This window comes from Streptomyces sp. NPDC014907 (genome assembly GCF_055562975.1).
The window spans coordinates 259587-317257 of the sequence record NZ_JBVHEG010000007.1 but is presented as its reverse complement, the minus strand read 5'-3'; the positions used below and the strand labels follow the sequence as shown (position 1 = coordinate 317257).

35 protein-coding genes (1 of these 35 only partly in view) are annotated in these 57671 nt (G+C 75.4%); 19 read left to right on the top strand and 16 right to left on the bottom strand.

All coding sequences use genetic code 11. The features are described from left to right. Positions 1-262, bottom strand: the beginning of a protein-coding gene (ppk2, locus tag ACZ3IL_RS20805) for a polyphosphate kinase 2 (protein WP_467392000.1). Its footprint begins 734 nt before the window's first position; the window shows 262 of its 996 coding nt (coding positions 1-262); its start codon is at positions 260-262; the stop codon falls past the left edge of the window. Positions 263-408: 146 nt separating this feature from the next. Between ppk2 and ACZ3IL_RS20800 the strand changes: the two genes are divergently transcribed. The 3 genes from ACZ3IL_RS20800 (at position 409) to ACZ3IL_RS20790 (ending at position 3999) form a co-directional block, all read left to right on the top strand. Further along, on the top strand, positions 409-2139 hold the full coding sequence (locus tag ACZ3IL_RS20800) for a bifunctional phosphatase PAP2/diacylglycerol kinase family protein (RefSeq protein WP_467391998.1): 1731 nt from the start codon (positions 409-411) through the stop codon (positions 2137-2139). Continuing rightward, positions 2105-3082: a YihY/virulence factor BrkB family protein gene (locus ACZ3IL_RS20795; protein WP_467391996.1), complete on the top strand. Its 978-nt coding sequence runs from the start codon at positions 2105-2107 to the stop codon at positions 3080-3082. The genes ACZ3IL_RS20800 and ACZ3IL_RS20795 overlap by 35 nt, the downstream gene beginning before the upstream one ends. Before the next feature lie 104 nt (positions 3083-3186). Further along, the gene (locus ACZ3IL_RS20790) at positions 3187-3999 is read left to right on the top strand and encodes a phosphatase PAP2 family protein (RefSeq protein WP_467391994.1); all 813 of its coding nucleotides are present in this window, start codon (positions 3187-3189) and stop codon (positions 3997-3999) included. A gap of 69 nt (positions 4000-4068) precedes the next feature. On the opposite strand, the gene ACZ3IL_RS20785 is transcribed toward ACZ3IL_RS20790, so the two are convergent. The 6 genes from ACZ3IL_RS20785 to ACZ3IL_RS20760 all read right to left on the bottom strand — a co-directional run bounded on the left by ACZ3IL_RS20785 (position 4069) and on the right by ACZ3IL_RS20760 (position 10478). Next, positions 4069-4290: a hypothetical protein gene (locus tag ACZ3IL_RS20785; RefSeq protein ID WP_467391992.1), complete on the bottom strand. Its 222-nt coding sequence runs from the start codon at positions 4288-4290 to the stop codon at positions 4069-4071. 95 nt (positions 4291-4385) lie between these two features. Continuing rightward, on the bottom strand, positions 4386-6137 hold the full coding sequence (locus tag ACZ3IL_RS20780) for an alpha-amylase family protein (RefSeq protein WP_467391990.1): 1752 nt from the start codon (positions 6135-6137) through the stop codon (positions 4386-4388). Next, the gene (locus ACZ3IL_RS20775; RefSeq protein WP_467391988.1) at positions 6134-7132 is read right to left on the bottom strand and encodes a TIGR03885 family FMN-dependent LLM class oxidoreductase; all 999 of its coding nucleotides are present in this window, start codon (positions 7130-7132) and stop codon (positions 6134-6136) included. The genes ACZ3IL_RS20780 and ACZ3IL_RS20775 overlap by 4 nt, the downstream gene beginning before the upstream one ends. 52 nt (positions 7133-7184) lie before the next feature. Further along, positions 7185-8885 carry a glycoside hydrolase family 13 protein gene (locus ACZ3IL_RS20770; RefSeq protein ID WP_467391986.1) on the bottom strand — a complete coding sequence of 567 codons (1701 nt, stop codon included), beginning with the start codon at positions 8883-8885 and terminating at the stop codon, positions 7185-7187. A 238-nt stretch (positions 8886-9123) separates the two neighbouring features. Next, positions 9124-9729, bottom strand: coding sequence for a hypothetical protein (locus tag ACZ3IL_RS20765; RefSeq protein WP_467391984.1), 606 nt, complete (start codon positions 9727-9729; stop codon positions 9124-9126). Beyond that, a complete protein-coding gene (locus ACZ3IL_RS20760; RefSeq protein WP_467391982.1) occupies positions 9726-10478 on the bottom strand; it encodes an alpha/beta fold hydrolase in 753 nt (250 codons plus the stop codon). The genes ACZ3IL_RS20765 and ACZ3IL_RS20760 overlap by 4 nt, the downstream gene beginning before the upstream one ends. A gap of 358 nt (positions 10479-10836) precedes the next feature. On the opposite strand from ACZ3IL_RS20760, the gene ACZ3IL_RS20755 reads away from it, so the two are divergent. Together ACZ3IL_RS20755 and ACZ3IL_RS20750 are read left to right on the top strand one after the other, a co-directional pair. Then, on the top strand, positions 10837-11589 hold the full coding sequence (locus tag ACZ3IL_RS20755; RefSeq protein WP_467391980.1) for a D-Ala-D-Ala carboxypeptidase family metallohydrolase: 753 nt from the start codon (positions 10837-10839) through the stop codon (positions 11587-11589). A 103-nt stretch (positions 11590-11692) separates the two neighbouring features. Continuing rightward, positions 11693-11986 carry a YkvA family protein gene (locus tag ACZ3IL_RS20750; protein ID WP_467391978.1) on the top strand — a complete coding sequence of 98 codons (294 nt, stop codon included), beginning with the start codon at positions 11693-11695 and terminating at the stop codon, positions 11984-11986. Positions 11987-12082: 96 nt separating this feature from the next. Here ACZ3IL_RS20750 and ACZ3IL_RS20745 read toward each other — a convergent pair whose 3' ends face one another. Beyond that, positions 12083-12457, bottom strand: a complete 375-nt coding sequence (locus ACZ3IL_RS20745; RefSeq protein ID WP_467391976.1) for a PRC-barrel domain-containing protein — start codon at positions 12455-12457, stop codon at positions 12083-12085. Positions 12458-12890: 433 nt separating this feature from the next. Here ACZ3IL_RS20745 and ACZ3IL_RS20740 point away from each other — a divergent pair, with 433 nt between their 5' ends. Further along, positions 12891-14168, top strand: coding sequence for a PP2C family protein-serine/threonine phosphatase (locus tag ACZ3IL_RS20740; protein ID WP_467391974.1), 1278 nt, complete (start codon positions 12891-12893; stop codon positions 14166-14168). A 57-nt stretch (positions 14169-14225) separates the two neighbouring features. Continuing rightward, the gene (locus tag ACZ3IL_RS20735; RefSeq protein WP_467391972.1) at positions 14226-14975 is read left to right on the top strand and encodes a ZIP family metal transporter; all 750 of its coding nucleotides are present in this window, start codon (positions 14226-14228) and stop codon (positions 14973-14975) included. Between the two features lie 97 nt (positions 14976-15072). Here the strand turns inward: ACZ3IL_RS20735 and ACZ3IL_RS20730 are convergent, their stop codons facing one another. From ACZ3IL_RS20730 to ACZ3IL_RS20720, 3 genes are all read right to left on the bottom strand, one after another. Beyond that, entirely contained in the window at positions 15073-22749 is a 7677-nt protein-coding gene (locus ACZ3IL_RS20730) for an amino acid adenylation domain-containing protein (protein ID WP_467391970.1), read from the bottom strand. Next, the gene (locus tag ACZ3IL_RS20725) at positions 22746-37295 is read right to left on the bottom strand and encodes an amino acid adenylation domain-containing protein (RefSeq protein WP_467391968.1); all 14550 of its coding nucleotides are present in this window, start codon (positions 37293-37295) and stop codon (positions 22746-22748) included. The genes ACZ3IL_RS20730 and ACZ3IL_RS20725 overlap by 4 nt, the downstream gene beginning before the upstream one ends. Positions 37296-37686: 391 nt before the next feature. Further along, positions 37687-37905 (bottom strand): MbtH family protein, encoded by a 219-nt coding sequence (locus tag ACZ3IL_RS20720; protein WP_467391966.1) that lies wholly within the window; start codon positions 37903-37905, stop codon positions 37687-37689. A gap of 975 nt (positions 37906-38880) precedes the next feature. Here ACZ3IL_RS20720 and ACZ3IL_RS20715 point away from each other — a divergent pair. The 3 genes from ACZ3IL_RS20715 to ACZ3IL_RS20705 all read left to right on the top strand — a co-directional run bounded on the left by ACZ3IL_RS20715 (position 38881) and on the right by ACZ3IL_RS20705 (position 40565). Beyond that, positions 38881-39195: a hypothetical protein gene (locus ACZ3IL_RS20715; RefSeq protein WP_467391964.1), complete on the top strand. Its 315-nt coding sequence runs from the start codon at positions 38881-38883 to the stop codon at positions 39193-39195. Positions 39196-39300: 105 nt separating this feature from the next. Beyond that, entirely contained in the window at positions 39301-39639 is a 339-nt protein-coding gene (locus tag ACZ3IL_RS20710) for an STAS domain-containing protein (protein WP_467392061.1), read from the top strand. Next, on the top strand, positions 39636-40565 hold the full coding sequence (locus ACZ3IL_RS20705; RefSeq protein WP_467391962.1) for an anti-sigma factor RsbA family regulatory protein: 930 nt from the start codon (positions 39636-39638) through the stop codon (positions 40563-40565). Before ACZ3IL_RS20710 ends, ACZ3IL_RS20705 begins: the two co-directional genes overlap by 4 nt. Before the next feature lie 176 nt (positions 40566-40741). Here the strand turns inward: ACZ3IL_RS20705 and ACZ3IL_RS20700 are convergent, their stop codons facing one another. Next, positions 40742-41956, bottom strand: coding sequence for a phospholipase D-like domain-containing protein (locus tag ACZ3IL_RS20700; RefSeq protein WP_467391959.1), 1215 nt, complete (start codon positions 41954-41956; stop codon positions 40742-40744). 315 nt (positions 41957-42271) lie between these two features. On the opposite strand from ACZ3IL_RS20700, the gene ACZ3IL_RS20695 reads away from it, so the two are divergent. Then, a complete protein-coding gene (locus ACZ3IL_RS20695; protein WP_467391957.1) occupies positions 42272-42694 on the top strand; it encodes an SsgA family sporulation/cell division regulator in 423 nt (140 codons plus the stop codon). Positions 42695-42878: 184 nt separating this feature from the next. Here the strand turns inward: ACZ3IL_RS20695 and ACZ3IL_RS20690 are convergent, their stop codons facing one another. The 3 genes from ACZ3IL_RS20690 to ACZ3IL_RS20680 all read right to left on the bottom strand — a co-directional run bounded on the left by ACZ3IL_RS20690 (position 42879) and on the right by ACZ3IL_RS20680 (position 45005). Further along, positions 42879-43025 (bottom strand): hypothetical protein, encoded by a 147-nt coding sequence (locus ACZ3IL_RS20690; RefSeq protein ID WP_467391956.1) that lies wholly within the window; start codon positions 43023-43025, stop codon positions 42879-42881. A 36-nt stretch (positions 43026-43061) separates the two neighbouring features. Then, positions 43062-43412, bottom strand: coding sequence for a PRC-barrel domain containing protein (locus ACZ3IL_RS20685; RefSeq protein ID WP_467391954.1), 351 nt, complete (start codon positions 43410-43412; stop codon positions 43062-43064). Between the two features lie 108 nt (positions 43413-43520). After that, entirely contained in the window at positions 43521-45005 is a 1485-nt protein-coding gene (locus tag ACZ3IL_RS20680) for a serine/threonine-protein kinase (protein ID WP_467391952.1), read from the bottom strand. A gap of 333 nt (positions 45006-45338) precedes the next feature. Between ACZ3IL_RS20680 and ACZ3IL_RS20675 the strand changes: the two genes are divergently transcribed. Then, positions 45339-45746 carry a VOC family protein gene (locus tag ACZ3IL_RS20675; protein WP_467391950.1) on the top strand — a complete coding sequence of 136 codons (408 nt, stop codon included), beginning with the start codon at positions 45339-45341 and terminating at the stop codon, positions 45744-45746. Positions 45747-45799: 53 nt separating this feature from the next. Continuing rightward, on the top strand, positions 45800-46048 hold the full coding sequence (locus tag ACZ3IL_RS20670; RefSeq protein WP_467391948.1) for a hypothetical protein: 249 nt from the start codon (positions 45800-45802) through the stop codon (positions 46046-46048). Positions 46049-46223: 175 nt separating this feature from the next. Here ACZ3IL_RS20670 and ACZ3IL_RS20665 read toward each other — a convergent pair whose 3' ends face one another. Next, positions 46224-47609, bottom strand: coding sequence for a cytochrome P450 (locus ACZ3IL_RS20665; protein ID WP_467391946.1), 1386 nt, complete (start codon positions 47607-47609; stop codon positions 46224-46226). A 213-nt stretch (positions 47610-47822) separates the two neighbouring features. Here ACZ3IL_RS20665 and ACZ3IL_RS20660 point away from each other — a divergent pair, with 213 nt between their 5' ends. The 6 genes from ACZ3IL_RS20660 to ACZ3IL_RS20635 all read left to right on the top strand — a co-directional run bounded on the left by ACZ3IL_RS20660 (position 47823) and on the right by ACZ3IL_RS20635 (position 57443). After that, positions 47823-48719, top strand: a complete 897-nt coding sequence (locus tag ACZ3IL_RS20660) for an NAD-dependent protein deacetylase (RefSeq protein WP_467391944.1) — start codon at positions 47823-47825, stop codon at positions 48717-48719. 138 nt (positions 48720-48857) lie between these two features. Then, positions 48858-49385 carry an NUDIX hydrolase family protein gene (locus tag ACZ3IL_RS20655; RefSeq protein WP_467392059.1) on the top strand — a complete coding sequence of 176 codons (528 nt, stop codon included), beginning with the start codon at positions 48858-48860 and terminating at the stop codon, positions 49383-49385. A gap of 180 nt (positions 49386-49565) precedes the next feature. Further along, positions 49566-53807, top strand: coding sequence for an SNF2-related protein (locus ACZ3IL_RS20650; RefSeq protein WP_467391942.1), 4242 nt, complete (start codon positions 49566-49568; stop codon positions 53805-53807). Next, on the top strand, positions 53804-54598 hold the full coding sequence (locus tag ACZ3IL_RS20645) for a hypothetical protein (protein ID WP_467391940.1): 795 nt from the start codon (positions 53804-53806) through the stop codon (positions 54596-54598). Before ACZ3IL_RS20650 ends, ACZ3IL_RS20645 begins: the two co-directional genes overlap by 4 nt. A 108-nt stretch (positions 54599-54706) precedes the next feature. Then, complete coding sequence (locus ACZ3IL_RS20640; RefSeq protein ID WP_467391938.1) at positions 54707-54973, top strand: DUF4235 domain-containing protein; 267 nt, start codon at positions 54707-54709, stop codon at positions 54971-54973. 709 nt (positions 54974-55682) lie between these two features. After that, positions 55683-57443 carry an NlpC/P60 family protein gene (locus tag ACZ3IL_RS20635; protein WP_467391936.1) on the top strand — a complete coding sequence of 587 codons (1761 nt, stop codon included), beginning with the start codon at positions 55683-55685 and terminating at the stop codon, positions 57441-57443. Positions 57444-57671 lie beyond the last annotated feature (228 nt).

Sequence of the window (57671 nt, the reverse complement as noted above, 5' to 3'; positions counted from 1 at the left end):
CGCCGGTGTCCTTGGCCCAGCGCTGCAGCTTGAGGAGTTCGATCTGCAGGATCCGCTTCTGCCGTTCGTACTCGGTACGGCGCACCTTCCTGGTGTACGGGTAGTTCTCCCGCCAGGTGCGGATGGGCTCGCCGGTGGCGCTGAGCAGGACGGGCTGTTCGGGCCGGGTGGTGTCCACACTGAGGCCTTCGAGCAGGTCCGGTCCGGAGACGGCCGTGCCCCGTCCCCCGCTCGCGTCGCCGGTCCTGTCCTGGTCGGTCATGGCACCCCGTTCCGCTCGTCATCGTGTTCGACGCTGAGCCTGTACCCGCTGTCCCCGGTTTCACCGGGTCCCGCCGGCCCGGTGGGACCCGGACCGGCGGGCCCCGGCGCGCGCATGACTCGTCCCGGGCGGGTAACACGGCCGCAATGACGAACGCACACGACACGGGAGGCAGACCCGGCCTTCCGCTCCTGCTGCTGCCCGTGCAGGCGGCCCTGATGGCCGGGCTGGGGCTGCTGGTCACCGGTCCCCTGGCGGACCCGGGGCCGCTGGCGGAGGAGGACGGCGTCAACCGGCTCCTGGCCGCCCACCGCACCCCGGCCGCCACCACGTTCACCGACTGGCTGTCCCTGCTGGCCGACACCCAGAGCGTGATCGTCGTGACGTTCCTGTGCGCGGTCGCCCTGCTGTGGGTGCCCGGCGGGCCCCGGTGGCGCGAGGCCGCCTTCCTGGCCCTGTCCGTGGCGGTACAGTCCGCCGTCTTCCTGCTGGTCACCCTCGTCGTGAACCGGGACCGCCCCGGTGTGCCCCACCTGGACGCGGCGCCGCCGACGTCCAGCTTCCCCTCCGGGCACGTCGGGGCCGCCACGGCCCTCTTCGGGGGGCTGGCCGTGCTGGCGGCCCGAAACCTGCGCGGCACCCGGCGGCACGTCGTGGTGGCGCTGCTCCTGCTGGTTCCGCCGGCCGTGGCGTTCTCCCGGGTGTACCGGGGCATGCACCATCCCTCCGACGTGGTGGCCGGGCTGCTGAACGGTGCCTGCGTGCTGGCGCTCCTGGCGTTCGCGCTGCTGCCGCCGCGCTCCCGGGACGAGACCGCCCTTCCGGTCCCGGCCGCCCGCGCGGCGGGGCGGGCCGTCGTGGTGCGCCATCCGCACGGGTGCGGCGACGAGACGGCGGCCCGGGTGCGGGACGTCCTGCTGCGGCACGGGTACGCGGAGCAGCGGTGGACGGACACGACGCCCGGAGCTCCGGCCGGGGACCTGCGCCGGTACCTGACCGGGGGCGGGGCCGGCGGGGCGGAGACCGGTCCCGCCGATCTGGTCGTCGCCTGCGGCGGGGACGGCACCGTGCGCGCCTGTGCCGACGTGCTGGCCGGGACCGGGGTCCCCCTGGCGATCGTCCCCTGCGGCACCGGGAACCTCCTCGCCCGCAACCTGCGGCTGCCGGCCGACCCGGCGGCCGCCCTGCGCGAGGGCCTGTCCGGACGGACCGCCGGGCTCGACGTGGGGCGGATCGAGGGCGACGGGCTGGAACCGACCCGGTTCGCGGTCATGGCGGGCGCCGGGTTCGACGCCGCCATGGTCCAGGACGCCTCGGTGCGGCTCAAGAAGAACCTGGGCTGGCCCGCGTACGCCCTGTCGGCCGTGCGGCACCTGCGGGACCCCCGGATGCGGCTGTCGATCCGGCTCGACGGGGGCGCTCCGCTGGAACGGCGGGCCCGCATGGTCGTCATCGGCAACGTCGGCACCCTCCAGGGCGGGCTGCCGCTGCTGCCCGGGGCGCGGCCCGACAGCGGCCGGCTGGAGGTGGTCCTGCTCGATCCGCGCGGGGTGACCGGCTGGCTCGCCGCCGCCGGGTACCTCGCCGCCCGCGTGCCGGGCGGGCGGGCGGCGCGCCCGTCCGGCGTCCGGGAGCGGCCCGTCGCGCACGGCGCGCTGGAGTACTTCGGGGCGAGCCGTGTCGAGCTGCGTTTCGCCCGTCCCCAGCCGCGCGAGGTCGACGGCGACGTCTTCCCGGCGGGTACCCGGCTGACCGCGGAGGTCGAGCCGGGGGCGCTGCGGGTGTGCCTGCCCTCCCCGGCTCCGGCCCGCGGGGCGGCCCGAGCCGGGGAGGAGGAGCCGCATGGGCACCGCGACGCGCGTACCGCAGCGCAGTGAGGTCAAGGCCCTGGAGGCCGAGCTGCGCCTCCGGGGCGAGACCCTGTCCGGCGAGGAGGCATGGGCCGCGCTGCGCCGCCACGGGGGCTGGTCCCTCGTGCGGGACTCCTTCGTGCGGTTCCGCTACGCCGACGGGTTCAGCCACTCCCGTGCCCTCGCCCTGCAGACCGTCCTGGCGATCCTTCCCTTCGGCATCGCGGTCATAGGGCTGTCGGGCGTGCTGCACACCGAGGACATCGGCCGGATCGCCGAGCTGACGATACGGCGGATCAGCGGGCCCAGCCAGGACGTCGTGGACGACGCCCTGCGGGAGAGCCGCCGGCACGCCGGGGACGGCGGTGCGGCGGCCCTCTGGCTCGGCCTGCTGTTCTCGGTGTCCAACGTGACCACCGGCATGTGCCAGGTGGAACGCGGTGCCAACCGCATCTACGGCGTCGAGCGGGACCGTCCGTTCCTGCACAAGTACGTCCGGGGGCTCGTGATGGCGGTCCTGGCGGGGCTGCCCCTCGGGCTGAGCTTCTGCCTGACCGTGCTGGGGTCCGACCTGAGCCGCGCCCTGACCGAGGTCTACCACCTCGGTCCGGGCACCTACCGTGCCTGGGACCTGCTGCGCTGGCCCGTCGGCATCCTGCTGGCCGTCATCGCCACCAGCGTCATCTTCCGCCGCTCGCCCCGGCGCGCCCAGCCGGGGCACACCTGGCTCGCGTTCGGCGCCGCCGTCCATCTGGTGCTGTGGCTGGGCGCGACGTGGGCGCTGAGCCTGTACGTGGGTTCCGGCGGCTCCTTCACCACCGTGTACGGGCCGCTGAGCGCGTTCATGGCGCTGCTGCTGTGGTCGTACCTCACCTCGCTCGCGCTCTTCCTGGGGCTGTCCTTCGCCGCCCAGCTGGAGGCCGTGCGGGCGGGGGTGGCCGCCCCGGTCACCGAGGACCCGGGGGTGTGAGCCGTGGAGCCCGCGCGCCGCCGGGCCGGGGCCCGTCCCGGCCCCCTCCCCCGCTCTCCTCTCCGGCCTCTCCGTCCCCCGCACCGAAAGGAACCGTACCGACCATGACAGAGCGTTCCGCCCGGCCCCGGTGGCGTCGTCTCGTGCGGCTCACGGCCGGACACGGCGGGCCCGACGCGCGGTTCGGCGCGCGGCTGCTGGCGGGCACCGTCCTCACCGGTCTGGCCGCCGTCCCGTTCTCCCTCGCGCTGGTGCTGGTGGAGTCGCGCTGGGCGCCGCTGCACCGGCTCGACCGGGGCGTGGCCGAGCGGCTGCACCGTTCCGCGCTCGACCATCCCGCCTGGGTGCGGGTGCTGGACTTCCTCACGCACGTCGCGTGGGGGCCGCTGACCATGCGGCTCCTGGTGGCCGCGGTGGTGGTGTGGCTCCTGTGGCGGCGGGCCGTGCGGCTGGCCGCCTGGGCGGCCGTCACCGCGACGGCCGGCGGGCTGGTGGGGCTGCTGGTGAAGAACGCGGTCGAACGGGCCCGGCCGCACCTGCCCGATCCCGTCTCCCACGCGCCCGGCTTCTCCTTCCCCTCCGGGCATGCCATGACGGCCTTGACCTCCTGCGCCGTGCTGCTGCTCGTCCTGCTCCCGCTGGTCCCGCGCGCGTGGCGGCCGCTGCCCTGGGTCCTGGCGGCGGTGGCGGTGCTCGGCGTGGGCTACACGCGGGTCGCGCTCGGCGTGCACTGGGTGAGCGACGTGGTCGGCGGCTGGCTGCTCGGGGCGGCGGTGGTCACCGCGACCACGGTCGCCTTCGAGGCGTGGCGCGCGGACGTCGGGCGCCCCCGCACCACACCGGCCCAGGGCCTGGAGCCCGAGATCACGACCGGTACCCCGGAGCCGGAACCGGCCGAACGGCCCGGACCCCGGTGACGCGGGGGCGTCACCGGGGTCCGGTGCGGTCCGGGGCCGGTGTCCGGCCCGGGCGGCGGGGGCAGGCCGTCAGGCCGTCTCGTCCGCGCCGCCCGTCCGGTGCCCGTCCGCACGGCGCCGGGCGTCCTCCTGGGCGCTCCGGCTGGGCGTGAGGGCGTCGGCGGCCTCCCCGTCGCGGGGGCCCGCGTCGTCCCGTACGTCCGTCTCGGCGTCCTCGAACTCCGCCAGGACCTCTTCGGCGGCGGTCCGGGGGTGGTCCGTGTTCTTCCCGGTCGTGTGGTGGTGCGTCATGCCTCTCCTCTTTTCCCTGCCTCGTGCGTCCCTTGCGTACGCATGCCGCTACCCGGCGCCGTGCGCTTCACGCCCCGCCGGGCGGGGGAGCCGGGTCAGCCGCGGTCCGGGGCGACGGCGCCCCCGGGGCGGCGGGCCTCCTCGGGGCCCGGCCGGACGGCGGTGGTGCGTTCCGGATCGTCCAGCGGGGTGTTCACCCGCAGCCAGCGGTAGCCGTACGGTTCCAGGTCGACGCTCACGCGGCCGCCGGCCGCCGCCCTGACGGTGTCGCCGGTGAACAGGTCGGTGAGGAGGCGGCCGCCCCTGAGGCCGGGCACGGCCGTGGTCGCGCCGGTCTGCCGGGCGGAGAAGTTGTGCAGCGCGAGGACCGCCCCCTCCGGGAGCGAGCCGATGTGGGCCAGTACCCCGGGGTCGTCCACGTCGAGCACCTCGGTGCGGCCCCAGGCCAGTTCGGGTGCCTCGCGGTACCGCTCGATCAGGGTCCGTACGCGGGTGAGCAGCGAGTCCGGGTCGTGTGCCTGGTCCCGGACGTTCACCCGCTTCGGCCCGTACGCGCCCCGGGTGACCGGGTTGGGGAAGGCGTCCTCCCCGGCGGTGGAGAAGCCGGCGCCCCTGTCCGCCGTCCACTGCATGGGGGTGCGGACGGCCTGCCGGCCCTCCGCGGCGAGGTTCTCGCCCATCCCGATCTCCTCGCCGTAGAAGAGGACGGGCGTGCCGGGCAGGGTGAAGAGGAGGCTGTGGGCCAGCTCCACGCGCCGGCGGTCGCCGCCGACCATGGGCGGCAGCCTGCGGCGCAGTCCCCGGCCGTAGAGCCGCATGTCCTCGTCGGGGCCGAAGGCGGCGAACACCTCGGCGCGTTCGCCGTCGTCGAGCTTGTCGAGCGTCAGTTCGTCGTGGTTGCGGACGAAGGTCGCCCAGTGTCCGTCGCGGGGGGCCTCCGGGCGTTCCCGCAGGGCCTCCGCCAGCGGCCCGGCCTCTCCGCGCGCGAAGGAGAGGTACATCTTCTGCATGCCGATGAAGTCGAAGCACATGGTCAGTTCGTCGCCCCGGCCGGACTCCGGGTCGCCGAAGAACTCCATGGTGTCGGGGTAGGGCAGGTTCACCTCGCCCAGGAGGACCGCCTCCCCGTTGCGGCGTCCCAGGAAGGCCCGCAGGTCGGCCAGGTACGCGTGCGGGTCGGGCAGGTCGTCCGCGTCCTTCTGGCCGTCGGTCTCCAGGAGGAAGGGGACCGCGTCGACGCGGAAGCCGGACAGGCCCAGCTGCGTCCAGAAGCCGATAATGCGCGCTATCTCGTCGCGCACCGCGGGGTTGGCCACGTTGAGGTCGGGCTGCTGCCGGTAGAAGCGGTGCAGGTAGTACTGGCCGGTCTTCTCGTCGTACTCCCACAGGCTCTTCTCGGCGTCGGGGAAGACGACGCCGCGGGGTCCGTCCTCGGGCGGCTCGTCGCACCAGACGTACCAGTCGCGGCGGGGGGACGCACGGTCGGAGCGGGCCTCGCGGAACCAGGGGTGCTGGTCGGAGGTGTGGTTGACGACCAGGTCGGCGATGACCCGGATGCCCCGGTCGCGGGCGGTCCGCACGAACTCGGTGAAGTCCCCGAGGGTGCCCAGGCGCGGGTCGACGGCGTAGAAGTCGGTGATGTCGTAGCCGTCGTCGCGTTCCCGGGTCGGGTAGAACGGCATCAGCCACACGCAGGTGACGCCGAGGCGGACGAGGTGGTCGATCCGCTGGGTCAGGCCCGCGAAGTCCCCGATGCCGTCGCCGTCGCCGTCCTGGTAGGTCTCCACGTCCAGGCAGTAGACGACCGCGTTCTTCCACCACAGGTCGGAGGTCCGGGTCAGTCTCATCGGGCGTCCCCCGCCCGCGCGGGAGCGGCCGGGGCCGTGTCGAGCCGGGGCAGCACCTTGTCGCCGAACGCGTCGATGAAGGCGCTCTGTTCACGGCCGACGTGGTGGAGCATGATCGTGTCGAAGCCGAGGTCGGCGTACTCCTGGAGCCAGGCGGCGTGCTGTCCGAGGTCGGCCGAGACGTTGACGCTCCCGGTGACCCGTTCCGGGGTGACGTGCTCGCTGACGGAGTCGAAGAGTTCGGCCGTGTCGAGGTCCCAGCTCGCCGGCGGTCCGTGCACGTTGGTGCGCCACTGGTCGTGGGCGACGGCGAGGGCGGTGTCCGGGTCGGGGTCCCAGCTGAGGTGGACCTGGAGGTACAGGGGGCCGGTGCCGCCGGCGGAGCGGTAGGCGTCGGCGATGCGGCGCAGGCGTTCGCGCGGGGCGTTGACGGTGATCAGTCCGTCGGCCCACGGGGCGCACCAGCTCGCGGTGGCCTCGCTGCACGCGGCGCCGATCAGCGGCGGCACGGTCTCGGGGCGGGTCCACAGCCTGGCCCGGTCCACGGTCACCAGCCCGTCGTGGCTGACCTCCTCGCCGCGCAGCAGGGCCCTGATGACGTCGACGCACTCGCGCAGCCGCGCGTTGCGGACGTCCTTGCGCGGCCACCGGTCGCCGGTGATGTGCTCGTTGGACGCCTCGCCGCTGCCCAGGGCCGCCCAGAAGCGGCCCGGGTACATGGCGGCGAGGGTGCCGACGGCCTGGGCGACGATCGCGGGGTGGTAGCGCTGCCCGGGCGCGTTGACGACGCCGAAGGGAACGCGGTCGGTGGCCTGGAGGGCGGCGCCGAGCCAGGACCACGCGAATCCCGACTCGCCCTGGCGGGCGCTCCAGGGCGAGAAGTGGTCCGAGCACATGGCGGCGCCGAAGCCGGCCTCCTCCGCGCGGACCACGGCGGCCAGGAGGTCGCCGGGCGGGACCTGTTCGTGCGAGGCGTGGAATCCGTAGACGGTCATGGGACGCGCCTACCCCGGGGGGCGGGGATCATCGGGGGCGCGTCCCCGCGCCTCACCCGGTGCGCCGGTGCACCCTCGCCTCCCAGGGGGCGAGGACCGCGCGCCCGTGTTCCGGCGGGGCGGACGGCCCGTTGGCCAGGAGGAGTTCGGTGCCCTCCCAGCCGCCGGGAAGGTCCACGGTGACGGTGTCGCCCGTGAAGTTGCCGAGGACCAGCAGCGTGGTCGCCGCGTGGCGGCGGGTGAAGGCGTACACGCGCTCGTCGTCGGGCAGCAGCATGGTGAAGTCGCCGTGCACGACGGCCGGTTCCTCGTGGCGCAGGGCGATCAGGCGCCGGTAGTGGTGGTAGACGGAGCCGGGGTCCGCGCGGGCGGCGGCGGCGTTGATCACGGTGTGGTCCGGGTTGACCGGGAGCCAGGGGGTGCCGGTGGTGAAGCCGGCCTGCGGTGAGGCGTCCCACTGCATGGGGGTGCGGGCGTTGTCCCGCCCCATGGCCCGCAGCCCGGGCAGGACGTCCTCGGGTTCCGCCCCCGCGCGCAGCGCCTCCGCGTAGTGGTTCAGGGATTCGATGTCCCGGAAGTCCTCGATGGTGCGCAGGGGCGCGTTGGCCATGCCCAGTTCCTCCCCCTGGTAGACGTAGGGGGTGCCCCGGTGCAGGTGCAGGACGGTGGCCAGCATGGTCGCGGACCGGGTCCGGTGGAGGGGGCCGTCGTCGCCGAACCGGGAGACGGCACGGGGCTGGTCGTGGTTGTTCCAGTAGAGGCTGTTCCAGCCGACGTCCGCGAGGCCGGTCTGCCAGCGGCCCAGGGACGCCTTCAGGTCGGTCAGCCGGAGGGGACGCGGGTCGAACTTGTGGGCGCCGTGGTCGAGTCCGACGTGTTCGAACTGGAACACCATGTCGAGTTCGGCGCGGCGCGGGTCGGTGAACAGCCGGGCCTGCTCGACGGTCACGCCGGGCATCTCCCCCACCGTGAGCAGGCGGCCGGGGTGGCGGGCCATGACCTCCCGGTGCATCTCCCGGAGGTACTCGTGGATGCGGGGGCCGCAGACGTAGGAGGGTGATCCGTCGCCGTACGGGCCGTCGCCGCGCAGCGCGCCGTCGGGCAGGGCGGGGTCCTTGGAGACGAGGTTGACGACGTCCATCCGGAAGCCGTCCACGCCCCGCTCCAGCCACCACCGCATCATCGCGTACACGGCCTCGCGCACCCGCGGGTTCTCCCAGTTGAGGTCGGGCTGCTTCGGGGAGAACAGGTGGAGGTAGTACGCGTCGCTCGCGGGGTCGCGCGTCCAGGCGGGGCCGGAGAAGAACGAGCCCCAGTTGTTGGGTTCGCGGCCGTCGCGCGGCGGGCGCCACCAGTACCAGTCGCGCTTGGGGCTGCCGGGGTCGCGCGACTCCCGGAACCAGGGGTGTTCGTCGGAGGTGTGGTTGACGACCAGGTCCATGATCAGCTTCATGCCGCGTCCGTGCACCGCCGCGAGGAGGCGGTCGAAGGCCGCCAGGTCGCCGAAGACGGGGTCGACGTCCTGGTAGTCGCTGATGTCGTAGCCGTTGTTGTCCTGCGGCGACGGGTAGACGGGCGAGAGCCACAGGACGTCCACCCCGAGGTCCGCGAGGTGGTCCAGGCGGGCGGTGATGCCGTCCAGGTCCCCGATGCCGTCGCCGTCGGAGTCGGCGAAGCTGCGGGGGTAGATCTGGTAGACGACGGCGGACTTCCACCACGCGTCGTCGTCCTTCGTCACGCTGCCGGGCGTCATCGGCGTCCTCCTCCGGGCGTCGGGTCACGGGCCATGGGTTCCCTTTCCCGTGCGCGGCGGCCGAACCGGGGCGGTTCGGCACCGGGCCCGTGTTCGTGCCTGTGTTCGTGCCCGTGCCCGTGTTCGTGTCCGTGCCCGGGTCCGGGCCCGTCTCCGTCCGCTTGTCCGCGCTCGCGCCTGTTCCCTCCCCCGCCCCCGCTTCCGGGAGCCCGCGACCGCCGGGGCGCGGCCGGGTCGTTCAGCCGCCGTCCCGGTTCCGGGCCGGGCCGCGCCGTCCGCGTGTCACCGCGAGCACGCCCCCCACGACGGCGATCAGCGCGATGGCCAGGGCGATGCTGACCCAGCCCTCGGTGTTCCAGTACACGTCCTCCAGGCTGATCAGCAGCGCCGCCTCGTCGACGATCAGGGCCATGCCGACGCCGTAGGCGAGCCCCATCCAGGCCCGCGCGCGTGCGGAGCGCTTCACCAGGCCCGCCGCTCCCACCACCGCGAGCAGCAGGATGCCCCACACGTAGTGGTGGATGTGCACGCCGCCGGCCTGCACGTCCCCCACTCCGGCCACGTCGATGTGGATCAGCCAGGTGAGCAGGCGCATGCAGCCGAAGGTGAGGGCGAACCCCCACCACGCGAGGACGAAGCCCCGGCGTTCCGAGGAGATGCCGGGCAGCAGGCGCAGCCACGGCGACCGGTGGACCCTGCCGGCGGACGGTACCCGGTGGGCCGCGTGCGAGGACGTCGTCCCGTGGGCCGGGGACGGGGACGGAGGATGGTCGGACGGGGACGGGGACGGGGACGGAGGGTGGTCGGACGAGTCGGACGAGTCGGACGGGTGCGGTGACTTCATGCCTTCTCCCCTGCCGTGAACCTCTCGATCAGCCCGGCCACCGCTTCCGGCGCGCTGTAGTGCGCGGCGTGCGCGGCGCCCGGCACCTCGGCCGCGCGCCCGTCGGCGACCAGCCGTGCCACCCGCCGGGTCCAGGCCTCGGAGGCGATGGTGTCACCCGCCCCGCGCACGACGAGCGTCGGCGCGTCGATCCGGGCCAGATGCCCCTCGAACGCCCCGGCGGCGTCCCGCAGGGCGTGGCGCAGGGACGCGGCGAAACGGAGGGGCCCGGTGAACAGGTAGTCCGCCGCGGCCACCCCGACCAGGGAGGGTGGTTCCCGGAACGCGTCCGCGAGCAGCCGGCCGCCCTGGCGCCGGACGGACGCCCCCGGGGTGAGGGCCGGGCCCAGCAGGACGAGGCGGTGGACCAGGCAGGGGTGGCGGGCGGCGAGGGCCGCGACCACCTGGCAGCCGACCGAGTTGGCCACCAGCAGGCTCGGCCCCGGCACGAGCCGCCGGTGCCAGCGGGCGAGGGCTTCGGCGGCCCGCCCCACGTCGGGCATCCGGCGGGCGGCGAACCGCGACCGCGCGTTGCCCGGCAGGTCCGGTACGAGCACGGTGGCCCCGTTCGCCGCCAGCCGGCGCGCCAGCGGCACGAAGTAACGGCCCGACAGTCCGAGCCCGTGCACCAGCACCGCGGTCGGCACGCCCGCGCGGGGCGGGGGCCCGAAGGAGCGGGTGAAGAGGCCGGCGTGGATGCGCTGTTCCATGCGTCCACTATCACCCGTCCGGGAGTTCGTACGCGTCCGGCCCGGGGCCGGGGAGCGGCGCCCGCGACGTGAACGGCGCAGGTCACGGCGCGGCCGGGCCGGGGCCCGGGGCGCGTACGGGTCCTTCCGGCCGGCGTGCCGTTCCCGGGCGGGCGGGGACACCGCCGCCGTTCGCCGCGCGCCGGTCACGGCCCGTCGCCCGGCCGCCCGCCCGGGAGCGGCGTCCTCGCGCGGAGCCCGCCGCCCGGCGGCGCCGGGCCGGCGCGTGACGGCGGGTTGACGGGCGGGGGCGGGGGCGCCAGTCTCGGGGTGCCCGTCCCCGCGGACCGCGCCGCGTCCGCACGACCCTGGAGGCCCGATGGCCCGCCGCACCGCACGCTCCCTCTCCCTGCGCCCGTTCCTCTCTATTGTCATGACCATGGCTTTATCGTCGATCGGGGTGATGGCCACCTCGGGCACCGCGCGGGCCGACGGCTGCCGGACCTGGTCGCGCACCCTCTCCCAGGGCGCGTCCGGCGACGACGTCACGGCGCTTCAGATCCGTGTGGCCGGTTACCCCGGCTACGGCGGGGTGCTCGCCGTCGACGGCGTCTACGGACCGGGAACCGCCGCCGCCGTCAAGCGCTTCCAGGCCGCCTACGGGCTGGTCGCCGACGGCATCGCGGGACCCGCGACGTTCAGCGCGATCTACGCGCTCCAGGACGACGACTGCACCCCCGTCCACTTCACCTACGCGGAGCTGAACACCTGCAACACCACCTGGGCGGGAGGCGCGGTGAGCGCCGCCACCGCCAAGTCCAACGCCCTGCGCACCATGTGGAAGCTGGAGGCCCTCCGGCACGCCCTCGGTGACCAGCCCCTGCGCGTCACCAGCGGCTTCCGGAGCCAGGCCTGCAACAGCGCGGTCGGCGGCGCCTCCTCCAGCCGTCACCTGTACGGCGACGCGGCCGACCTCGGAGCCGGTCCCCACTCGCTGTGCCGGCTCGCCCAGCAGGCGCGCAACCACGGCTTCAACGGCATCCTCGGACCCGGTTACCCGGGACACGGCGACCACACCCACGTCGATCACCGGGCCGGCCGCTTCTGGTCCGCCTCCGGCTGCGGCATCTGACCCTCCCCCCCCCCGGAGAGGGCGGGAACGCGGGAACGCGGAGAGCGGCGCGGCACGGCGCGGCGGGGCCGGTGCGGTCCGGGAGACGGGGTAGGAGAGCGCCATGGACAGCTCCCTCTGGTTCGTGGTGGCCGCGGTTCTCGTGCTCGTGACGGCGGGGTTCGCGGCCGTTCTGCTCGTCCGCGTCCTCCGCACCCGCAAACTGCTGCTGGACGCCGGTGTGCCCCTGCGTTCCAAGGCCCTCTTCTGGACGGCCGTGATCTACACGGTGTCCCCGGTCGACCTGATCCCCGACCCGGTCTACCTGGACGACATCGGCGTCCTCCTGGTGGCCCTGCGGGCCCTGCACTCCGCGGCCTCCGGGATCGGGACGGACCGCGAGAAGCCGTCCGGCTGAACGGGACCGGCGCGCGGGGGCGGCGTGCCGCCCGCCGCCCCCGCGCGGAGGGGCGGCCCCGCCGTGCGGGGCCGCCCCTCCGTGTCCGTCCGGGCCTCAGACGGGGCCCGGCCCCGCCCCGGACCCCCCGCCCGTCCGGTAGTACACCGCGATCTCCTCCCGGCGCTGCCGGTCCGCCAGGTGCTCGTCGGCGCGGAACTCCGGCGCCCCCTTGATCCGGTCCCTGGTCAGGCCGATGTGGACGGTCTTCCCCTCCAGGTCGATCCGCGTCACCGTGCTCGCCGGGAGGAGCACCTCCCTGCCGAAGATCCACACGCCGGTGTCGACGACCAGATAGGCGTCACCGGCCTCTTCGGAGTGCTTGTCGACCTTCCCGACGTGCCCGTCGGTCGCCTCGACCCGCCATCCGGCCAGATCGGTGCCCACCAGATGGGCGAATGCCTGTCCGTAGCTCCACACGTTCTCCGCCATGCCGATCGCTCCTCCGTCCTCTGCTCTTCTCCCGGACCGCGTCACGCGCCGCCCCGGGCGGCGGCGGCGACCCGCCGCGGTCCCGGGGAGCCCGTCTGCCCCGGCGGGCGCGGGCCACACCCGTACGGCCGGACGGGCGGCGCGGTTCCCGGGGCCGGCGCGGGTCCCGGACCGGCCCGTTCCCCGGTCCCGGCGACCGGGGAACGGCGGCCGTCGTCTGCGAGGATGACCGCATGGACGTATGCCGTGGGAACCGCGTGACCGTGACCCGACGGGCCTGGGCGCCCGCGGTGACGCCGACGCGCGGACCCGGGCGCGTCCGGGGCGCGCGGCGCCCGGCGGTGCCGGGGCCGGCCCCGGCGGGACACCGTTCCCGGTCCCTCGCCCGGGAGAAGACCGCCGCGGCCCCCGCCGTGTCCGCGGGGGCCTCCCGATGACACGCGGGGCCGACGGCGGGGCGGCACGCGGGAGCGAGGACACGGGCCGGGAAGCGGCGGACGGGCGGACGGGGTTTCCCTCTTTCCTGGAGGAGAGCGCCGAGGACCTGTACGAGCACGCTCCCTGCGGCTACCTGTCCACCCTGCCGGACGGGCGGATCGTACGGATCAACGCCACCCTGCTGGAGTGGCTCGGCCACGCGCGGGACGACCTCGTGGGCCGCGCGCGCTTCTCCGACCTGCTCACCGTCGGCGGACGGCTCTACCACGAGACCCATTACGCCCCCCTGTTGCGGATGCAGGGCCGGATCAACGGCATCGCCCTGGAGCTGAAGGCAGCCGACGGTTCCCGTCTGCCCGTCATCGTCACCTCGACGGTGCGGACCGGGGACGACGGGGAGCCGTCGCTGATCCGCACCGTCGTCCTCGACGCCCGGGACCGGCGCGCCTACGAGGCGGAACTGCTGCGCGCCCGCAGGAAGGCCGACCGGGAACGCGACCGCCTCCAGGACCTGGCCACCACCCTGCAGAGGACCCTGCTGCCCCCGGCACTGGCGAACGTGGCGGGCCTGGACGTCGCCGCGTACTACCACATCGCCTCCCCCGACGAGGTCGGCGGCGACTTCTACGACCTCTTCCCCCTGTCCGCCGGCACCTGGGGGCTGTTCCTGGGCGACGTGTGCGGCAAGGGGGCCGAGGCGGCGGCCCTCACCTCCCTGACCCGCTACACCCTGCGCGCCGCCGCCGTCTACGACTCCGATCCGGCCGCCGTGCTCGACAACCTCAACAGGGTCCTGAACCACGAGTACAACGGCGACGACCCCCGGTTCTGCACCGTCCTCTTCGGCCTGCTCACCCCGGACCGGGAGCGGGGCGGCTTCCGCATCACCCTGGCCGGGGGCGGGCATCCCCCGGCCCTGCTGATGCGCGCCGACGGCACCGCCGACTACCTCCCCACCCCCGGCGGGCAGCTCATCGGCGTCCTCCCCGACGTCCACATCGCCACCACCACGGTCCGTCTGCTTCCCGGCGACACCCTGTTGCTGTACACCGACGGCCTCACCGAGGCCCGTACCCCCGGCGACGGCGAGGGCCGGTACGGCGACGACGCCCTCCTCGACTTCGGTCGCGCGCTGGCCCCCACCACGGCGTCGGACGCCGTCGGCGCGGTCCGCGACCTGCTCGGCGTCCTCGGCGCCGGCGTCGACGACGACACCGCCGTCCTGGCCGTCCACGTGCCGCTCCGGGCCGGTGTTCCCGCGTCTCCGGGGTAGGCACACCACGTCCGGCGGGGCACGGTGCCTCCGTGAACGGTGGCGAAAGGGGCGGTTGTGGGCGGTGCGTTGATCGCGGGGGCGTGGGGTCTGTTCGCGGGGGCGGCCCTGCTCGTGGGGGCGGCCGTCGGCTCGCTGGTGCGGGTCCCTCCCCGGCTGATCGCCCTCGTCATGGCCTTCGGCAGCGGCGTTCTGATGTCGGCGGTGTCGTTCGAGCTGATCGCCGAGGCGTACGAGCGTTCCGGCATGGCGCCGGTGGTCGGCGGGGCGGTCGGCGGGGCGGTCGTCTACTCGGGGGCCAACGCCCTGCTGGCGCGCCGCGGCGCCCGGCACCGCAAGCGCTCCGGGGACCAGCAGCCGTCCGAGGCCGAGGCGCCGGGCTCGGGGAACGCGATCGCGCTGGGGGCCCTCCTGGACGGGATACCCGAGTCCGTCGTCATCGGCACCAGCCTGCTGGGGGGCGGGCACCTGGGCGTGGCGACGGTCGGGGCGGTGTTCGTCAGCAACCTCCCCGAGGGCCTGGCCAGTTCCGCCGGAATGCGCGGCGCCGGGCGCAGCCGCCGGTACGTGTTCACCCTGTGGGGCGGCATCGCCGTCGCCGGCGGTCTGGCCGCGCTGGCCGGGTACACGGTGCTGGGCGGCGCGTCGGAGACGGTGATGGCGGCGATCACCGCCGTGGCCGGCGGAGCGATCCTGGCGATGATCGCGGACACGATGATCCCCGAGGCCTACAGCAGGGTGCACCTGATGACCGGGCTCGTCACCGTGGCCGGGTTCCTGTCGGCGTTCGCCCTCTCGCACGTCTGAGGCGGCGCGTTCCCGGGCGCGGCGGACTTCCCGGGGGCGGCGGGCTTCCCGCCGGGTGCCCGCGCCGCGTCGCGGTGCGGGCACCCGGCGGGTCCGGTCACGCCCCGGCCCGTACCCCGCCCGGGGCCGGGAGGAAGCCCGTCTCCCGGAAGTACGCCAGGTAGCGCACGAGGACCTCCTCGGTCAGGGCGGGGAGCCGTACGCCGAGTTCCGCCGCCGCCCCGGTGGTGCGGCGGGAGTCGAAGCGGCGTCCGTCCACCGCCTCCCGGGTGTCCTGTCCTTCGCCGAGGAAGAGCTGGGCCGCGTTGTCGTGGCGGGCCGCGACGAGGGACCTCCACTCCTCGGCGGGCACCCGGCGGAGCTCGTAGCCGACCGACCCGGCGACATCGAACACCCGCTCCAGGTCCGGCGGTTCCGGGTGGGTGAGGTGGAAGGTCTCCGCGCCGGTGCGCCCGGCCGACGCGAGCGCCACCACCGCCGCGCTGACGTAGTCCACGGGGACCCAGCCGGTCGTCCCGTGCGGCAGGTCGGGCACCGCCTCCGCCTGGAGGCACCCCTTGATGAGCTGCCACAGCAGGTCGCGGTCCTGGCAGGCGCCGGTGGTGGTGTCGCCGCTGATGCGGCCCGGCCGGTAGACGGTGACCGGGAGGCCGCGTTCGCGCGCCAGGCCGATCAGTCCCTCGGCCACCCACTTGCTCCGCGCGTAGCCGTCGGGCAGGTCCCCGGGCGGGCCCGCCGGTGTCGACTCCGTGATGGTCACCGAACCCCGGGCCGGGGCGTGGACGCTCGTCGTGGACACGTGGTGCATGCCGGGCGAGTCCGACTCGGCCAGCATCCGCAGGAGTTCCCCGGTCCCGGCGACGTTCGCGGCGCGCAGGTCGCCGTAGCCCGCCGCGAAGTTGACCCGCGCCCCGTTGTGGAAGACCGGGCCGAGCCGCCGCACCACCGCGGCCCGGACCTCCGGCGCGAGGCCGAGGCCCGGGGCGGCGAGGTCGCCGGGCACGGGGACGATCAGCTCCCGGTAGCGGTCGCGCCACAGGCCGTACCGCCGCAGGTTCTCCCGCAGCCGGTGCGCCCCGTCCCGCTCGTCGCGGGCCCTCACCAGGCAGTCGACCGGTCCGCCGGTCGTCTCGATCAGGTCGCGCAGCAGGAACGCGCCGAGGAAGCCGGAGGCGCCCGTCAGGAACGGCCGGGGCGAGGGCCGGGCGCCGCCGCGCCGCGGTCCGTCCGGCAGGGCCGTCCCCCGTGCCCCCGGTGTCCGTCCGGCGCCGGTGATGTCGTCCGCGAGCCGGACCTCGGCGGCCCAGTCCACCGCCCCGGGCCCGTCCGGCGCGACGTCGTCCGGTTCCGCTCCGCCCAGCAGGCGGTCGACGCCCTCGACGGTCGGGGCGGCGAACAGCGCGCGCAGCGACAGGCGCCGTCCGCACCGCTCCTCGATCCGCCGGGTCAGCGTGATGGCGAGCAGGGAGTGCCCGCCGTGCGCGAAGAAGTCGTCCGTGACGCCGATCTCCGGCACTCCGAGCGTCTCCGCGAACACCTCGCACAGTGCCCGCTCCCGGTCCGTCCGGGGCCCGCGCCCGCCGGCGCGCGGGCCTTCGGGCGCCGGGAGGGCCCGCCGGTCGGTCTTGCCGTTGGGCGTGAGCGGCAGGGCGTCGAGCCGTACGTGGGCGGAGGGCACCATGTGGTTCGGCAGGACGGCCGCGAGACGGGTCCGCACCTCCGTCCCGTCCGGTCCCGTCGCCCCTTCGGCGGCCACGGTGTAGGCGACGAGGCGGCGGTCGCCCGGCCGGTCCTCCCGTACGGCCGCGCAGGCGGCGGCGACCCCGGGCAGCGCGGCGAGCGCCGCCTCGACCTCGCCGAGTTCGATCCGGAAGCCGCGCAGCTTGACCTGGTCGTCCACGCGTCCGGCGTACTCGAGTTCTCCGCGCGGGTTCCACCGCGCCAGGTCGCCGGTCCGGTACATGCGGCCCCCGGCAGGGTCGGACGGGTCGGCCACGAACCGGGTCGCGGTGAGCCCGGGCCGGCCGTGGTACCCGCGGGCCAGGCCCTCGCCGGACACGTACAGCTCCCCCACGACGCCGGGCGGCACGGGCGCCAGGCGGTCGTCCAGGACCCGTACCCGGGTGCCGTCGACGGGGACGCCGATCGGGACCGTGCGGTCCGGGGCGAGCGGTCCGTCGGCGTGCTGGAAGCCGCTCATGGTGGCGCAGACGGTGGTCTCGGTGGGGCCGTAGGCGTTGACGAGGTGCCGTCCCCGCGCCCAGGCGCGCACGAGGGCGGGCGGGCACGCCTCGCCGGCCAGGACGATCGTGGTGCCGGCGGGGAGCGAGTCCGGCGGCAGCACCGCGAGGGCGGCCGGCGGGAGCGTGAGGTGGGTGATCCCGTGCTCCTCGACCCTGGCGGCGAGGGCCGGGCCGGGGAGCAGGGCCTCGCGCGCGTCGATCTCCAGGAGGGCCCCGGAGAGCAGGGCCATGCACAGCTCCCAGAAGGCGGCGTCGAAGCTCACCGACGCCAGGTGCAGGACGCGGCCGGCGGGGGTGAGGCGCAGCCGTTCGCGCTGGGTCGCGGCCATCGCCCCGACGCCCCGGTGGGTGACGACCACGCCCTTGGGGCGGCCGGTGGAACCCGAGGTGTAGATGACGTACGCCGGGTGCGCCGGACGCGGGACCGGCAGGGGCGCGGCCCGGTCCGGGAGGAAAGCGGCCGGGTCCGGGAGGGGCACGTCGTCCCCCGCGTACAGGTGCGGGACCGTCGTCGGGGGGAGCCGCCGGTGCAGTTCGGGGGTGGTGAGCAGCAGGCGGGGGGCCGCGTCGTCGAGCATGTGGACGAGGCGGGCGGCCGGGTAGTCGGCGTCGAGGGGCAGATAGGCCGCGCCGGCCTTGAGGACGCCGAGCAGTGCGACGGGAAGGCCGCTGTCGCGGGGCAGCGCCACGGCCACCCGGTCCTCGGGCCCGACGCCCCGTGCGACGAGACGGCGGGCGAGGGCCTCGGCGCGCGCGTCGACCTCGCGGTAGGTCAGGGTGGTGTGCGCGTCGCGGACCGCCGGGGCGTCCGGGGCCGACCGCACGCGGTGGGCGAAGAGTTCGGGGACGGTGGCTTCCGGCAGGTCCCGGTCCGGTCCGGTCCCCCACCGGGTGAGGCGGGCGTGTTCGGTGGCGTCGAGCACGTCGTAGGCGTGCAGGGGAAGCCCCGGGTCGTCGGTGACGGCGGTGAGGAGGCGGACGAGCCGGTCGGCGAGGCCGCGCACCGTGTCCGCGTCGAAGAGTGCGGTGGCGTAGTCGACGGAGGCCCGCATGCCGCCGGGAGCGCCTTCGCCGCCGTCCGTCTCCACGAAGGTGAACGCCAGGTCGAACTTGCCGGCTCCCAGGTCGACCGGGACCGCGCGGGCGGTGAGGCCGGGGAGGTCGGCGGGGGCGGCGGGGGCGTGGTTCTGGAGCACCAGCATCGTCTGGAACAGCGGGTGGTGGTGCGAACGCGCCGGGTTGAGCAGTTCCACGAGGCGTTCGAAGGGGACGTCCTGGTGCGCGTAGGCGGCCAGGTCGAACTCCTTGACCCGCCCGAGGAGTTCGCGGAAGGTCGGGTCGCCGCTCAGGTCGGTCCGCAGGACCAGCGTGTTCACGAAGAAGCCGATGAGGTCGGAGGTCGCCTCGTCGGTGCGTCCGGCGACGGCCGTGCCGAGCGGGACGTCCTCGCCGGCGCCGTGCCGGGAGAGGAGGAGTGCCAGGGCGGCCTGGAGCACCATGAAGGTGCTGCACCCGTTGGCGCGGGCGAGTCCGGCGATCCGGCGGGCGGTGGCGGGATCGACGGCGAAGTGGTGGGTGGCGCCCTCGTGCCGGGGTACGGGGGGACGCGGGCGGTCCCGGGGCAGGTCGACGTGGTCCGGCAGTCCGGCCAGGGCCTCCCGCCAGAAGGCGAGCTGTCCCGAGAGGAGGCTGTCGGGGTCCTCCGCGTCGCCGAGGAGTTCCCGCTGCCACAGCGTGTAGTCGCCGTAGTCGACGGGCGGCGGGGTCCAGGCCGGGGCCGCTCCCGCGAGGCGGGCGCGGTAGGCGGTGCCCAGGTCGCGGACGAGGGGGGCCAGGGACGAGCCGTCCGCGGCGATGTGGTGGATCACGAGGACCAGGACGTGGGAGTCGTCCGCGAGGCGCAGCAGGGTCGCCCGCAACGGCAGTTCGCGTTCGATGTCGATCGGTTCGGCCGCGGCCGCGCCGATCCGGTCCGCGGACTTGCCCTCGTCGACGGTTTCGAGGGAGAACGGCAGCCGTACGTCCTCCGGGGCGACGACGTGCTGGACCGGGGGGCGTCCGGAGGCCGGACCGTCCCCGTGTCCCGGACCGTCCCCGTGTCCCGGGTCGTCCCCGTGCGCGGGGGCGGGGCCGTTCCCGTGCTCCGGGCCCTCCCCGTACAGGGGGAAGACCGTGCGCAGGGACGAGTGCCGGGCGACGACGTCGTGGAGGGCCCGGCGCAGGGCGTCCGCGTCGAGTTCGCCGTCCAGGCGCACGGCGAGGGGGATGTTGTAGGTGGCCGAGGGGCCTTCGAGGCGGTGGAGGAACCACAGCCTCCGCTGGGCGTACGACAGGGGGAGGGCGCCGGACCGCCGTCGCGGGGCCAGGGCGGGGCGGGCCGGGCGCCCGGCGTCCTCGAGGGCGGCGGCGAGCGAGGCGACGGTGGGGTGTTCGAAGAGCGTGCGGATCTCGGTCTCGGTGCCCAGGGCCGTGCGCATCCGGCCCACGAGCAGGGTCGCCAGGAGCGAATGGCCGCCCAGGGCGAAGAAGTTGTCGTCGGCGGAGACCCGCGGCAGGCCGAGCACGTCGGCGAACAGCCCCGCGAGGATCTCCTCGCGGGCGCCGTGCGGCGCGCGGCCGGCCGGGCCCGACGGAACGTCCGGCTTCGGCAGGGCCGCCCGGTCCAGCTTGCCGTTGAACGTCAGCGGCAGCTCGTCCAGGAGGAGCACGGCCGACGGCACCATGTAGACGGGCAGGGTCCGGCCCACGTGCGCGGTGAGGACGGCCGGATCGGCCGTGCGGTCCGGGGCCGGGACGACGTAGGCCGTGAGGACGCGGTCGCCCGGCAGGTCCTCGCGGACGACGACGCACGCGGCGCGCACCGAGGGGTGGGCGCGCAGCGCGGCCTCGATCTCGCCGGGCTCGATGCGGTGGCCGCGCAGTTTGACCTGCTGGTCGGCGCGGCCCGCGTAGACGACGTCCCCCTCCGGGGTCCGGCGCACGAGGTCGCCGGTGCGGTACATGCGGCCGCCCGCCGGGTCCGAGGGGTCGGCGACGAACCGGGTGGCCGTCAGGGCCGGGCGGCCGAGGTAGCCGCGCGCGACGCCCGGGCCCGCCAGGTACAGCTCGCCCTCGGCGCCGTCCGGCACGGGCCGCAGCGAGGCGTCCAGGACGAGGGCGCGGACCCCGTCGAGCGGGCGGCCGACGGGCGGCGTGCCGTCCGGGGCGTCGTGGGCGCCGACCCGGTGCAGCAGGGCGAAGGTGGTCGCCTCGGTGGGGCCGTACGCGTTGAGGACGACCGTGCCGGGGTGGGCGGCGGCGAGCCGCTGGAGCACTCCGGGCGCGGCGGCCTCCCCTCCGGCGGCGGCCAGCCGGAGCAGGCCCAGGGCGTCCGGGTCGGTCTCGGCGAACACGTTGAAGAGGGCCGTGGTGAGGAAGGCGGCGGTCACCCCGTCCCGGGTGACGGCCTCCCGCAGCCGCGCGGGTTCGAGCACGCCCTCCGGGGCCGTCACGATCCGGCCGCCGCGCAGCAGGGGCACCCAGATCTCGAAGGTGGCCGCGTCGAAGACGTAGGCCGAGTGCATCAGGACCACGTCGGCCGTGCCGTCCCACGTCCGGTCGGCCGCGAGCGCCGCGACGTCGGCGTGGGTGACGCCGACGGCCTTCGGCAGTCCGGTGGAGCCCGACGTGAACATGGTGTACGCGAGGCGGGCGCCGCCGGTGACGGCGGGCAGCGGTCCGGGGGCGGCCGGGGCGCCGTCCCGTACGCGGCCCGCGGTGTCCACGGTGACCACCCGCGTCCCGGGGCCGAGGGACCGCACCCACGGGTGCTCCCGGGTGCCGGCGTCGACGACCAGGAGGCGCGGGGCGGCGGCCCCGGCGACCCGGGAGAGCCGCTCCCCGGGCCAGCGCGGGTCCAGGGGGACGTAGGCGGCGCCGGCCCGCAGGACTCCGAGGGCGGCGGTGACCTGGGCGGGCGAGCGGCCCAGGAGGAGGCCGACGCCCTCCTCCGGGGCCGCGCCGAGCCCGGTCAGGGTGCCCGCCAGGCCGTCGGCGAGGGCGCACAGTTCCCCGTACGTCAGGTGTCCGTCCGCGCCGGTGACCGCCACCGCGTCCGGGCGGGCGGCGGCGTGCCGGGCGACGGCGTCCGGGAGGCTCGTGGTGGCCGCGGCGGGCGGGAGCGCGGCGCCCGTCCCCCGGGCGAGCAGTTCCTCCCGTTCTCCGTCGAGGAGGACGGACACGGCGTCGGCCCGCCGGTCGAGGTCCTCGGCGAGGGCCGTCAGGAGGTTCCTCATCCGGGCGACCGTGCGGGCCACTTCGTCCCGGTCCAGGACGGCGGCCCGGAAGCCGAACGTGACGCGCAGCGCGTCGCCGGGGGCGACGGTGAGGGTGAGCGGATAGTGCGCGGCGTCCGTGCCCGAGAACCCGGTGACGGCCAGGCCGGGCAGGCCCTGCCGGGCGGTGCGCAGGCTCTCGTCGTCCAGCGGGTAGTTCTCGAACACGACCAGCGTGTCGAAGAGGGTGTCGAGGCCGGTGACCCCGCGTATCTCGGTCAGTCCCACGTGCTGGCTGCCGAGGAGGCGGCCCTGTTCGTCCTGGAGGCGGGTCAGGAGGGCGGCGAGGGTCTCGCCGGGGCGGGGGGTGAGGCGCACCGGCACGGTGTTGATGAACAGGCCGATCATCGACTCGACGCCGGGCAGTTCCGGCGGGCGGCCGGACACGGTCGTGCCGAACAGGACGTCGGAGCGGCCGGTGAGCCGGGAGAGCAGCAGTCCCCAGGCGCCCTGGACGAGGGTGTTGAGGGTGAGCCGGTGGGCCCGGGCGGTCGCCCTCAGCCGTTCGCTGGTCGCCGCGTCGAGTTCGAGGACGAGGGTCTCGGGCAGTTCACCGGAGCCCGCCGCCTCGGTCGCTCCGCGCCCGGCGAGCAGCGTCGGCGCCTCGACGCCCGCCAGCGCGGTGCGCCAGGCGTCGAGGGCGGCGTGCCGGTCCTGTCCCGCCAGCCAGGCCAGGTAGGTGCGGTAGGGGGTGACGCGCGGCAGGGTGCCGTCGTCGCCCCGGTGGGCGTAGAGCTCGAACAGTTCGCGCACGAGGAGCGGCATCGACCAGCCGTCGAGGAGGATGTGGTGGCTCGTCATCACCAGGCGGTGCCGGGAGGGGCCGGTGCGCAGCAGGGAGAACCGCATCAGCGGCGGGGTGGTGAGGTCGAAGCGGCGGGTGCGGTCGGCGGCGAGGAAGGCCCGGACGCGTTCCCCGGCCGTGCCGTCCCCCCGCGTGAGGTCGTGCTGCTCCAGGGGGACCGGCACGTCGGCGGCCACGGCCTGCACCGGCTCGTCCAGGTCCTCGTGGAGGAAGCCCACGCGGAGGTTGGCGTGCCGCCTCAGCAGCGTGCCGACGGCGGCGCGCAGCGCGGGCACGTCGACGTGGCCCTCCAGGTCGAAGACGAACTGCGCGGTGTAGACGTCCACGGCGTCGGAGTCGTACAGCGCGTGGAAGAGCATGCCTGCCTGCAACGGCGTCAGCGGCAGTACGTCCTCCAACTGGAAACCGGTCACTTGCGTCCACCCCACTTGTTCTGCAGTCGGTCGAGCTGGGACTGGTCCAGGGAGACCAGGGGAAGGTCGGACGGCGTCCAGCCGCCCGTGTCGGGCCGTCCGGCGTGTTCGGCGATCGCGCGCAGGGCCCGGTCGAAGGCGTCGGCGAGCGCCGCCACGTCCGTCTCGGCGAGCAGGCCCGCGGGCCAGGTCCAGCGCGTCACGAGGCGCGGTCCTCCGGGCCGGTCCTCGGTGTGGGCGTTGATGTCCAGGACGTGGTGGACGGGCATGTCCGGGTCCTGGGCGGCCGGGCCGCCGCCGTCGAGCAGCACCTCCCAGTCGGCGCCCCCGCCGTCCGTGCCGGGCGCCGGGTCCGCGACCGCGTACCGGCCCAGGTAGTTGAAGCCGATCCGGGGTTCGGCCGCGCCCTCCAGGCGGGCCCGCGCGCCGGAGGCGAGCCGGCGCAGCACGCCGTAGCCGATGCCGTGGTCGGGGACGGCGCGCAGTTGTTCCTTGACGCGTTTGACGGCCCGGTCCACGAGCCCCGGGTCGAAGCGGGCGGGATCGCGCGGGTCGAGGGGCCCGGGGTCGAGCAGGACCGGGTAGAGGCTGGTGAACCAGCCGACCGTGCGGGACAGGTCGAGGTCTCCGGCGATCTGCTCGCGGCCGTGGCTCTCCAGGTCGATCAGCACGCCGGTGCCGTCCGGACGCGGTGTGCCGGCGGTCCGCCCGGCCCGCCAGGAGCGGACGGCGAGGGCGAGCGCCGTGAGCAGGACGTCGTCCACGCCCGCGTGGAAGGCGGCGGGGGTGGTGGTGAGCAGGGCCTCCGTGAGGGGGCCCGCCGGACGGGTGGTCAGCGTCCGGGTCCGGCCCGCCGTGTCCCGGGCCGGGTCGAGGGGCCGGTCCCCCAGCGGCGGGTCGGCCGCCCGCAGCGTCTCCTCCCACAGCGGGAGTTCCGCCGCCCGCGCGCCTTCCCGGGCCTGTGCGGCGAGGAGGCGCGCCCAGGCGCGGTAGGAGGTGGTGACGGGCGGCAGGACCGGGGTCCGGGGCGCGGGGCCGGCGGGGGCCGGGGCGGTGCCGTCGCGGGCTGGTTCCCCGGCGGTCGGGGCGGTGCCGTCGGACACGGCGCGCCAGGCGGTGGCCAGGTCCTCGGCGAGGACGCGCCAGGACACCGCGTCGACCGCCAGGTGGTGCACGACGAGCAGCAGCCGTCCGCGCGCCCGCGGCCCGGCGTCGCACCACACCGCCTCGAACACCTCGCCGTGCGCGGGCCGCAGCCGGCGCCTGGCCTCCTCCCCCGCCCCGGCGAGCGCGGCGCGGACCTCGTCCTCGCGGCGTCCCGCGACGTCGATCCGGGTGAGGCGGGGGCGGACCGGCACGGTCCCGCGCGGCAGGGTCTCCAGGGCCGCTTCGCCCCCGGCGGTGCGGGTGACCCGTACCCGGAGCATGTCGTGGTGGTCGACCAGGAGCTGGAGCGCGGCGGTGAGGCGTTCCTCGTCGGCGCCGGCGGGGGTCCGTACCACCGCGGACTGGTTGTAGCCGTCCGTGGGGCCGGGCCGGTCGAGGAACCAGGCCGCGATGGGGGTGAGCGGCATCGTGCCCACGCCGTCGTCGGCCGGGGCGCCGGTCCGCCCGTCCGGTTCGGTGGCCACCGCCGCGAGGCCCGCGGGCGTGCGGTGCAGGAAGACGTCGCGGGGGGTGAGGGAGAGCCGGGCCTCGCGGGCGCGGCTGACGAGCTGGATGGAGAGGATGCTGTCGCCTCCCAGGGCGAAGAAGTCGTCGTCGGCGCGGACCCCGGGCACGCGGAGCACGGAGGCGAACACGTCGCACAGGACGCGTTCCCGCTCGGTGCGCGGCTCCCCGCCGTCCGTCCGCCCGGCCCCGGCGGCGGGGCGGGCGGGGGCGGGCAGCGCCCGCCGGTCGGTCTTGCCGTTGGGGAGCAGCGGCAGCGCGTCCAGGGGGACGAAGGCGGTGGGGATCATGTACGGCGGGAGGACGGAGGTGAGCCGTTCCCGCAGTTCGCGGGCGTCGGGGACGCCGGTGCCGCCGGGTTCGGGGACGGTGTAGGCGACGAGGCGCTGCTCGCCGGGCCGGTCCTCGCGGACGAGGACGAGGGCGGTGCCGACGCCGTCGAGCGCGGTGAGGGCGGTCTCGATCTCGCCGGGTTCGATGCGCAGGCCGTGCAGCTTGACCTGGTCGTCGGCGCGGGCCACGTAGGTGAGGGTTCCGTCCGCGTCGCGGCGGACGAGGTCGCCCGTGCGGTACATCCGCGTGCCCCCGGGGCCGAACGGGTCGGCGACGAACCGCGCGGCGGTCGGGCCGGGGCGTCCGAGGTAGCCGCGGGCCAGGCCTTCGCCGGCGAGGTACAGCTCGCCGGTGACGCCCGGGGGGACCGGGCGCAGGCCCGCGTCGAGGACGTACGCGCGGGTGTTGTCGACGGGCCGGCCCAGGGGCACCGTGCCCTCCGCGCGGGACGCGGTCCCGCCGTCGGGCCGGTGGTGGTGGGCGGTGGCGTCGATGGTCGCCTCGGTGGGGCCGTACAGGTTGTGGACCCCGGCGGACCAGGCCCGTCCGGCGCGCCGGGCCAGGGAGGCGGTCAGCGGTTCGCCGCCGCACAGGACGGCCCGCAGGGAGGCGGGCGGCTCCTCGTGTCCGGTCTCGTCGAGGACGAGGGCCAGGAGCGAGGGCACGAACTGGGCGACGGTCACCCCCGTCTCGCGCATGCGGGCCAGGAGTCCGGCCGGGTCGTGGTTGAGCGCCGGTGGCACCGGGCAGGTGGAGCCGCCGTGCAGCAGGGGCAGCCAGGTCTCCCACACCGAGGCGTCGAAGCTCGGCGAGGTGCGGGCGAGGATCCGGTCGGCGCCGGTGAGGGACAGGTGGTCCGCCATCCAGGCCATGTGGTTGGTGAGGGCGGCGTGGGTGACGACGACGCCCTTGGGGCGGCCGGTCGATCCGGAGGTGTGGAGGACGTAGGCGGCGTCCAGCGGGTGCGGGTCGCCGGCGCGGCCGGTCTCCGGTGCGGCGTCCGGCGCGGTCCCCGGTCCGCCGGCGCGGCCGGTGTCCGGTACGGCGTCCGGGCCTTCGGCGCGGGTGGCCTCCGGGCCGTCGAGCACGAGGACCGGTACCGGCAGGTCCGGCAGGGCCGCCAGGTTCGCCGCCGAGGTCACCAGGAGGACGGGACGGGCGTCGTCGACCGCGGAGCCGATCCGCGCGGCGGGGTACTCCGGGTCGACCGGCAGCCACGCGGCACCGGTCTTGGCGACGGCCAGCATCGCCACCACCTGGTGCGCGGTGCCGGGCAGCGCGAGCGCCACCACGTCCCCGCGTCCGACCCCGCGTTCCCGCAGGAGCCGCGCCGTGTCGTCGGAGAGGGCGTCGAGTTCGGCGAACGTGAGGTCCCGGTCGCCGCCCCGTACGGCGACCGCGTCGGGAGTGCGGTCGCGCTGGGCCCGGAACGCCGCGGGCACGGTCCGCTCCCGCACCGTCCGGGCCGGGCCGTGGCCGGTCCGGACCAGCGCGGCCCGCTCGTCCGGCGCCAGGACGTCCACCGTCCGGACGCGCCGCCCGGGGTCGGCGGCGAGCGCGCCGAGGAGCCGGGTGAGCCGGTCGGCCAGGGCGTGCGCGGTGGGGTGCCCGAAGAGGTCGGTGGCGAATTCGAGGGTGCCGTCGAGCCCGCCCGGCCGGCCGTCCCCGTCGTGGCGCTCGGTGAAGGTGAACGTCAGGTCGAACTTGCTGATGCCGGTGCGCACCGGCTGTTCCGTCACCGTCAGGCCCGGCAGTTCCATGTCCGCCGCGGCGTGGTTCTGGAGGACGAGCATGGTCTGGAACAGCGGGTGGCGGTTCTGGGCCCGCTCCGGGTCCAGCGCGTCCACGAGCCGTTCGAACGGCACGTCCTGGTGGGCGTAGGCCGCGAGGTCGAACTCCCGGACCCGGTCGAGGACCTGTTCGAACGTGGGGTCTCCGCTCAGGTCGGTGCGCAGGACGAGCGTGTTGACGAAGAAGCCGACGAGGTCGTCGAGGGCCTCGTCGGTGCGGCCCGCGACGGGGGTGCCCAGCGGGATGTCCTCCCCGGCGCCGTGCGCGCCGAGCAGGACGGAGAGGGCGGCCTGGAGCACCATGAAGAGGCTGCATCCCCGGGACCGGGCGAGGTCGGTGAGGGCCCGGTGCGTCGCGGCGTCCACCGGGAAGGCGAACGCGTCGCCGCGGTGGGTGGCGACGGCCGGGCGCGGCCGGTCGAGGGGCAGGTCGAGGAGGTCGGGCAGGCCGGCGAGCACGGTCCGCCAGAACTCCAGCTGCCGGGCGGCCGTGCCGGAGGGGTCCTCCTCGTCGCCGAGGAGTTCCCGCTGCCAGAGGGTGTAGTCGGCGTACTGGACGGGCAGTTCGGCCCAGGAGGGTTCCCCGCCCGCCGTACGGGCGCGGTAGGCCGTGCCGAGGTCGCGGGCGAGCGGCGCGAGGGACCAGCCGTCCCCGGCGATGTGGTGGACGAGGAGCACCAGGACGTGGGACTCGGCTCCGAGGCGGAGCATCCGGGCCCGTACCGGCCGTTCGGTGCTCACGTCGAAGGCGTACGCGGTCTCGGCGCTCAGCACCGCGTCCAGCAGGTCCGGTTCGACGTCGCGGGGGGTGAGGTCGATGTCGGCGCCCGCCGCGTCGAGCACCAGCTGGCCCGGCACGCCCCCGGTGTCGGGGAAGACGGTGCGGAGGCTCTCGTGCCGCTCGACCACGTCCGTGAGGGCGCGGGTGAGGGCGTCCGTGTCCAGCGGACCGTCCAGGCGCAGCACCAGGGGCACGTTGTACGTGGCGCCGGGGCCCTCGAACCGGTGGAGGAACCACAGGCGCTGCTGCGCGTACGACAGCGGCATGGGGTCGGGGCGGAGCGCGGCCCGTACGAGGCGGGTCCGGGCCGTCGCCGCGCCGTCCAGGACGGCCGCGAGCGCGGCGGGCGTCGGGTGTTCGAAGACGGTCCTGACCTCGATCTCCACGTCGAGCACGGTGCGCAGCCGGGCGGCGAGGCGGGTGGCGAGCAGGGAGTGGCCGCCCAGGGCGAAGAAGTCGTCGTCGGCGCCCACCGTCCGCAGGCCGAGGAGGTCGGCGAAGAGTCCGCACACGACCTCCTCGCGGACGGTGCGCGGGGCGCGGCCCCGGGCGGGCGCCTCGTGGACGGGTGCCGGCAGGGCGGCGCGGTCCACCTTCCCGCTGGGGTTCAGCGGGAACGCGTCGAGGGGGACGATCGCGGCGGGAACCATGTAGCCGGGCAGGACGCGGCCGACCTCGCGGGCGAGTCCGGCGGGGTCGGGGTCCGCGCCGGCCGCCGGTACGACGTAGGCGACGAGCCGGCGGTCGCCGGGCACGTCCTCGCGGACCAGCGCGAACGCGTCGGCCACCTCGGGGCGGCCCGCGAGGACGGCCTCGATCTCGCCGGGTTCGACGCGGTAGCCGCGCAGCTTGACCTGGCCGTCGGCGCGGGCGACGTAGGAGAGGTGCCCGTCCGGGGTCCAGCGCACGAGGTCGCCGGTGCGGTACATGCGGCCGCCGTCGGCGGCGAAGGGGTCGGCGACGAACCGCGCGGCGGTCGGGCCGGGGCGTCCCGTGTAGCCGCGCGCCACGCCGCGTCCCGCGAGGTACAGCTCGCCCGTGACGCCCGGCGGGACCGGGCGGAGCGCGTCGTCCAGGACGTGCAGCCGCATGCCGTCCAGGGGGCGGCCGATGGGCGGCGGCCCGGACGGCAGGTCGGCCGTGACGGCGTACCGGGTGGCGAAGGTGGTGGTCTCCGTGGGGCCGTAGACGTGCAGGACCCGGGTGTCCGGGGCGGTGGCGGCGACCCGCTGCATCGCGTCGGGGGAGGCGAGTTCGCCGCCCGCGCACACCACCCGCAGGCCCGCGAAGGCCCCCGGGTCGGTCTCGGCGACGACGTTGAACAGGGCGGTCGTCAGGAACACGGCCGTCACCCCGTGCTCGTGGACGGCGTGGTCGAGGGCGCGGGCCTCCAGGAGCCCCTCCGGTGCCACGACGACCCGGCCGCCGTTCAGGAGGGGGACCCAGATCTCGAACGTGGAGGCGTCGAAGACGTACGCGGAGTGCATCAGGACGGCGTCGGCGGCGCCGTCCGTCCACGCCGAGTCCCGCGCGAGCCCGGCGACGTCCGCGTGGGCGACGGCGACGCCCTTGGGCAGTCCGGTGGAGCCGGAGGTGAACATGGTGTAGGCGAGGGCGTCCGGGCCGGGCACGGCCGCCGGGGTGCCCGGCCGGTCCGGCGCGCCCCGCAGGACCCGGCCGGTCCGGTCCACGACGACGACCGGCAGGTGGCCGGCGCGTGCGGTCACCCAGGGGGAGGCGGCGGTGTCCTCGTCCACGACCAGGACGCGCGGCCGCGCGACGGAGGCGACCTGGTCGAGCCGTTCGGCGGGCCAGCGCGCGTCCAGCGGTACGTAGGCGGCGGCCGCGCGGACCGTGCCGAGGGAGACGGTGACCACGGCGGGCGACCGGCCCAGGAACACGCCGACGGAGTCCTCGGGGCCGGTGCCGAGGCCGGCGAGGACGCCGGCGAGGTCGGCGGAGATCCGGTCGAGCTCCGCGTAGGAGAGGGTGTCCGCGCCGTCCGTGACGGCCACCGCGTCGGGGGCGCGGCGTGCCTGCCGGGCGAACAGCGCGGGCAGGGTGCCGTCCTCCGCCCCGGCGGGGAGGTCCCGTCCGGTGCCCCAGCGGGTGAGGCGGAGGTGTTCGTCCGGGGTGAGCGTGTCGTACGCGGACAGGCGCCGGTCCGGTTCCGCGGCCGCCTGTTCGAGCAGCCGGACGAGCCGGGCCGCGAGCGCTTCGACGGTGGCGCGGTCGAACAGGGCGGTGGCGTACTCGATGCCCGCCGACAGGCCCCCGCCCTCCTCGTCCTCGCCGAACGCGAAGGTGAGGTCGAACTTGCTCAGCCCGTTGTGGACGAGACGGTGCTCGACGGCGAGGCCGGGCAGGTCGGGGCGGGCCGCCCGCTGGTTCTGCAGGACCAGCATGGTCTGGAAGAGCGGGTGGTGGTCGCGCGACCGGACGGGGTTGACGCTCTCCACGAGCCGTTCGAACGGCACGTCCTGGTGGGCGTAGGCCGCGAGGTCGAACTCCCTCACGCGTCCGAGGAGTTCGCGGAAGGTCGGGTCGCCGGACAGATCGGTGCGCAGCACCAGCGTGTTGACGAAGAAGCCGACCAGGTCCTCCAGGGCCTCGTCCGTGCGGCCGGCGACCGGCGAGCCGAGGGGGATGTCGTCGCCCGCGCCGTGCCGGCGCAGCAGGGCGGCCACGGCGGCCTGGAGCACCATGAACAGGGTGCTGCCCGAGGCGCGGGCCAGGTCGAGGAGCCCGGCGTGCAGGGCGGGCGGCACGTCGAAGGGCACCACGGCGCCCCGGGGGTCCGCGGTGGCGGGGCGGGGGCGGTCGAGGGGCAGTTCGATCAGTCCGGGCAGGCCGGCGAGCGCGCCGTGCCAGTGGTCGAGCTGGCGCCGCAGCACCTCGCCGTCCTCCCGGAGGAGGTCGTGCTGCCAGAGGGTGTAGTCGGCGTACTGGAGCGGGGCGCCGCCCGTCGCGGGGGCGGGCGTCCCGCCGGCCAGCCGTGCCCGGTAGGCGTCGCCCAGGTCGCGGGTCAGCGGGCCCAGGGACCAGCCGTCGCCGGCGATGTGGTGGAGGACCAGGACCAGGACGTGGTGCCGGGGGGCGGCGCGCAGCAGCCGGGCGCGCAGCGGCGGGTCGGTGAGCACGTCGAACGGTTCGCGGACGGCTGCGAGGACGGCCGCCTCCAGGTCCGCCGGGGCGGTGCTCTCGACGGGGGGCCGGGGCGCGGCGGCGTCGGCGGGGAGGACCGCCTGGTGGGGCACGCCGTCCCGTTCGGGGAAGACGGTGCGCAACGCCTCGTGCCGTTCCACGACGTCGAGCAGGGCGGCGCGCAGGGCCTCCGCGTCCAGTTCGCCGCGCAGTTCCAGGACGAGGGGGACGTTGTAGGTGGAGCTCGGGCCCTCCATCCGGTTGAGGAACCAGAGCCGGCTCTGCGCGAAGGACAGCGGCAGCGGGTCGGGCCGCCGGGCGGGGAGCACGGCGGGCCGGTGCGGTTCCGCCGGGTCCAGCACCCGGGCGAGGGCGGCGGGCGTCGGGTGCTCGAAGAGGGTGCGCACGGCGAGGTCGGTGCCGAGCACGGCGCGGACGCGGCTGACGACCCGCATGGCGAGGAGCGAGTGCCCGCCGAGGTCGAAGAAGCTGTCGTGCGGTCCGACCGCCGGGCGTTCCAGGACGTCGGCGAAGATTCCCGCGACCAGTTCCTCCCGGGGGGTGCGCGGTCCCTCGCCGGTGCGTCCGGCGGTCTCGCCGGGGGCGGGCAGGGCGGCACGGTCGGTCTTGCCGTTGGGCAGCAGCGGCAGCGCGTCGAGGATGACGACGGCCTCGGGCACCATGTGGTGCGGCAGGGTCTCGGCGAGCGCGTCCCGCAGGGCGGCGGGCCCCGGTGCCGGGGTGGTGGTGACGGCGTACGCGACGAGCCGGGGGCGTCCGGGGACGTCCTCGCGGACCACGGCGCAGGAGGACGTGACGCCGGGCAGGGCCAGCAGCGCGGCGGCCACCTCGCCCGGCTCGACGCGGAAGCCGCGCAGTTTGACCTGGTCGTCGGCGCGGGCGACGTGGTCGAGCAGCCCGTCGCGGTTCCACCGCACCAGGTCGCCGGTCCGGTACATGCGCGTCCCGGGGGCGTCGAACGGGTCGGCCACGAACCGGCCGGCGGTGAGCCCCGGGCGGTCGAGGTAGCCGCGGGCGAGGTTGGGGCCCGACAGGTACAGCTCTCCGGTGACGCCCGGCGGTACGGGGCGCAGCCACTCGTCGAGGACGTAGGCGCGCATCGTGTCGACGGGCCGTCCGATGGGCACGGTCTCGCCGGGGTCCGCCGGGGCGGACGCCGGTCCGGTCACCCGGTGGGCGGTGGCGTCGATGGTCGTCTCGGTCGGTCCGTACAGGTTGTGCGGCTCGGCGTGCCACCGGGCGGCGACGGCGTCGGCGAGGGCGCGCGGGAGGCGTTCGCCGCCGCAGAGGACGGCCCGCAGGCCGGGCGGCGGCGCGCCGTCGGGGTCGTCGGCGAGGACGAGCGCGAGGTGCGAGGGGACGAACTGGGCCACGGTGACGTCGAACCGGCGCATCCAGGAGACGAGTTCGCGCGGTTCCCGGTTCGCGTCGGAGGGCGTCACGCAGACCTCGGCGCCGTGGACGAGCGGCAGCCACAGCTCCCACACGGAGGCGTCGAAGCTGGTGGAGGTGCGGGCGAGGACCCGGTCCTCCCGCGTGAGGTCCAGGTGGCGCGCCATCCAGGCCATGTGGTTGGCGAGGGCCCGGTGGGGGACGACCACGCCCTTGGGGCGGCCGGTCGACCCGGAGGTGTAGATGACGTAGGCGGCGTCCTCCGGGAGGGGCGCGGCGGGGAGGGGCGCGGCCGGATCGGCGGGCCGTACGGCCGGGTCGCCGAGGGAGAGGCGGGGGACGCCGTCCGCCGGGATGCCGTCCGGGACGTCCGCTCCGGTGATGAGCAGGACGGGCCGCGCGTCGTCCAGCATCTGCCGGACGCGGGCGGGGGGATAGCCGGGGTCGACGGGCACGTAGGCGGCTCCGGCCCGCAGCACGGCCAGCATGGCGACCACGGTGTCCGCCGACGCGGGGACCGCGAGCGCCACCAGGGTGCCGCGGCCGGCGCCGCGTTCGCGCAGCACGCGGGCGAGGGAGTCGGCGCGGGCGTGCAGTGCGGCGTACGTGAGGCCGGTGCGGGCGTCGCGCACGGCGGGGGCGTCCGGGGTGCGGGCGGCCCACTCCCCCACCGCCTCGGGCACGGTGCGGGCCGGCAGCGGGGAGCGCTCGCCGCGTCCCCGCTCCAGGATCTCCGCGCGCTCCCCGGGGGTGAGCGGGTCGAGGTCCGCCACGGTCCGTCCGGGGTCGGCCACGGCGTGGGCGAGGACGCGGGCGAAGCGGTCGGCGAGCGCGCGGGCCGTGTCGCGGTCGAAGAGGTCCGTGGCGTATTCGAGGTGGCCGCCGAGCCGGACGGTGCCGGCGCCGGCCTCCGGGGCGCCCGGGTCCTCCGGGACCTCGGTCAGCGAGAACGTCAGGTCGAACTTGCTGACCCCGGTGGGCCGGGACCGGTCCCGCACGGTGACGCCGGGCAGGTCGAGTTCCGCCCGCTCCTGGTTCTGGAGGACCAGCATGGTCTGGAAGAGCGGGTGGTGGCCGCCGGACCGGTCCGGGTTGAGTTCCTCGACCAGTCGTTCGAACGGCAGGTCGGCGTGGCCGAAGGCCGCGAGGTCGAACTCCGCCACCCGGCGCAGCAGGTGCCGGAAGGCCGGGTTCCCCGACAGGTCCGTGCGCAGCACGACGGTGTTGACGAAGAAGCCCACCAGGTCGTCCAGGGCCTCGTCGGTCCGGCCGGCCACCGCGGTGCCCAGCGGGATGTCGGTGCCCGCGCCGTGCGCGTGGAGGGTCACCGCGAGTGCCGCCTGGAGGACCATGAAGGGCGTGCAGCCGGTGTCGCGCGCGAGCCGGACGAGCCGCGCGTACACGGCGGCGGGCAGGTCGAACGGGACCGTGTCGCCCCGGTGTCCGGGGACCGCCGGGCGGGGCCGGTCCAGGGGCAGTTCCAGCAGGCCGGGAGCGCCGCTCAGGGCGTCGCGCCAGAAGGCGAGCTGGTGTGCCGCCAGGCTCTCCGGGTCGTCGTCGTCCCCGAGCAGCTCCCGCTGCCACAGGGTGTAGTCCGCGTACTGGACGCGCAGTTCGGGCCAGTCGGGCGCGCCGCCCGTGGTCCGGGCGCGGTAGGCGGCCCCGAGGTCCCGGCAGAACGGGGCCAGCGACCAGCCGTCCGCGCCGACGTGGTGGAGGACGATCACCAGGACGTGCCGGTCGGGTCCGGTCGCGAGCAGCCCGGCGCGGACGGGGAGGTCGGTGGAGAGGTCGAAGGGCGCCGAGGCCAGCCGCCGCACCGCGTGTTCGGCCCAGTCGTCCGCCGGTTCGTCCCCCGGGGGCGTCTCGACGGCGAGGGGAACCAGCGACGCGGCGGTCCGCGCGTCGGACACGACCTGGCGGGCGACGCCGTCGTGCGTGGCGAGCACGGTCCGCAGGCTCTCGTGGCGGGCGACCACGTCGCTCAGCGCGCCGCTCAGGGCCTCCGTGCCCAGGGGGCCGTCGAGGTCGAGGACGAGCGGCACGTTGTAGGTGTCCCCGGAGCCCTCGGCGCGGTTGAGGAACCACAGCCGCCGCTGCGCGAAGGACAGCGGGAGCGGGTCGGGCCGCTCCGCGGGGGCGACGGCGGGGCGGGCCTTCCCGGCCGTGCCGAGGGCGGCGGCGAGGGAGGCGACCGTGGGGTGTTCGAAGAGGGTGCGCAGTTCGGCCTCCGCGCCCGTCGCGGTCCGTATCCGCGCGACGAGGCGGGTGGCGAGCAGCGAGTGGCCGCCCAGGGAGAAGAAGTTGTCGTCCACGCCCACGGACGGCACCCCGAGGACGTCGGCGAACAGGCCCGCCAGCACCTCTTCGTGCGGTGTGCGCGGGGCGGTCCCCCCGGCGGCGGGCGCCTGGGGGGCGGGCAGGGCCCGCCGGTCGACCTTGCCGTTCGCGTTCAGCGGCAGGGCGTCGAGGAGGACGAAGGCGGAGGGCACCATGTACCCCGGCAGGACGCGGCCGAGGCCGTGGGCGAGGCCGGTGGCGTCGGGGCGCGCGCCGGGGGCCGGCACGACGTAGGCGACGAGCCGGCGGTCGCCCGGCGCGTCCTCGCGCACCAGCACGCGGGCGTCCCGGACGGCGGGGTCGGCGAGCAGGGCGTTCTCGATCTCGGCCGGTTCGATCCGGAAGCCGCGGAGCTTGATCTGCCCGTCGGCCCGCGCCACGTACTCGACGTCCCCGTGCGCCGTCCAGCGGGCCAGGTCGCCCGTGCGGTACATCCGGCCGCCGCCGGTGCCGTACGGGTCGGGGACGAACCGGGTCGCGGTCGGGCCGGGGCGGCCCAGGTAGCCGCGGGCGACGCCGGCGCCGCCCACGTACAGCTCGCCGACGACGCCGGGGGGCACGGGGCGGAGGGAGTCGTCGAGCACGTACAGGCGCGTCCCGTCGAGGGGGCGGCCGATGGGCGGGACGCCGGGAACGCCGGCGCGGACGGTGTGGCGGGAGGCGAACGTGGTGGTCTCGGTGGGGCCGTACACGTGCAGGACCCTGGTGCGGGGCGCGGCGGCGGCGATCCGCCGCATCAGGTCGGGGGCGGCGGCCTCGCCGCCGGCGGCGACCAGGCGCAGCCCCGCGAACGCCCCGGGGTCCGTCTCGGCGACGACGTTGCACAGCGCGGTGGTCAGGAACGCCGCGGTCACGCCGCACCGGGCCGTCGTCTCCCTGAGCGTCCGCGCGTCCAGGAGGCCCGGCGGGGCGACGACCACCCGGCCGCCGTTGAGCAGCGGCGTCCAGATCTCGAACGTGGACGCGTCGAAGACGTACGCGGAGTGCATCAGGACCGCGTCGGAGGCGCCCCCGTGCCAGGCGGAGTCGGCGGCCAGGGCGAGGACGTCGGCATGGCTCACGCCGACGCCCTTGGGCAGTCCGGTGGAGCCCGAGGTGAACATGACGTACGCGAGCCGGTCGCCGCGCACCGCGCGCGGCAGCGGGCCCGGCCGCCCGGGTCCGCCCCGCAGGACGGCGCCGAGCCCGTCGACCACCAGTACCGGCAGCCTCGTGGCCGCCCCCTTGACCCAGTCCTGGCCCGCGGCCTCCTCGTCCACGACGAGGGCCCGCACCCGGGCGGTCCCGGCGACGCGGTCCAGCCGTTCGGCCGGCCAGGCCGCGTCCATCGGCACGTACGCGGCTCCCGCGCCCACCGCGCCGAGCGTGGCGGTCACGACGGCGGCCGAGCGGCCCGTGAGGACGCCGACGCCGTCCTCGGCGCCGATCCCCCATCCGGTCAGGGCGCGGGCCAGGTCCGTGGCCGTCCGTGCCAGTTCCCGGTACGAGAGCGTCACGGCGCCGTCCACCACGGCGGGGGCGTCGGGGGCGCTGCGCACGCGCGCCGCGAACGCCTCCGGCAGGCTCGTGCCGGTGGTCCCGGCCGGCAGGGCGGCGCCCCGTCCCCGGTCGAGCAGGGTGCCGGCGGCCTCGTCGTCGAGCAGCGGGAGGTCGCGCACCGGGGTGCCGGACTCCGCGCCGGCGAGCGCGGTGAGGAAGCCGAGGACGGCCTGCTGGTGCAGCCGGACGTCGTCGGGGTGGTACAGGGCCGGGTTGGTGTCGAATCCGATCAGCGGGCCGGTTCCCTCGGCCCGTTCGGAGACGAACAGGGACACGTCGTCCACGGGGCCTATGGAGAGCAGCCGGGAGGCGGCGGGGCTTCCGGCGAAGTCCAGGTCGTAGTCGTAGCCCATGACGTTCACGACGAGGTCGGTCAGGCGGGCCGCTCCGTCGGCCAGGTTCAGCTCGCGGACCAGCTGTTCGCGCGAGAAGCGGCGGTGGCGCAGGGCGCCGCGCATCTCGGCGGCGACGCTCCGGACGAGGTCCCCGACCGTCGTTCCGGGGGTGAGGGCCAGGCGCAGGGGCAGGACGGTGGACGTCATCCCGACCACGTGCCGGAGCGCGCCGTGGCGGCCGTGGGAGGCCAGGCCCACGCATATCTCCCGCCGTCCGGTGACCCGGCCCGCGTAGGCGGCGACCGCCGCGACGAGGACCGCGCTCCATGTGGTGCGGTTGTCGGCGGCGAGCCGGCGCAGACCGTCGAGCACGGGGACGGGGAGGGTCTCGCCCGTGTGCAGGGCGACGCCCCCGGGGTTCGCCGGTTCGTCCTGTCCGGGCCGGTCGGTCCGTCTTCTGAGCAGGGGCGTCCCGCCGGCGGCGTCGTCCCCGTGGCCGGTTCCGTCCGCCGGCCCGGCCTCGTCCGCCGGCCCGGTCCCGTTCGCGGCCCGGTCGGAGAACCTGCCGGTCCAGTAGGCGCGGTCCGCCTCGAACCGGCCGGAGGCGCGGTAGTCGGCCTCGTCGTCCACGAGGGCGCGCAGGGGGCCGGTGGGGGGTTCCACCGCCGCGAGGTCCTCGCCGCGTGCCGCTCGGGTGTAGAGGTCGGCCACGGTCCGGGCGAAGAGGGCGCCGCCCAGGCCGTCCACGGCGATGTGGTGGTAGCGGACGTACCAGTAGTGGAGGCGCGGGCCGAGCCGCAGCAGGGCGAAGTGGTGGTGCGGGGCTTCGAGCCGGTCGACCGTGGCCATGTCGTCGGCCATGTACCGCTCCGCCGCCGCGGCGGGGTCGTCGGCACTGGTGAGGTCGACACGGTGCAGGCGATCACTTTCGGCCACCGGTCGGACCACGTGCTGGCGGACGGCGCCGTCCTCGGTGACGAACGCGACGTTCAGGCTGTCGCAGAGGTGGACCGCTCGGTTGAGGGCGGCGGCGAATAACCGCTCGTCGAGTCCCCCGCGGATCTCCAGGCATTCCCCGATGTTGTATTTCGGGCTGTCCGGGTCGACCATCTGGCCATACCACACGCCTTGCTGCGCCATAGTCAGTTCGAGGAATTCAGGAGTGGACTCGTCCGACGGGGAGAAGCGGTTTTCAGGCATGCCGATCGACACCTTCGAGGAGTTTTTCAGTGGAGGAGGCGGAACGCGCGGCGAGCATTCCGGCGCGACGGGTCCGGGGGCGCGATTTCCCGCCCGGAGAACGCGTACGGGAGGCGCCGGCCGATCCTCTCGCCGGGCACCACGGGAATCCCGCGCGGGGCGTTCGCCTCGTACGGACCGGACGGTCCGCGCGCGGGGAATGAAGGCCGCGGGGCGTCTCACGCGCGGCTCACGAGAGGCTTCGGAGGGCGTCGCGAACACTCGTCAGCCGAATATGACCGATCGAGCACCACTCTTGAACGAAAGTGCTCATCGGATGAACGAAACCGGCGCCCGGATCACGGGGCACCCCGCCCGACCTGCGCGGAAACCCCCGTGACCCGTGGCCGTGTCAGCCGGTGCCGGCCTCCATCGCCGCCACCAGACTGGCGGGGCGCATGTCGGTCCAGACGCTCTCGATCCGCTCCAGACACTCCTGGCGCGACCCCTCGGTCCCCTCGCGTTCCCAGCCTCCGGGGACGTCGAGGTGCGCGGGCCAGAGGGAGTACTGGGCCTCGTGGTTCACCAGGACGACGAAGCGTCCCGACTCGTCATCGAAGGGGTTGCTCACGTTCCCACCCGTTCTCGGTTCTTTGTTCCTGTCGCTTTTCACACGCGGTTCACCCGGACGCTCCGGGAGGCGGAACGGTTTTTTCACGAACGCTCGGAGCATGTGCCGCCACTCCCGGAGGAGTGCCATTCCGATCGTGGACGCCGGCGATCAGCCCTGCCTCCGGACCGGCGCGACGAGCGCCTCCCGGCCAAGACTTCCCCCCGAAACCGAACTCACGCCAATCACATTAAAGGATTCGGCTCGTTCAGGTATGCGGACCGCGTCGTTACTCGCCGGTAATTCGTCGGCAGGGTGAGACGGGAAGAGTCCCGGGCATATGCCACCACCCGAACCCTGCCTCATAAGCGACCATCAAATGCCCGATTCAACCCCTTTTGGCAATCTATTACCGTCTGCTTTTCGGCTACCCATCCCGCGCGCCCACATTTTCTCCACTCCGCGCTCTCATGAGCGCGCCGCGCTCCCATGCGCCGGGTATGCGCCCCGCCCGGCAGGCAACCTCACGCCACGGAAAGCGGTCCCGGCCGACCGTTCCGGGCCGCGCGGACGGCCGGCCGGCGGCCCTCCGGGACCCGGCCGCGCCCCGCCGCCCCTCCCCGGGTGGCCGGAAGCCGCCCCCTGCGGTGCCCGGTCCCGGTCCCGGCGCGCCGGGCAGGCGTCGGGCGTCCGATCCCGGGCAGGAGGGGGCCATGAAGATACTGATCGTCCTGGTGGTCATCGGCCTCGTCGCGGCCTGGTACACGAGTTCGCGGAGAAGGCGGTGAGCGGGCGCACGGGGCGAGCCGCCGGGCACCCGCGCGGGCGTCCGGCGGCCCTCATGGCGGTCCCGCCCGCCCGTGCCCCTTCGGACGCGGGCGTCCGGCGGCACCCCGACGGGACCGCGCGGGACGGCCGCACGGATGTCAGACCCTGCTCGTAGCGTCGTTCGTGAGGGTCCGGAGCGGCCGGGCCGCGGCTTCACGGGAGCAGAGCATGGGTGAGATCACGGTCCGCGCCGAGGACATGGACCGCCTCCTGAAGGACAGTTCGAGCTCGTACTCCGTCCCGTACCAGCGGGCTTTCGGCGCGATAGCCCTCACCCACCGGGGCCGGGACGCCGCCGAGATCGTGCCGCTGCTGCGCGCGGCCGCCGACGCCGCGTTCCTGGGGTTCACGGGCGCGGACCTCGCCGAGCAGGCCGAGGCGATCAGCGCCGGCCGCCCCTATTCCCTGCGCGTCACCGTCCGCCGGTCCGCGACGGCCCCCGGACCGGGGGAGGCCCGCCGACGGGGGCGCGTGCCGCGTTAGACTCCACTGCCGGAAGGACTGTCCTTCCCCGGTGCGGGGCCGAGATGAACGCGTCTCCCGGCTGACGGACGTCGAAGGAGTTCGAGCGTGGATGCCCCGCATGCGGTGGGCGTGCCCGGCCCGGCGGTGTCCGGGCACGTCGCTTTGGAGGTGAGCCCGTTGCCCGGTCGCCCTGGGATACGAGCCAGCGGTGAGATCAGCGAGGCCACCCGTCCCGCTTGGGAGGAAGCCTTGTCCGAACTGGCCCGTCGGCACGTGGACGTGTCGTACGTGGAACTGGCGGACGTGGCGTTCGTGGACGTCGCGGGGGTGACGGCGCTCGCGGTCACCGCCATGACCCTGCCCGACGGCCGGGTGGTGGTGGAGGACCCGCCACCGCAACTGCCGCGGGTCCTCGAGATGTTCTGGCCCGACCAGTGCCGGGTCGAGGTGGCGTCGCGATGAGTACGGTGACCACCGACGAGATGTTCGAGCATCCGGCGCTGTTCTACACCTCCGCGCGGGAGTACACCGAGCAGACCGTGGCGTTCGTGCGCCGGGGACTGGCCGCCGGCGAGCCGGTGGCGGTGGCCGTTCCCGGACCCAACCTGGAGCTGATCCGGGAGGGACTGGGCCAGGACGCCGAGGGTCTGGTGATGCTGGACATGACGGAGGCCGGGCGCAATCCGGGCCGGATCATCCCCGGTGTGCTCAAGCGGTTCGCCGACGCCCACCCGGAGGGGCGGGTGCGGATCATCGGGGAGCCGATCTGGGCGGGCCGCAGCGCGGTGGAGTACCCGGCCTGCGCGCAGCACGAGGCACTGATCAACCCGGCCTTCGAGGGCCGCGCGGTGACGATCCTGTGCCCGTACGACGCGTCCCGGCTGGACGAGACGGTCCTTGCCGAAGCACGCGCCACCCATCCCACCGTCATCTCGGGCGGCCGTGAGGAGGCCAGCGGCGCGTACGACTGGGAGGCGGTCGTCTCCCGGCACAACGAGGCGCTGCCGCCGTTCTCCGGGGCGGAGGTCTTCCCCTACGGAGCCGAGGAGCTTCCGGCGGCCCGCCGTTTCGCCGTCGAACGGGCCGCGCGGCTGGGCATCTCCGGGGAACGGCTGCAGGACGCGGAACTGGCGGTCGCGGAGCTGACGACGAACAGCGTCGTGCACGGCGGCGGACACGGGACGCTGGCGGTCTGGAGCGAGGACGGCCGGGCCGTCTTCGAGGTCCGTGACGCCGGACTCCTGACCGATCCGCTGGCCGGCCGCAGGCCGCCGCGGCGGGGACAGCTCGGCGGTCGGGGCCTGATGCTGGTCCACTACGTCTCGGACCTGGTGCGCGTGCACACCGGGGACGGGGGCACGACCGTGCGTTTCTACCTCGGTCTGTGAAAGGGGCCGGGGGGCGGCCCTGAGCCGCGGTCACCCGGCCGGCCGCCCCGCGACGCCGGACCGGCCGCCGCCGGCCGGGCGGGCGGGAGGACGGCCCCGGCGGAAAGCGGCCTCCACGGAGGGGCCCGCCCGGCGCCGGTGCCCGGCCCGGTGCCGACGGACCGTCCGGGCGGCCGTCACAGATAGCGGCGGATCGGCTGGACGGCGAGCTCCCGGGCGCGCTGCAGCGTGGAGCGCCTCTTCCAGCGTCCGGCCCGGATCAGCCGGCTGGCCTCGACGTCTGCGTCGAAGTGGGCGTCCAGGGTCGCGGTGAACTCCTCGTCCAGGACCGCGAGCATGACCTCTTCGTCGTGGTCGAGGGAGCGCCGGTTGAAATTGGTCGATCCGACGAGGGCCGCGGTGCGGTCCACGGTGATGACCTTGGCGTGCATCATGGTCGGCTGGTACTGGTGGATCTTCACGCCGCAGGCGAGCAGGTCCTCGTAGAAGTGCTGTCCGGCGAGCTGGCAGACCCGCTTGTCGGTGTGCGGCCCGGGCAGCAGGATCTCCACCTCCACCCCGCGCCGCGCGGCGGCGCACAGCAGCTCGATGAAGTAGGCGTCCGGGGAGAAGTATGCGGTGGCCAGCCGGAACCGCTCCTCGGCCGACTCGATCATGACCCGGATCAGGGTCTGCATGTCCTGCCAGCCGAAGCTGGCCGAACCGCGCACCACCTGCACCACCGCGTTCCCCCGGGGGCGGTGGCTCGTGAACCGGTCGCGGTCGTCGAAGAGCTCGTCGTGGCACTCGGCCCAGTTCTGCGCGAACGCCGCCGCGATGCCGTCCACGGCGGGACCGAACACCTTGACGTGCGTGTCCCGCCACTCACGGGGGTTGCGGGCGTCGCCGCACCACTCCTCGGCGATGCCCACGCCGCCGGTGAAGGCCACCTGCTCGTCCACGACCAGCACCTTGCGGTGGCAGCGGTGGTTCTGCTTGAGCGGCGACAGGTACAGCGGCTTGCGGAACCAGGCCACCTGGACGCCCGACCGCTCCATCTCCGTCAGCAGGTCCTTGTCGATCAGCCGGCTGCCGAAGCCGTCGAGGAGCAGCCGCACCCGGATGCCGGCCCGGGCCCGCTCCGCGAGCGTCCGGGCGAACTCGCGGGCGATGTCGCCCTTCCAGTACACGAAGGTCATCATGTCCACCGTGTGCTCGGCGGAGCGGATGCTCTCCAGCATGGCCGGGAAGATCTCGTCCCCGTTGCGCAGCGGGACCAGGGCGTTGCCCTCGGTGGCGGCGATGCCGATCAGGCGCTCCAGGCGGCGGCGTATGCGCACCGCGTGTTCGGCGGTGGATCTGCCGCCCTCCTCACGGTCCGCGGACCCGGATATGTCCTCTGTGCCGGTCACCTTTCTCCCCTTTCGAGCCTGTGACGAGGGAGCGTGTCGGTCCACGCGCACCCGGTCCGGTGCGACCGCCCTCATGAGGTGCACCGGGGAATGTAACCCCGATGGGGCCGGAGACTCACTCCCGGGCCGGGTGGCGGAGTGAGCACCGTCACACACCCGGAAGGGGGGATTCCTCGCCAAGGGTTGACGATTTCCATGAATCCCCCGCATCTTCCTCCCCGCAACCGCACTCTTCCGGGGTGTGATTCCGGTCCAGGGGGTAGCCGAACCGGAAAGCGCCGCCGTCCCGGGGCGGTGCCCGAAGCTGGAGCACCCATGCCCCGAGCCGGTTCGCCCGTACCGCCGCCCTGCCGCGAGATCAAGTGGAACACCACGGCCCGCCTGATCACCGACGCCTGCCACGTCCCCCTCGGTGCCACCGCGCGCTACCGGTCCCGCTCGCCCTTCACCGTCGAGCTCGCCCTCCACACCCCGTCGGGCGACGTGGTCTGGAGGCTGGACCGCGACATGCTCCTCGCCGGCACCGAGGCCCCCACCGGCATCGGCGAGGTGCACATCCGCCCCGCCCCCTACGAGCAGGTCGTGCTGCGCCTGGGGGAGCCTTCCCACGCCGCCCTGATCAGCCTCGACCGCGGCCATGTGCTGCGCTGGGTGAACACCTCGCACAGCATGGTCCCCGTCGGTACCGAGGGCCTCCACATCGACTGGCAGCCGTTCCTCGACGTCCTCGCCGGCTGACCCGTCCGGGCGGCCCCTCGCGGGTGCGCCCGTTCCCGGAAGCGGCGCGCCGCCGTCCTGGAGTGCCCACGGCGGACGCCGGTGACCGGGGGCGGTCCGCGACGTCCGGAAGACGCCGTCGGCCCGCTCGCGGTCACCGGCGTCCGCCGGTCCCGTCGGGGTGCCGCCCGGTGCGGCGCCCCCCTCAGTGGCGCCTCCTCAGCCTGGCGAGGAGACCGCGGGCCTGCGCCCGCTTCCGGGGGTCGGCGGCGGCGCGCCGTACCGACGCGACGGCCCGCTGTCCCTGGGGGCTGCGGGCGAAACTCCTGATGCGGTTCAGCAGTGCGGACACGGGACCTCCTGTACTCGTACGTCGTCTGGACGGTGCCTACCGGAAGAACGCCAGGTAGTAGTCCGTGAGGGTCATGCGGTGGTGCCCGTCCGTGTCGGCCTCCTCGGGCACGAACTCCGGAGCGTTCTTGATCTGTTCCCTGGTGCGGCCGACGAAGACCGTCCCGGCCGCCGGGTCCACGGCGGTGACGATGCCGGCCGGTATCACGACGTGCCTGCCGAGGATCCACGGTCCGGTGTCCACGACCAGGTGCCCCCGGCCGACCTCTGCCGAGTGCTTGTCGACCTTTCCGATGCCGCCGTCCGTGGCCTCGACCGCGTATCCGGTCAGATCCGTGCCGGCCGCGTGGGACGTGGTTTCGGAGAAGGACCAGATGTCGGGGTGCATGCCTGTCCACTTCCTTTCTGCCGGGACGGCCGTGACGCGCCTCCCGTGCCGTTCTCCTGCGTGTTGCCCGACGCGGCCCGTTCACACGGCCGTCCGGGCGGTCCGTCGTCAGTTCCCGCGGTTCTTCGCCGGCTGTCCGGCCCCGGCGGGCCGGCCGGACCCGTCGCGCGCGTGACCCCGGGCCGCCCCCTCCCCCGGAGCGCCGTGCCCGCCCCGGGCGGCGGGGACGGCCTTCGCGGGCCCGCCGGTCGCCGGGCCGGGCCGGGCGGTGGATTTCCCGTCGGCGGATTTCCCGGTGGAGGGAGAGGGGTCCGCCTGCGCACGGGACGCGGGGACCGGGGCCGCCGGTGGCGGGGTCGGGTCCCGGCGGGTCGCCGCCGTGCCCGCGGCGGGTTCCGTCCGCGGGCGCGGGGAGCCGGAGGCGCGTTCGGGCCGGGGCCCGGTGGTGCGGTCCGTCCGGGAGGCCGGGGGCTCGGCGACCGTCTGCCGCGGCATCCGGGACGCCTCTCCCCCGCCGGCGACCGTCGGTCCGCCGATCGAGCCGGTCAGCGCGGCTCCGAGCACGGCCAGCGTCGCACCGGCGGCGAGGGCGCGGCCGGGACGGCGGGGAGCGGAGGGGGAAGGGAGGCCGTCCGCCGGCCCGTGGCCCCCGCTCTGTACCGTCACGGGCGCCCGCCCGTCCGGTGGCGCCGCGGATGTCCGTCCGCCGCCGTCCGCCCGGGCCGCTTCCGGGAGTCCGGGGCCGTGAGGGGGCGGCGCGGGCGGCCCTCCGTCCCGCAGGGCGGTCAGCGTCCGGAAGCAGGTCTCGGCGTCGGGGCGGCCGGTCTCGTCCGCGTCCGTCATGGCCTCCACCAGCTCGGCGAGGCCGGCGGGGAGCCCCGGGGGGACGACCGGGGGCCGGTGCAGCCGCGCCAGCGCGGCCTCCAGGGGCGCGCCCGCGTATTCCAGCTCGCCCTTCAGGGATTCCAGGAGCACCAGTCCGAGGCCGTAGACGTCCGCGGCCGGACCCGCTCCCCTGCCCAGCACCTGTTCCGGCGCCAAGTACGCGGCGGTCCCCACGAGGGGACCGGTCTCCGCGCGGGTGGTGTCGAGGGACCGGGAGATGCCGAAGTCGGCCAGGTGCGGGGTGTCCGCCTCGTCCAGGAGGATGTTCGACGGTTTGACGTCGCGGTGCACGACGCCGGCCGCATGCACGTGGGCCAGTGCCGAGGCGAGGACCGCTCCGGTCCTGACCGTCTCGCGGGGCGGCAGGGGGCCCTCGGCGATCCGCCGGCGCAGGGTGGTCCCCCTGACCAGCTGCATCACCAGGTAGGGCCGTTCCTCCTCCAGGCCGGAGTCGTACACGGTCACCAGGCCCGGGTGCCGCATCCTGGCCAGCAGCCGGCCCTCGCTCCCGAAGCGCTCCCGCGTCCGGGGGTCGCCGTCCGGCCGGAAGAGCTTGACCGCCACCGGCCGCCGCAGCCGCAGGTCCAGGCCCTCGTACACATCGGCCGCGCCGCCGCGCCCCAGGAGGTCGTCGAGCCGGTACCGGCCGGCGACCGCGTGGGCCGTGAGCCGGAGATCCGGTCGGGCCGACCACGAACGGATCTTCATCGGTGCTCCCTGTGTCCCGTCGTCGCCTTCGCCGTCCGCCCGTCCACGTACACCGGCTTCCGCGCTCCGGTCGCGTGCGCGGGTCCCCCGCGCCGTCGCGCCTTCCGTACGGGCCGGCCACGGACTCCCGTGTCCGGGCACGGGACTACGCGTGCCCCCTTCGCCCCGGAACATCCGCGCGAGTCTCCCCGGAACATCCGCGCGCGAGCGGGACGTTCCGGCGGGGCGCTCGCCGGGGCACGCGCTCCCGCACGGTCCGCGCGCGCCGACTCCCTTCGCGCACAAGCCCGTTGAGGCGCGTCTGCGAGCCCGCCGACGGGGCACACGTACCGCATGACCGTTCCCAAGACCGGTGTCCTCGTCCTCGACAGCACCGACCCCGAGCCCCTCGCCCGCTTCTACGCCGCCCTCCTCGACGCCACCGTCGAGCCGAGCGGAGGCGATCCCGACCTGCTGCTGCTCTCCGGCGCCGCCGGCGTCGTCCTGGGCATCCGCCGCGACCCCGGCCAGGCACCGCCGAGCTGGCCCCGGCCGGACGACTCCCAGCAGGCCCACCTGCTCATCCTCGTGGCCCCCGACGCCCTCGACGAGGCCGAACGGGAAGCCGTCTCCCTGGGCGCGCGCCCCGTGTCCGCCGACCAGAACGGCAGCCGGCTCGACCGGCGCACCGACACCCGCCGCTACACCGACCCGGCCGGCCACGCCTTCGTGCTCGCCCCCGCGCGGGACGTTTCGGCGTGACGCCCGGGGGCAGCCGCCCCACGCGCCCGCCCGCGGCGCGAAGGAGGACGATCATGAGCCATCACGAGCGCCGGCGCACCCTCCCGGCGGACGGCCCGCCGCGGACCACGCCCCCGGAGTCCGTCGGCGAGAGCGGTGACGTCGAGGCGCGCCGGGAGGCGGAAGCGGCGGGGGAGCGCCGCGGCGGGACCGCCGGCGACGAGGGCGGCATGGACGCCAAGCGCCGCGCCCCGGGCCCGGGCCGCGAGGAGCAGCGCCGTCCGCACGGCCGGAGGGGCGAGGCGGAGGCCGGGGAGGACTGACCGGCCCCCGCACGGCCGGCGGCCCGTACGGCGCCGGCGCGTACGGCCGCTCCCCCGGGCCGGCTCCCCGGGCGCGATGATGCCGCGCCGGCTCCGGCTCCCCGGGCGCGAGGGGCACCGGACACCCCGTGGTCACGTCCCCACCGGGCCGGCGGGGACGCCGGTCCCGGGACCGTCACCCCACCGGCCGCGCCGCCCTGGGGATCAGCCGGCAGCGGGCCGGGCCCGCCGCCTGGAGGGTGATCGCCGAGGTGACGGGCACCTCGGTGTCGACGGCCTCGAAGCCGTGGCGCTGGAGGATCATCGCCAGGGCGATCACCGACTCCAGCATCGAGAAGTGCTGGCCGATGCAGGCGCGCGGACCGCCGCCGAAGGGGAACCAGGCGTACCGGGGGCGGGCGGCCTCCGCCTCGGGCGTGAAGCGGTCGGGGTCGAAGCGCTCCGGGTCCTCCCAGTACTCCGGGTGCCGGTGGGTGACCCAGGGGGAGACGATGACGTCCGCGCCCGCCGGGATGACGACACCCCCCACCTCGGTGGCGGCGACGGCGCGGCGGCCGATGACGGGAGCCGCCGGGAAGAGGCGCATGGCCTCCTTGAGGACCCGGGTGACGTAGGGCAGCGCGTCGAGGTCGGCGGCGCCGGGCGTACGGCCCCCGAGGACCCGGTCGACCTCTTCCCGTGCCCGCTCCTGCGCCTCCGGGTGGAGGGCGAGCAGGTGGAGGGCGAAGCCGAGGGACGTGGCGGTGGTCTCGTGCCCGGCGAGCAGGAAGACGAGGACCTGTTCGCGCAGCTCGGTGGCGTCGAAGCTGCCGTCCTCGGCGCTGCCGGCCCCCACGAGGAGGGCGAGGAGGTCGTCGTCCGCGTCCGGGGCGCGGCCGGAGTCCCGGCGCCCGGCGATGATCCGGTCGCAGACCTCGTACAGCGCCCGGTGGACGGCGGCGGCGCGGCGGTTGCCGGGGGTGGGCCAGTCGCGGGGGACGTTGACCGGGGAGTAGCCGCGCCGCAGCACGTAGGCGCCGAGCTCGGGGAAGCTCTTCTCGACGATCTCCACGGCCTCGTCGACGTCCGTGCCGAAGAGGATGCGGGCGACGGCGCGCAGGGCGAGCCGGGCCATCTCCTGGAGGACGTCGACGGTTCCGGCGCCGCCGTCCCGCCACTCCCCGGTGAGGACGTCGACCTCGGCGGCGACGGCCGCGGCGTAGCCGTCGACGCGGCGGCGGGTGAACAGGGGCTGGACGAGGCGGCGCTGGCGGAGGTAGTCCTCGTCCTGGCTGGTGAGGAGGCCGTTGCCGAAGGACTCCCGGATCTCCTGGTAGAAGACGTTGTCCTTGCGGAAGTTGGCCGATTCGCCGGCCAGGACCCGCTGCGCCCCCTCGGCGGAGAAGACGCCGTAGACGGTGGTGCGGATGCCGGGCGGCCCCGCGGTGATCCGTACGACGTCCCCGTGTTCGCGCCGGGCGCGCAGGAAGGTTCCCAGGGAGTCCTTCTTGAGGTCGAACATCGAACCGAGCAGCGGGAATCCCGCGAGTTCGGGTGCTTCGGCACCGGTGGTGATCGCCATGGAAGACTCCCCCTCGTTCGTCGTCTGCGGACCGATTCTCCCCCCGGGAGGTGACTCGCGGGTAGGGATGTTCCGCACGTGTTCCGCGCCGGGCCCCGACCGCCGGCCGTCAGCGGGGCCGGAAGGCCCGTCCCGCCGGCGGCCCGGCCCCGGGGGTACGGCCCCGACGGCGTCCCCCGGCGGGGGCCGGGAGCGTTCCGTACCCTGGGCGGCATGCGCATGCGTCCCACTCTGAGCTGGACCCCCACCGAGGACCTGCCGCCGGCCACCACGGACCTGCGGCCGGTCGCCGACGCCCTGGGCGCCGGCGGCGTGCTGGTGCTCAGCGGGGCGGGCATCTCCACGGAGTCGGGCATCCCCGACTACCGGGGCGAGGGCGGGAGCCTGAGCCGGCACACCCCGATGACGTACCAGGACTTCACCGGCAGCGCCCGGGCCCGGCGCCGGTACTGGGCGCGCAGCCACCTCGGCTGGCGCACCTTCGGCCGGGCGCTGCCCAACGCGGGGCACCGGTCCGTGGCCGCCTTCGGACGGCACGGCCTGCTCACGGGTGTCATCACCCAGAACGTCGACGGTCTGCACCAGGCCGCCGGCAGCGGGGAGGTCGTGGAACTCCACGGGAGCCTGGGCCGGGTCGTCTGCCTCTCCTGCGGCGCCCTCCGGCCGCGCCGTGAACTCGCCGAACGGCTGGAGGAGGCCAATCCGGGCTTCGAGCCGGTGGCCGCGGGCATCAACCCGGACGGCGACGCCGACCTGACCGACGAACAGGTCGGGGACTTCCGCGTGGTGCCCTGCGCGATCTGCGGCGGCGTCCTCAAACCGGACGTGGTGTTCTTCGGCGAGGCCGTCCCGCCGCGCCGGGTGGAGCACTGCCGCGAGCTGGTCCGGGAGGCGGACTCGCTGCTGGTCCTGGGGTCCTCGCTGACCGTGATGTCCGGGCTCCGGTTCGTCCGGCAGGCGGCCCAGGCCGGGAAGCCCGTGCTGATCGTCAACCGGGACCCGACGCGGGGCGACCGGTACGCCCTCACCCGGGTCGCGCTCCCCCTGGGGGCGGCCCTCACCACCGTGGCCGGTCTGCTGGGCGTTCCCGTCGAGGGCACCGCGGGGTAACCCGTGCGGGTGATCCTCCGTCCCCGTGGAGCGGCGCGTGCCGCGGGAACGGCGGGAGGGAGCGGGGCGGCCACCCGGCACACACATGTTCTCTGGGCCGAAGCACCCCCGGGAAAGTATGATCAAGCGATGTCTGACATGACCGAGACCACGCCCGGCTGGCTGTCCACGGACGAACTGGACAGCGCCAGGGCCCGGATGCCGATCCTGTACGTCGAGGCCGTGCCCGTCCGGGTGGACGACAGCGGTGAAGTCACCAGCATCGGACTGCTCCTGCGGATCGGCGCGGACGGCACGATCAGCCGCACCCTCGTGTCCGGGCGTGTCATGCACCACGAGCGGGTCCGCGACGCGCTCCTCCGTCACCTGGAGAAGGACCTCGGGCCGGTGGCCCTGCCCCGTGTCCCCGCCTCCCTGCAGCCCTTCACCGTCGCCGAGTACTTCCCCACGGCCGGCATCACCCCGTACCACGACCCGCGCCAGCACGCGGTGGCCCTCGCGTACATCGTGCCGGTGACCGGCGACTGCCGTCCCCGTCAGGACGCGCTCGACCTCGTCTGGTTCAGCCCGCAGGAAGCGGCCTCCCCGGCCGTGCAGAACGAGATGCCGGGCGGACGGGGCATGCTGCTCAAGCAGGCCCTCGCACACGTGGGCCACACCTACTGAGGACTCCCCGCACGGACGGGCGTTCACCCGAACGGGTGGAACGCGTCCGGGGTCCCGGCGGCCGGGGGCGTCACGCGCCCGGTCGCGGCCTCCCGGAGGCGGCGACGGGACGGACGGGGACGCGGCGATTCGTATCCTGTACGTGTTCGCGTCGTCACGCCTCGTACGGGGGACTCCTTCTTGGACACGCAGTCTCGGACGGCCGCCGTCACCGCGCCCCCGGCGGACCGGGCCGGCCCCGGACCGGGGTCCCCGTGGCACGAACGGGCGCGGGACGTCGCCGCGTCCGGCGGGTTCGACCCCCTCCTGGCGGCCGAGGCGGAGGAACGGGCGCTCGCGGGCGGGCTGACGACACGGGACCTCCGGGTCCTGCTGCTCGTGACGGGCGACCACCCGGGGTGGCTGCCCGCCCGGCGGCGGGCGATCGCGGCTCTGGACACCCGCCCGGAGGTGCCGCTGCAGGTGCTGACCCTGCACACGCAGAGGGAGGCGTGGCCCCCGCCCGCCTGCGTGGAATCCTCCGGGCGGGCGCCGCACGGGGAGGCGCTGCACCACGCGGCGTTCCGGGTCGGCCCCGCCGGCTCCCCCGTCACCGGTCCCGGCCGCACGGCCCCCTCGGCGGAACGGGCCCGCCTGGCCGCGGCCGACGCCATGCTCCGGGCCCTGGCCGGCGTGGGGACGGAGCGGCTGCGGCTTCCGGGGATGCCGGCGGAGGCGTTCGAGTCGCTGCTGGGCACGCGCCTGGAGGGGTCGGCCGGACCCGGCGGGGAACTCCACGCCGAACTGGTCCGGCGGGCGTCCGCCTCCCGCCTGCGGCACCGCGACGCCCTGCGGCTGCTCTTCGACGTGACGGGACCGGAATGGCGGGAGGTCCGGCGACTCGCGCTCGGCCACACGGCCAGAACGCCCCCGGCGGCGGCGACCCTGCTGCGGTGGCGGGCCGGGGCGTGCGGCGCGGAGGCCCGTCACACGACGGTGGAGCGTCCCGGCGGGTTCGCCTCGGCATGGAGCTGGGAGGAGGCGGGCGGCCGGATCGTCACGGGCCCCGAACGGGCCTCCGACGACCGGCGCACCTCCCTGCACGACGCCGCGGTCGCCCTCCTCGCCCTGCTGTGCGGGCTGCCCGAGCCGCGGGACCGGGCCGCGGGCGGGCCCCGGAGGGCCCCGGCCCGTGTCCTGCCGGTGCCCCGGGACCAGGACCCGGTGAAGTACCTGAACAAGTACACCCAGCTGGAGGCGATCACGAAGCCGGAGGCGGCCGTCGCCTCCGGGCCCAGGTCCGTCGTCTGCACGTACACGTGCCGGCACGTGGCCACGGGCGCGACGGTGGAGGGCACGGGAACGGCACGCACCAAGGGGGAGGCGCGGCGGGCTGCGGCCTCGGCGCTGCTGGCCCGGCTGGCCGACCTGGACGCGGAACGGGCCTCCGGACCGGCGCCCCGGGGCCCGGCGGACGGGCCGGAGAACCGGGCCGCCGGCCGCGTCACCCTCCCCGGCCCCCGGACCGGGGGACCGGGAACCGTACCGCCGCCGTCCGCGCCGGACGCGGAGGACCGCCCCGCGCCCCGGGAGGAACCGGCGGCCGGCGAGGCGTTCACGGCCCGCGCCGTGGTCGGGGAGGCACTCGCGGCCGGGTGCGCGCTCGCCTTTCTCCCCCCGGCCGGCGACGAGGCGACGGCCGGGATGCTGCTCCACCGGGCCGGCGGCGCCCCGATGCCCGAGGTGCCCCTGCCCGCCGCGCTCTCCCCCACCTCCCGCCGGCTCGTCGGGCCCGGAGGTCCCGTACCGGTGACCGGATGGCGGCTGCCGCTCGCCGAGGCCGTACCGGTGCTCCTGGGGAGGTCCCGGATCACCGCGTGGCATCCGACGGCGGTGGAGTGGGAGCGGGCGGCGCGCCTGGGCGCGCGGCTGGTGGCCGCCGGGCTCGTCCACCCCTCGCTCGCCCCCGACGGGGCGGGCCGGTGGCGGGTGGGCCCCCTGCCGGACAGCGCCTTACGGGCCGTGGACGAACTCGCCCGGCACATGCCGCCGCGCGCCCACGCCTCCTCCGGCGGCGGACACCCCCTCCCGCCGCCGGAGGCGGTCCTCGCCTTCCTCCACGCCGTGGCGGACGGCCTGGTGCGCACCCCCGCGGCGGCCGTGTTCGGCTCCGGCCCGTTCACGTCCCCCTCCGGCGGCCGCGTTCCGCCGGCCGACCTCCCGGCGGCGCGGTCGTGGTGCGACGCCCTGGAGGACCGGCTGGACGACGGCCCGCCGCCCGGTCTCGTCCTCGCGTTCCGGGAGCCCTCCGCACACGAGGCGCGGGAAGGCCGCCTGACGGCGCGTCTCCTCATCGACACCGGCCCGGAGGGACCGGGGGGCGAGGTCGCGGCCTCCCTGGTGTGGGAGGGGCACGCCCTTCACGGCGACGTCGACCGGCGCCGGTCGCGCGAGCGGATCGGACGCCTCCTGGAACGGCTGGAACGGCGGTGCCCCCTCCTCGCCGGCCTGCTCTCCCGGCCCGACGCGTTCGAGGTGGACGCCGCCGGGATCACGCTCCTCCTCCGGGCGGAGGAGGAGCTGGCCGCCGACGGCATGCGGCTGCGCTGGCCGGACCGGCTGCGCCGGGGGCTCTCCTCGTACGCGGTCGTCGGCGCCGGGGCGCCCGCCGCCGGGGCCCCCCGGTTCGGGCTGCGGGCCCTGCTCGACTTCCGGTGGCAGATCGCCCTCGGCGACGACACCCTCGACGAGGCCGAGATGGACGCGCTCGCGGAGGCCGCCCGCCCCCTCGTGCGCGTACGCGGCCGGTGGGTCCTGCTCGACCCCGCCACACGGGCCCGCGCACGGCGCCGGGAGATCGGCCGGCTGACCGGGGCCGACGCGCTCACCGCCGTGCTCACCGGCACCGTCGGCGTCGACGGGCGACAGGTCAACTGCCGGGCGGCCGGCGGTCTCGCCGATGTCGTGGGCATCCTGCGCCGGGGCGAGCACGCCCCTCCCGTGGCCGTCCCGGCCCGGCTGGAGGCCGTGCTGCGCGGCTACCAGGAACGGGCCCTGGCCTGGCTCGCCCACACGAGCGGCCTCGGGTTCGGCGCCGTCCTCGCCGACGACATGGGCCTCGGCAAGACCCTCACCACGATCGCGTACGTCCTCCACCGCCACGAGACCGGCCGCACCGGCCCGGTCCTGGTGGTGTGCCCGTCCTCCCTGGTCACCAACTGGCGGCGGGAGATCGGCCGGTTCGCCCCCCACCTGGAGGTGGTCCGCTACCACGGCGCCGCCCGGAGTCTCGGCTCCGCCGGCGAGCGCACGGTCGTCCTCACCACCTACGGCGTCCTGCGCCGGGACGCGCGGCTCGCCGCCCCCGTCTGGGACCTGGTCGTCGCCGACGAGGCGCAGCACGCCAAGAACCACGCGTCGGCGACCGCGCGGGCCCTGCGCTCCCTCCCCTCCACGGCCCGGCTCGCCCTGTCCGGCACCCCCGTGGAGAACAACCTCTCCGAACTGTGGACGCTGATCGACTGGGCCAACCCCGGCCTGTTCGGCACGCTGAAGACGTTCCGGGCCCGGTACGCGGCCGCCGCCGAACGCGACCCCGACGGTCCCGCCGCCCGCGCCCTCGCCCGGCTCGTCGCGCCGTTCGTCCTGCGCCGCACCAAGAGCGACCCCGGCATCGCGCCGGAGCTGCCCGCCAAGGTCGACGCGCTGCGGATCGTCGACCTCACCCCCGAGCAGGTCGCCCTCTACGAGGCGGTCGTCCGCGAGACGATGGACCGGATCGCCGGCTCCCCGGCCGCCGGGCGCTCCGGGCTCGTGCTGAAGCTGATCACCGCCCTCAAGCAGATCACCAACCATCCCGCCCACTACCTCCGCGAGGCGCACCCCGGCGCCGCGCGCGTGGCCGAGTTCTCCCGGCGGTCGGCCAAGCTGGAGGCGCTCGCCGAACTCGTCGGGACGATCGCCCGGCGCGGTGAGGCCGCCCTCCTGTTCACCGGTTACGTCGCCATGGGACGGCTCCTGGAGGAACACCTCGCGCACCTCGGACACCGCCCGCTCTTCCTGCACGGGGGTCTGGACACCGGACGGCGGCAGGAACTCGTCGACGCGTTCCAGAGCGGCGGGACGCCGCTGCTGCTCCTCTCCCTCAAGGCGGGCGGGACCGGCCTCAACCTGACGCGGGCCGGCCACGTCATCCACTTCGACCGCAGCTGGAACGCCGCCGTCGAGGACCAGGCCTCCGACCGCGCCCACCGGATCGGGCAGCGGCGGACCGTCACCGTCCACCGCCTCGTCACCCGCGGCACGATCGAGGACCGGATCGACCGGCTCCTGACCCACAAACGCGCCCTGCGGAACACGGTCCTCGCCTCCGGCGACGCCGGTCTCGCCCGCCTGACCGACCGTGAACTCACCGAACTCGTCAGCCTGGGAACAGCCGTATGACCACGCCCGCTCCCCCTCCGCGCGTCCGCTCCCCCGAGGGGCCGCGGACCGTCTTCCCCGAAGACCCGGCGGCCGTCTCCCCCGAGGGGCCGCACAACGTCTCCCCCGAAGACCTGCGCACCGTCTCCCCCGGAGGTCCGGGGGCCGCTCCCCGGACGGCGTCCCCGTCGCCGGTCTCCGCGCACCCTCCCGGCGAGCCGCCCCCGCCGCTTCCCGCCGGCGCCCACGACCCCACCCCGCTCCTGGACGGGGTCACCACCGAACCGCCCGCCCCCGTGCCCTCCCTCGCCGCCATGCGCGCGCTCGTCCGGGACGCCGCCCACCGGGCCGCCGCCCTCCTCGGGGACGAAGCCCCCGAGACCCGCGACGCCGTCACCGACGTCGCCCGCTTCACCGCCGGCGCCGGCGCCGGCCACCTGGAGGCCGCCGCCGCCCACCTCGGTCTCCCGCCCTCGCGGATGCGGCACCTCGCCGACGCCTACCGCCACGGCGGCCCCGACGGCGTCGCCACCCATCTCTCCCCCCGGCACACCGATCCCGCCACGCTCTCCGGGGCCGAGGCCGCGATCCAGCCGCTGCGTCCCTCTCCCCACGCCCCCGTCGAACGCCACCACAACCGCCTCACCGACCCGCCGGCCGGCGTCCAGCTCCGCCACGGACCGGACGGCCGCTGGTACCCGTACACCGACCGTCACGGCACCTGGCAGCCCGTCGCGGGGCCGCACCCGGACCCCGCCCGCGCGTACGGGGCCGCCCGCCTCGCGCGGCGGAGGGACCTCCGGCTCCCGTGAGGACGGCCGGCGGCCGGGCGACGTGGAGATCGTTCCGGGGGGGGCGGGCGCATGCGGCCCGGGTGCCGGGGTAGCCGGGGCGGTGAGCCGGAGGGAAAGGAAGTCGCCATGAAACCGTCGCGCCTCGTGTTCAAACCGATCTCGCTCGTCGTGAGCGCCGGGACCGGCGTGCTCGCGGGAGCCGCGTTCAAGAAGGCGTGGCAGATCCTGGGCCACGACGACGACGCGCCCGACGCGACCGACGAGGACCGGGGCTGGCGCGAGATCCTGCTCGCCGCGGCCCTGCACGGCGCGATCTTCGCCCTGGTGAAGGCCGCGGTCGACCGCGGCGGCGCCACGGCGGTGCGACGGGTGACGGGCACCTGGCCCGCCTGACCCCGTTCCGCCCGCCGTTCCCGCGCCGGAGAGGGCACACGATGGTTTCACCGGGTCGTACGAGAACCACCGCTTCGGTGCGAACGGGAGCCGGGCGCGGTGAATCGAGCAGGCGAAGCCGGTCATGCCGGGACAAGGCCACCGTGCACCCCGGGGTCGAACCGCCCGTTCGCCCCGGACAGTTGCACGGTGGCCTGCCAGGTGGGCAGGGAGCGGACACCGCCGGGCCTGCCCTCCGGGCAACGGACGCCTGGAAACGCCAGTACTCCTGCCGACCCGCCACCGCGACGGCTGCGACCGCCCATGTCCGACGCCGCTTCACGCGGCCCCGCTCTTCAATGCCTTGTTCGGCAACCGGCGTATTCCTTACGGGCCGCATCCCTACGGGATTTACCTCCCTTGATCACTACGGCTCCGGCGGGACGGCAGAGCGCTCCGAAGCTCGCCCTCGCCACCATGACCGCCCCGTTCGGTGCCGGCCGGGCTTCTGGGCGCCCCGGATACGGGGGTGAATCGGCGTTCGCCGACGACGCCGACCGTGCGCTCGGCGGAAGGTCCGCGAACAGCACGGCCTCTGTCGCCATACCGCCCCATCCAGGTGATCACTCAGCAAAACCCCCCATCGGAACGTAGTACGCAGGCCCGACGAGAACGGACCCTGACCAGGGGCGACGCACTCCTTCACCAGGCCCGCACGGATCATGAACGCATGTCCCACACCTCACGGCGCAGCCTGCTCACCCTCTTCGCGGCTTCCGCCGCCACCCTCCCCCTGAACGGTCTCGCCGCCGCCCCCGCCCAGGCCGCCGGGCCGGCGCCTCTCCCCGTCGAGCCCTTCCCCGGACCGGCCGGCACGACCTCGGCGCGATCCTTCGTCACGCTGCCTCCGCTGAACCCGTCCTACTTCACGCCCGCGACGCTCAGCCTCCCGCTCGCCACCACCCTCCTGCCCGGAACCCCGGCCCGCACCGAGGTCACCTCCGACGGCAGGCGCATCGCACTGCTCACCCACGGCGCGAGGACCGTCGTCCTCCCCGGACCGACACGGACGTTCAGCGAAAACAAGAAGGCGTTCGTGGACGACTTCCAGCGCACGCTGCCAGACACGTCCCTGCCGATCGCCGACCGCCAGTACTGGGGCACCTCTCCGGGCGGCGGTAGCTGGTCCACCCTCGGCCCCGCCGACACCGACTACTCGGTCACGCCCGGAACGGGCGTCATCGCCCTCACCACCGACTTCGTCAGCCGCCACGCCACCTTGCGCGACGACGAGATCACCGACGTCGACGTACGGGCCGTCGCCAGGTTCGACAAAATCCCCATCGGCCAGGCCTGCTCGTACGCTCTCTCGTTCGGCTACCAGGACACCCACAACCACTACCGCGCCCGGCTGTCCTTCCTCACCTCCGGCGCCGTCGAACTGCGGGTCGAAAAGGAAGTGGCCGACACCGTCACGCAGCTGACCACGGCCACCACCCTCGCCACCGGCGTGCCCGCGGGCACCAACTGGACGATCCGGGTCCGCCGCCAGGGCACTCGCATCCAGGTCAAGGCCTGGGCTTCCGCCACCACCGAGCCGTCCTCGTGGCAGGCGGACCTCACCGACACCACCTTCGGCAAGGGCCGCGTCGGCCTTCGCGCACTCGCCAATGACGGCTGCACCAACCTGCCGGTCAAGCTGAACGTCAGCCGCTTCGAGATAGACGCCGCCAACTGGGCCGCACCCCCCAGCGTCACGCACGGCGACTGGGTGCGCGTGCTGCCGGAGCCGTACGACGGCACCTGGACTACGGACCTGGAGCGGACCATCCGCGGCTGGGCCGGTTCCACAACGCCGGATGTCCTCGCGCACGCGGCGATGTTCCTTGCCGGCGCGCCGACGGTGACCAGCGGCAGCGGACCGGCCGAGGACAGGCAGATCCTGGGAGAGGCCGGGTACGGATTCCTCGACCCCCAGGGGTACCGATACGAAGGAGCCGATTTCCACGAGTACATGAACGTCGGCTGGACCTTCCCCGACGGAACCTATGCCGCGGCCTCCAGCAGGCAGGTCGGCAACCTCGACTGCTCCGGATACACGCGCATGGTCTACGGCTACCACATGGGTGTGCCGATGGCCGCGGGCGCGGACACGTCCAAGACGCGCATCCCCCGCAAATCGCGAGACATGGTCACTTACGCCCCCGGTGTGCGGATCGATCAGACGACCGATGGAACGACTCCCCCTGCGGCGGCTCTGCTGCAACCGGGCGACCTGGTGCTCTTCAACGCGGACTCCGGCGACGACAATCCGTCCATCACCGTCGATCACGTGGGCATATACCTGGGCAAGGACGCGGCGGGCAAGCGCCGGTTCCTCTCCAGCCGCAAGACCGTCAACGGGCCGACCATGTCCGACCTGGGCGGCGCTTCACTTCTGGACGGCACGGGCACCTACGCGAGGAAGCTGCACACTGTTCACCGAATCTGATCGAAAATCATTCTGATCGGTACGTGATGGGCTGATCGTTTCAGAATGAGTTCGGCGTGAAGGCTTGGCGGTCGGGTCTGGCGGCGGCAGAGCGGTGCGGGTGCCGGAGACCCTTGTGTCCAATGCGTCCGATGTGTCCGACGAGCTGTGGAACGCATCGCTCCGCTGCTGCCACCTCGTCCGCCGCGGCGTCATCGGTATCCGGGGCGTCTGCCGGTGGACATGGAA

What these genes read in the sequence shown, in the direction of transcription:
- ACZ3IL_RS20780 (WP_467391990.1), bottom strand. Translation starts at nt 6,137, where the DNA reads ATGAGACTGACCCGGACCTCCGACCTGTGGTGGAAGAACGCGGTCGTC.
- ACZ3IL_RS20685 (WP_467391954.1), bottom strand. Translation starts at nt 43,412, where the DNA reads ATGCACCCCGACATCTGGTCCTTCTCCGAAACCACGTCCCACGCGGCC.
- ACZ3IL_RS20640 (WP_467391938.1), top strand. Translation starts at nt 54,707, where the DNA reads ATGAAACCGTCGCGCCTCGTGTTCAAACCGATCTCGCTCGTCGTGAGC.
- ACZ3IL_RS20665 (WP_467391946.1), bottom strand. Translation starts at nt 47,609, where the DNA reads ATGGCGATCACCACCGGTGCCGAAGCACCCGAACTCGCGGGATTCCCG.
- ACZ3IL_RS20670 (WP_467391948.1), top strand. Translation starts at nt 45,800, where the DNA reads ATGAGCCATCACGAGCGCCGGCGCACCCTCCCGGCGGACGGCCCGCCG.
- ACZ3IL_RS20655 (WP_467392059.1), top strand. Translation starts at nt 48,858, where the DNA reads ATGACCGAGACCACGCCCGGCTGGCTGTCCACGGACGAACTGGACAGC.
- ACZ3IL_RS20715 (WP_467391964.1), top strand. Translation starts at nt 38,881, where the DNA reads ATGGGTGAGATCACGGTCCGCGCCGAGGACATGGACCGCCTCCTGAAG.
- ACZ3IL_RS20760 (WP_467391982.1), bottom strand. Translation starts at nt 10,478, where the DNA reads ATGGAACAGCGCATCCACGCCGGCCTCTTCACCCGCTCCTTCGGGCCC.
- ACZ3IL_RS20725 (WP_467391968.1), bottom strand. Translation starts at nt 37,295, where the DNA reads ATGCCTGAAAACCGCTTCTCCCCGTCGGACGAGTCCACTCCTGAATTC.
- ACZ3IL_RS20645 (WP_467391940.1), top strand. Translation starts at nt 53,804, where the DNA reads ATGACCACGCCCGCTCCCCCTCCGCGCGTCCGCTCCCCCGAGGGGCCG.
- ACZ3IL_RS20770 (WP_467391986.1), bottom strand. Translation starts at nt 8,885, where the DNA reads ATGACGCCCGGCAGCGTGACGAAGGACGACGACGCGTGGTGGAAGTCC.
- ACZ3IL_RS20695 (WP_467391957.1), top strand. Translation starts at nt 42,272, where the DNA reads ATGCCCCGAGCCGGTTCGCCCGTACCGCCGCCCTGCCGCGAGATCAAG.
- ACZ3IL_RS20775 (WP_467391988.1), bottom strand. Translation starts at nt 7,132, where the DNA reads ATGACCGTCTACGGATTCCACGCCTCGCACGAACAGGTCCCGCCCGGC.
- ACZ3IL_RS20800 (WP_467391998.1), top strand. Translation starts at nt 409, where the DNA reads ATGACGAACGCACACGACACGGGAGGCAGACCCGGCCTTCCGCTCCTG.
- ACZ3IL_RS20785 (WP_467391992.1), bottom strand. Translation starts at nt 4,290, where the DNA reads ATGACGCACCACCACACGACCGGGAAGAACACGGACCACCCCCGGACC.
- ACZ3IL_RS20745 (WP_467391976.1), bottom strand. Translation starts at nt 12,457, where the DNA reads ATGGCGGAGAACGTGTGGAGCTACGGACAGGCATTCGCCCATCTGGTG.
- ACZ3IL_RS20765 (WP_467391984.1), bottom strand. Translation starts at nt 9,729, where the DNA reads ATGAAGTCACCGCACCCGTCCGACTCGTCCGACTCGTCCGACCACCCT.
- ACZ3IL_RS20790 (WP_467391994.1), top strand. Translation starts at nt 3,187, where the DNA reads ATGACAGAGCGTTCCGCCCGGCCCCGGTGGCGTCGTCTCGTGCGGCTC.
- ACZ3IL_RS20755 (WP_467391980.1), top strand. Translation starts at nt 10,837, where the DNA reads ATGGCCCGCCGCACCGCACGCTCCCTCTCCCTGCGCCCGTTCCTCTCT.
- ACZ3IL_RS20680 (WP_467391952.1), bottom strand. Translation starts at nt 45,005, where the DNA reads ATGAAGATCCGTTCGTGGTCGGCCCGACCGGATCTCCGGCTCACGGCC.
- ACZ3IL_RS20795 (WP_467391996.1), top strand. Translation starts at nt 2,105, where the DNA reads ATGGGCACCGCGACGCGCGTACCGCAGCGCAGTGAGGTCAAGGCCCTG.
- ACZ3IL_RS20660 (WP_467391944.1), top strand. Translation starts at nt 47,823, where the DNA reads ATGCGCATGCGTCCCACTCTGAGCTGGACCCCCACCGAGGACCTGCCG.
- ACZ3IL_RS20740 (WP_467391974.1), top strand. Translation starts at nt 12,891, where the DNA reads ATGACACGCGGGGCCGACGGCGGGGCGGCACGCGGGAGCGAGGACACG.
- ACZ3IL_RS20635 (WP_467391936.1), top strand. Translation starts at nt 55,683, where the DNA reads ATGTCCCACACCTCACGGCGCAGCCTGCTCACCCTCTTCGCGGCTTCC.
- ACZ3IL_RS20705 (WP_467391962.1), top strand. Translation starts at nt 39,636, where the DNA reads ATGAGTACGGTGACCACCGACGAGATGTTCGAGCATCCGGCGCTGTTC.
- ACZ3IL_RS20675 (WP_467391950.1), top strand. Translation starts at nt 45,339, where the DNA reads ATGACCGTTCCCAAGACCGGTGTCCTCGTCCTCGACAGCACCGACCCC.
- ACZ3IL_RS20750 (WP_467391978.1), top strand. Translation starts at nt 11,693, where the DNA reads ATGGACAGCTCCCTCTGGTTCGTGGTGGCCGCGGTTCTCGTGCTCGTG.